Here is a 57,671-nt window from a genome sequence, read left to right on the forward strand (position 1 = left end):
TGGCTTCGTCGTCCGCCGCCGGCGACAGCCGTACCCGCGTCGGTCCGCCCCTCAGCTCGCCCGGGCCGTCCGGGCCCAGGAAATCGCCGCTCAGCGCGCCCGGGTCGGTCGCCGCGTACAGCTGCGGGAGGGCGCCCCGCTCGGCGGACTGGGCCAGCGGAAGGAGAACGCGGCCGAACAGGAGCCGCACGGTGGCGACCGGCGCGCTCGTCTGAAGGCCGGTGGCGCTGTAGCCGGGGTGCGCGAGGACGCTGCGCACCGGGCTGCCGGCGCTGGCCAGTCGCCGGTGCAGCTCCCGTCCGAAGACGGCGTTCGCGAACTTCGACTGGTTGTAGAACCCCATGGGTGAGTAGTGGCGTTCACCGGTGAGGTCGTCGAGGAAGAGGCGCCCCTGCCGGTGGTTGGCGGACGTCACCGTCACCACACGGGGGTCCCTCGCTCCGGCGAGCAGGTCCATCAGCAGGCCGGTGAGCGCGAAGTGACCCAGGTGGTTGCAGGCGAACTGCGACTCGTGCCCCTGCGCGCTCAGTCGCCGGGGCGGCGCCATGATGCCGGCGTTGTTGAGGAGCACGTCGACCCTTTGATGGTCGGCACGCACCCCCTGGGCGAAGGCCCGCACCGAGTCGAGGTCGGCCAGGTCGAGCCGGCGCACCTCGAGGCGGGCGCCCGGCGTCCCGGCGGAGATCCGCGCGACCGCCCGCCGTCCCTTCTCCTCGTCGCGTACGGCGAGGATCACGTGTCCGCCGCGCTCGGCGAGTGCCCGGGTGGTCGCCAGGCCCAGGCCGCTGCCGGCCCCGGTGACGACGAACACCCGGGTGGTCTGGTCCGCGATCCGCTCGGCGGTCCAACGTCGCTGCTGTGTCATGTGGCTCACCATGCCGCCCATGGCACCAAGTGTCAACAGAGCGACTTGGTGTCATGCGAGGCATGGAGGTACGATGAACCGGTGAACTCTCGCCCGGAAGCCAGCCTGGCCCAGCGCAAGCGTCAACTCGTCTCGGACGAACTGACCGAGGCGGCGCTGCAACTGCTGGCCTCGAAGGGGTTCGACGCGGTCACCATCGACGAGATCGCGAGCACGGCGGGAGTGTCCAAGAGGACGTTCTTCCGGTACTTCGCGTCCAAGGAGGACGTGGTCGTCCAGTTCCTGACCGACATGGGCGCCGGGATCCACCAGGAACTGGCCGACCGCCCCACCACGGAACGCCCCTCCGTAGCGCTGCGGAACGCCCTTTCGGCCCCCGTCGCCGCCTGCGCCGATCACTCGGACAGAGCATTGCGGGTGGTCCAGCTGATTCTGCGCACCCCGGCCCTGCACGCCCGCTTCCTGGAGCGGCAGGGACAGTGGCGCGAGGACCTGACGGCGGAGCTGGCCCGCCGCCCGGGCACCGACCCGGACGTCGACCTCTATCCCCAACTGGCCGCGGGGATGGCGCTGACCGCGTTCAACACCGTGCTGCACCGCTGGAGCGACAGCGACGGCACCGAGGACCCGGTGGAACTGACCGAGCGGGCCTTCGCCGTCATCGCCCCGGCACTCGACGCCGTCCGCCCGCAGGCGTGAGGGGAAACGCAGGGCACCCGCATACGGGGTGACCGCTCGTCACGTCTGTCCCTTATGTGCGGTTTGCCGGAAGCGACCTTAGTCTGTCCGAGGAGAGGCTCGAACAGTCGACAGCCGGTCATGCCGGCGGAAGGTGAGCTTCCATGGCTGAGCGGCTCAAAAGACACGGTCTTATCGGTGAAGTGTCGGCGGAATTCGCCGGCACGATGATCCTCATCCTCTTCGGATGCGGCGTGGTCGCCCAGGTCGCGGCGGGCGGTGCCCTCACCGACCCCGCCGGCGGCCTCGGGGACCACGACAGCATCGCCTGGGCGTGGGGCTTCGGCGTCACGCTCGGCGTCTACGTGGCGGCCCGGCTGAGCGGCGCCCACCTCAACCCGGCGGTGACCCTCGCCCTCGCCACCTTCAAGGGCTTCCCCTGGCGCAAGGTGCTCCCGTACGCGCTGGCCCAGACGGCGGGCGCCTTCGTGGCGGCCCTCATCGTCCGCTGGAACTACAGCGAGGCCCTGGCGAAGGCCGACCCCGGGCACACCATCAAGACGCAGACGGTGTTCTCCACCCTGCCCGCCAACGGCAACCCGGCGCTCCCGGTGCACGAGTGGGGCGCGTTCCGCGACCAGGTCATCGGCACCGCCATCCTGCTGCTGCTGATCCTGGCCGTCACCGACATGCTGAACACCCCGCCGGGCGCGAACCTGGGCGCCTTCATCATCGGCCTGATCGTGGTCGCGATCGGCATGGCCTACGGCACCAACGCCGGCTACGCCATCAACCCGGCCCGTGACTTCGGCCCCCGGCTGGCCAGCTTCCTCACCGGGTACGGGGGCGCGTGGCGAGATCAGTACGGAAATCTCTACTTCTGGGTGCCGATCCTCGGTCCGCTGATCGGCGGCGTGCTCGGCGCCGGTCTGTACAAGGTGTTCGTCGGCCGGTTCCTGCCGACCGCCGAGCCCGAACCGCCGGGTCGTGTCCCGGCATCAGAAGGCTGACACCGGCCGGAGAGGCGGCACAACCATGGCGGACTTCATCGGCGCGGTGGACCAGGGGACCACCAGCACCCGATTCATGATCTTCGACCACGGCGGCAACGAGGTCGCGAAGCACCAGCTGGAGCACGAGCAGATCCTGCCGCGCTCCGGGTGGGTGGAGCACGACCCGGTCGAGATCTGGGAGCGCACCAACTCGGTGATGCAGAACGCGCTGCGCAACGGCGGCCTGTCGGGCAGCGACCTGGCGGCCATCGGCATCACCAACCAGCGCGAGACGACGGTGGTCTGGGACCCGCGCACCGGCCGTCCCTACTACAACGCCATCGTGTGGCAGGACACGCGCACCGACGCCATCGCGGCGAACCTGGAGCGCTCGGGACGGGGCGACGTCATCCGCCGCAAGGCCGGGCTGCCCCCGGCGACGTACTTCTCCGGCGGGAAGATCCAGTGGATCCTGGAGAACGTCGACGGCGTCCGCGAGGCGGCCGAGCAGGGGAACGCCGTGTTCGGCAACACGGACTGCTGGGTGCTGTGGAACCTGACCGGCGGTCCCGACGGCGGCATCCACGCCACCGACGTGACCAACGCGAGCCGCACCATGCTGATGAACCTGGAGACGCTCGACTGGGACGAAGAGCTGCTGGGCTTCTTCGGCATCCCGCGGAGCATGCTGCCCACCATCAACCCCTCCTCGCACCGGGAGGCGTACGGCACCACCCGGACCTCCCGGCCGCTGCGCGCCGCCGTTCCCATCACCGGCGTCCTCGGCGACCAGCACGCGGCGACCGTCGGGCAGGTCTGCTTCTCGCCCGGCGAGGCCAAGAACACCTACGGCACCGGCAACTTCCTGGTCCTCAACACCGGCACGGAGCTGGTCCGTTCGGAGCACGGCCTGCTCACCACGGTGGCCTACCAGTTCGGCGACAGCCCTGCGGTCTACGCGCTGGAGGGCTCCATCGCCGTGACGGGTTCGGCGGTGCAGTGGCTGCGCGACCAGATGAAGATCATCAAGACCGCGGCCGAGAGCGAGGAGTTGGCCCGTTCCGTCGAGGACAACGGCGGCATGTACTTCGTCCCCGCCTTCTCCGGCCTGTTCGCCCCGTACTGGCGCTCCGACGCCCGGGGCGCGATCGTCGGGCTCGCCCGGTACAACGACAACGCGCACCTGGCACGGGCGACGCTGGAGGCCATCTGCTACCAGAGCCGCGACGTCGTCGTGGCCATGGAGCAGGACTCCGGCGTCCACCTGGACGTGCTCAGGGTCGACGGCGGTGTGACCGCGAACGACCTCTGCATGCAGATCCAGGCCGACGTCCTCGGAGTCCCGGTCAGCCGACCCGTCGTCGCGGAGACCACCGCGCTCGGCGCGGCCTACGCGGCGGGACTCGCGACGGGCTTCTGGCGGGACACCGACGAACTGCGCACGCACTGGGCCGAGTCGAGGCGCTGGGAACCCCAGTGGTCCGAGGAGCGGCGCGCGGAAGGGTACGCCGGCTGGAAGATGGCCGTGGAGCGCACCCTCGACTGGGTCAAGGTGCCCGAGAGCTGAGCCCGGCGCGGGTTCGCGCGCAGACCCTCACGTCCGGGGACGTGGGAGCTTGCCCATAGGGTGACCCCCATGTCTGCCAGATTGAGTTCCGCGAGGACCCGCGCCGCGCTGCGCACCGGCGCCCGCGTCTCTGCCGAGTCGCTGATCGTACTCGTCATGCTCGCGGTGGCCCTGTGGCTCCTCGGCCGCATGTGGTCGGTCGTGTGGCCCCTGATAGTCGGTCTGCTCCTGACCACGCTGACCTGGCCCGCGGCCCGTTTCCTGCGCCGGCACGGCTGGCGCCCCGCGCTCGCCGCGGCGACGGTCACGGTCGGGTTCCTGCTGGCCCTCCTCGGCATCGTGGCGCTGATCGCGGTGCCGATGTCGTCCCAGACCGGGGAGTTGACCGACGGTGTGGTCGAGGGCATCGAGCGGCTGCGCGAGTGGGCCGCCGGTCCCCCGCTGAACATCGGCGACGATCAGATCACGGGTGCGCTCGACTCGGCCATGGCCCGTCTCCAGGACAGCGTCGGCAGTGTGGTGACCGCCGTGACCACGGGGGTGAGCGCCGTGGTCAACGGTCTGATCACCGCGGTGCTGGGCCTCTTCCTGATGTTCTTCTTCCTCAAGGACGGCCCGCGGTTCCTGCCGTGGCTCACCCGTCAGCTGCCCGGCCGGCTGGCCACCGACGTCCCGGCCGTGGCCCTGCGCGCCTGGGAGACCCTGGGCTCCTTCGTCCGCTCGCAGGCACTGGTGGGCCTGCTCGACGCGGTCTTCATCGGACTCGGGCTGTGGATCCTGGACGTGCCCCTGGTCCTGCCGCTGGCGGTGCTGACGTTCGTGTCCGCGTTCGTGCCCATCGTGGGCGCCCTGTTCGCGGGCTTCGTCGCGGTGCTGATCGCGCTGGTGTCCAACGGTCTGACGGACGCGCTGCTCGTGCTGGCGATCATCGTCGTCGTACAGCAGTTGGAGGGCAACGTGTTCCAGCCCATCATCCAGAGCCGCGGCCTCGGTCTGCACGCGGCGGTGATCCTGCTGGCGGTGACGCTGGGCGGCAGCCTGGCCGGGATCGTGGGCAGTCTGCTCGCGGTGCCGATCGCGGCGCTGATCGCGGTGGTCTGGAACTACGTGCGCGAGCAACTCGTCGAACCACCGGAGGAACCCGCTCAGGCACCGGCGGCGCCTGCGGGGGCCTGACCGGCCGGGCGGGCAGCGGCGGGCGGGAAACCGGTCGCCGCCGCGGCACGGGTGCTGTTGGCTTGCGGTCATGGATCTCTTCACCAGCTCATGGGCGGCCCTGCGCACGGCCGTCGCCGGGCTCGCCGACGAGGACTTCGCACGGCCGTCCGGCTGCACCGGCTGGCTCGTGCGGGACCTGGTGTGCCACCTGGTCATCGACGCCCAGGACGTCCTGATCACCCTGGCCACCCCATCGTCGGCGGAGCCGACCCGGTCGGCGGCGACCTACTGGAACGTCGTCGAGCCCCCCACGGGCGACGACCCGTTGGACGCGCTGACCGTCCGGCTGGCCGCCGCCTACCAGGAGCCGTGGCTGCTCAAGTTCCATCTGGACGACGTGGGTTCGGCCGCCGACCGCGCCGCAGGACTCGCGGACCCCGCCGGGCGCGTGGAGACCCAGGACCAGGTGCTCACGGCGGGCGACTACCTCTCGGCGTACGTCCTGGAGTGGACGCTGCACCACCTCGACCTCGTCGCCCACCTCCCGGACGCCGCCGCGCCTCCCGCCGAGGCGCTGGCCGGGGCCCGGGCGCTGCTGGAGCGGGTCGTCGGGGAGGAGTTCCCCCGGTCGTTCGGCGACGCGGACGCGCTGCTGGTGGGCACGGGCCGGCGTGCCCCGACCGCGGCGGAGACGACGGCGCTGGGCGGGCTCGCCGCGCGGCTCCCCCTCCCGCTGGGCTGACGCGGCACCCGTATATCACCCGTCGGCCGGCCGGGGTCGACCGATCGGACGACAGGCCCGTCCTCCGCCCGGCCACCCGGAAGGATCCCGTACGCCGACCCTCTCGGCCGCCGCGAGGGGCGAGGCTGGGGACACTCGCCCCCGACACCGCGGAGTCGTCCCGTCATGAACGCCACCCCACCCACCCCCGGGGACCTCGATCTTCCGGCCGCCGTCGTGCGCGGCGACGCCGGTGCCGTCCGCGCCGCGCTGCGGGCCGGCGCCGACCTGGAGGCACCGGACGGGCACGGCCGCACCCCGCTCCTCCTGGCCGCCCTCGCCGACCGGGTCGAGATCGCCGGGCTCCTGGTGGCCGCCGGGGCCGACGTCGACGCGCAGGACTCGCGCGAGGACAGCCCGTGGCTGGTCACCGGCGTCACGGGCAGCGTGGCGATGATGCGGGCCCTGCTGCCCGGGGGTCCGGACGTGACGCTGACCAACCGCTTCGGCGGCGTGTCGCTGATCCCGGCGAGTGAACGCGGCCACGTCGCCTACGTGCGGGCGGTGCTCGCCGAGACCGCGATCGACGTCGACCACGTCAACCGGCTCGGCTGGACGGCGCTCCTCGAAGCGGTCATCCTCGGCGACGGCGACCGCAGCCACCAGGACGTGGTGGCGGCCCTGATCGCCGCGGGCGCCGATCCCCTGCTGCCGGACGGCGACGGTGTCACCGCGCGCGCCCACGCCGAGCGCAGGGGCTTCGATGCCATGGCGGACCTGCTGCGGCGCGCGGAGACGAACGGCGCCCGCGGGCACGGGGAAGGTGGGCGGCGGTGAAACGACGTACCCTCGCGGGTCCCCTGGTCCTGCTGACCGCCGTCACGGCGACGCTGTCCGGATGCACGACGGCCGACGACGGCACGGCGCCGGAGCCGCCGCGGCCGCCGGTGTCCTCCCCCCACCGGGCGCCGGACCACGGCACCGGAACGGCCCGCACCTCCGAAGGGGCCCTGCTGGTCACGGACTTCGGCGCCGACACCGTCACCTTCGTCGACCCCGGCCGCCGGGGCGCGGCGGCCGATCTGGGCTCGGTGCGGGTCGGGACGGCCCCGTACGGCATCGCTCTCGGCGACGACGGCACGGCGTGGGTGGCCACTGCGGAGGGCGTGGCCGCGGTGGACACCCATACTCGCGAGCGCACCGCCCTGATCCCCTACCGGACCGGCACCGGCCCCGTGACGACCGGCGAGTACCGGGGCGGAGGCATGGGGATCGCCCTGTCCCCGGACGGCGGCCGTCTCTACGTCGGGGTCAACGTGCCCGGCGGCAACGGCACGTTGGAGGTCGTGGACACCGGGCGGCGCGAGGTGACGGAGACCGTGCCGGTCGGCCGCCGCCCCTTCGACGTGGACGTGTCGCGCGACGGCCGGCACGTCTACACGACCAACCACGACTCCTTCGACGTGACCGTCGTCGACACCGGTGACTGGTCGACGCGCCGCGTCGAGGTCGCCCCGTACGGCACGGAGGGCGGCCTCGGCTCCTGGCTCAAGCCCCACTACACCGCCGTACGCCCGTCCGACGGGGCGCTGCTGCTGCCGTTCGAGGGCGAGCGGCTGGCCGTGGTCGATCCCGGCACCGGCCGGGTCCGGATCGAGGACATGACGGCCAACACCCACCAGCACGGCGTCGCGGCCGGACCGGACGGCACGCTCTACGTGGTGGGGACCGGCCCGATCGATCCGTCCGAGGACGACGGACCGTCCCTGACCGTCCGCTCGCCCGACGGGAGCGAACGCGTCATCGGCCTGGACGGCCCGCACGAGTCGGTCGCCGTGTCCGCCGACGGCCGCACCGCCTTCGTGTCGGGCGGCTTCACCCGCGACGGCTACTGGAACGGCCTGAGCGTCGTTGACACCGGCACTGGCCGGGTGACGCGCCTGCCCGTCGGAGAGCGCCCCCTGGGCATCGCGGTCCTCGGGGACGACCCGGAGACCGGACCACGCCGGCTGGGCACGGATGAGATCCGGAGGTGACCGCCGATGGCCGGGCCCACGGGTCCCGACGTACGGGATCAGCGGCTCGGATCCCGGCTGCCGCAGCAGTCGGCAAAGCCGCCTCGTGCTGCCCGACGGACTCGGCCTCGGTCGCGTCTCACCCGGTCCTTGATCCGGCAGGCACGGGCTCCAGTCCTGCGCGGAAGTGGCGCAGGAGCGGAACGTGTTCGACGACGCGGTAGCCCGGGACACGGTCCTTGTTCTTCACCACCGCCTCCAGTGTCCGTCCGACGTGGTCCAAGTGGCTTCGGGTGTACGTCCGGCGGGGAAGCGCGAGTCGCAGCAGCTCGTACGGGGCGGTGGTGACCGGGTCCCCGTTGCTGTCCTCCCGGCCGAGGTAGAGGGAGCCGAGCTCCACCGAACGGATACCGCCCTCCAGGTACAGCGCGCAGGCAAGTGCGTGGCCGGGGAAGCGATGCGGGGCGATGTGCGGGAGGAGGTCACCCGCGTCGAGGTAGAGCGCGTGCAGGCCGGGGGGTTCAACCAGGTGGACGCCTGCTCCGCGGCACAGCCCCGCGAGGTGGGCGGCCGCCTCGGCCCTGGAACGCAGGTAGCGGGGGTCCAGGGCCTCGGTCAGCCCCTGGGCGATCATCTCCAGGTCTCGCCCGGCGAGTCCGCCATAGGTCGGAAAGCCCTCCGTGGCGATGAGCGTCAGCTCGCACCGGCGGGCCAGTGCCTCGTCCCGCAGGCCCAGGAAGCCGCCGATATGGACGATGCCGTCCTTCTTGGCGCTCATGAGGCAGCCGTCCGCGAGCCGGAACGCCCTCCTGGCGACGTCCGTCGGGCTGTGGCTGCCGTATCCGGCCTCGTACTGGGTGACCAGGTAGGCGTTCTCGGCGAAGCGGGCGGCGTCAAGGAAGAACGGGACGCCGTGCTCCCGGCAAAGGGCGGCGGCACGGGTCAGATTGTCCATGGAGACGGGTTGGCCGCCCTCGCCGTTGTTGGTGAGCGTCATGATCACAAGGGCGATACGGGAGGCGTCCGGGCCGGACAGCTGGCCCGCCAGACCCTCCAAGTCGATGTCGCCCTTGAACGGTTCAGGACTGTGCAGGTTCCGCGCCCGGGGGCAGGGCAGGTCACGGGCCTGGCACCCGCTCAGCTCCACATTGGCGCGGGTGGTGTCGAAGTGGGTGTTGCTCAGGGTGATCCGGCCGGGTGCCAAGAGTGCGGAGAACAGAACGCGCTCCGCGGCCCGGCCCTGGTGGACCGGCAGAACGTGCGGATACGAAGTCAGCTCCGAGACGACTTCGCGGAAGCGGTGAAATGAACGCGATCCGGCGTACGACTCGTCCCCGGCCACGCCGGCCGCCCATTGTGCCGCCGACAGCGCGCCGGTACCCGAGTCCGTCAGCAGGTCGATCGTCACCTCCTCTGCGCGGAGTCCGAACAGGTTGTACCCGACACGGCGGAGAGCCGTCTCGCGCTCTTCACGGGTCGTCGTGGGAATCGGTTCGACGGCCTTGATCCGGTATGGCTCCATGACGTTGCTCCTGGGTGCGGCGCCCGCGGGGCACGAGTGGATCCGCGGGCACGGTGTTTCAGAGATGGGGGGGTGCGGTGGTCACCCGTGCCCACCGGCGGCGGTGTCGCGCTGTTGCTCCCGCGGCGGGTGGACGGCGTACGCCTCGGGTGAGAGATAGACGGTCACGCGCGGCGGGCCGCTGGTGGTCCGGGCGAGTGAGACGTAGGAGATGAGCCCCACACCGTCGGACAGGCGGCGGGACGTCATGGCGGCGAGCGCCTTGTCCAGCGGGTGCGCGTCCCCGCCGCGCGCGCCCAGCACGGCGGCGGCGCGGTCGCGGGCGACACGGTCGTCACGGGCGTAGTCGCGGACCGGGACGTGCAGGGTGTGGCCGCTGGGACGTTCCCTGTCCCGTCGGGTGAAGGACAGGCACGAGACCAGCGGCAGACCGTCGAAACAACGGGCGCCGCCGCCGACCGTGCGGCAGAAGTCCCCCACACGTCGAGGGCGGCCGCCGGGCAGCAGCCCGGCCACGGCTTCCGCTTCCGCGACGGAGAAGCCCTGATGGGCGATGTACAGCTTCACCCGTGGTTCCTGCCAGTGCCCCAAATCCAGTGCGAGGAACAACAGCCGGCCGCGGTCCGGGCACCAGGACGCGGCACGAGCCATGAGCGCCCGCCATGCCCACCGAAACCCGAAGCGGACCAGCGCCTCTTCGACGACTTCGGCGGCGCTGTCGCTGCCGTGGGCCTCGGGGTTGAGGTAGACCTTGACGCCGGGCGGCCCTCCCTGGCGCAGGTCCATGGCGCACCACAGAGAGAAGGGGCCACGGGCCGCGGAAGGAAGGAAGAGGTCCGCGACCCGGTCGACGGGCTCCGCGGCGAAGTCCCAGCAGGTCGCCAACCGGTCCAGGGCCAGCAGCCCCGTGCGGCCGCTGTCGGTGACGCTTCCCGCGGTGCAGCCCGGCTCGACCAGCACCCGTACCGTCGGCGCGCCGTCCGCGGCGAACGACACGGACAACTCGGCCGGTGAGTGATCGTCACTGACGAAGGACGGCGAGGGCGGTCCGGCATCCAGGGGACGTCCTGCCGCAGGGCCCAGCAGTCCGGGCAGCAGCCGCACAGCGTCTTGTGCCCGAGGGCAGGTCACGTCCGCGGCATGGAGCAGTCGCTGAAGCTGTCCGGCCAGATGCTCGCCCAACGTCGGCGTCACCGGATCGACACCCGTTCTCCGTTCCGGAGACAGGGTGCGGCCCAAGGGGACAGGGGGGTGCATGACGACCTCCGAGGTGGCGGTGCGGGAAGGACTCCACGATCTCCTCCAAGGCCGTCACCCCGGTCGCGCGCCGGTCACTCGACGGCCTCGCGCCACTACTACGAGTATCCAGACGGTCACTTGCTGTTGTAGGGTGTGCCGCGTCTGGGCGAACGCCCGCCGGGGGAGCAGTGAGAAGCACATACGAGTTCGGGATCCTCGGGCCACTGTCGGTCCGGCAGTCCGGTGCACCGGTACACGTCGGTGCCGCCATGCTGCGGATGTTGCTGGCATCTCTGCTGGTCGAAGCCGATCGGGTGGTGACCGTCGACACCCTGGTCCACCGCCTGTGGGGCGAGGCCCCACCGCTTCGCGCCCGCAACACCCTTCAGAACTACGTGCTGCGGCTGCGTCGGGCGCTGGGCGCCCCCGCCGACACCGGCCCCTTGCGGACTCACCACCGCGGATACCTGATCGAAACCGACCCGGAGACGCTGGACGTTCGCCGCTTCACCTCTCTCGTCCGTCTCGGCCGAACCGCGCTGGAGCAGGGCACGGCCGAGCGGGCTGCGGTACTGCTGCGTCAAGCTCTGGAGCTGTGGCGCGGAGATCCGCTCTGCGACCTGCCAGGTGACGTCTTCCCGGAGCTGCGGCCCACGCTGCAGGAACAGCGCCTGTCCGCGCTCGAACTCCGCATCGACGCGGACCTGGCCGTGGGCCGCCACGCGGACGTCCTGCCGGAACTGCGGGCGCTGGTCGAATCCCATCCGCTGCGGGAGCACTTCTGGACCCAGCGCATGCTGGCGCTGTACCGCTGCGCACGACAGGGCGAAGCCCTCGAGTGCTACCGGACGGTCACCGCACTGCTCGCCGACGAGCTCGGTGTCACTCCCGGCCCCGCACTCCAAGACATGCACGCGCGGCTCCTCTCGGCCGCCCCTGACCTCGGACGGCCACCGGCCAGGACGGACGCCACCTGGTGCCGGAACTCCGCCAGCAGGCACGGTCTGCCCGTCGAGACGACCGGCTTCATCGGCCGCGAGACGCAACTGGCCCAGGTCCGTGCCCTGCTGTCGACCGCCCGGCTGGTCACCCTCACCGGTGTGGGCGGCGTGGGCAAAACCCGGCTGGCGCTGCGGTCGGCGGCACAGCTCGCCGCCTCGTACGCGGACGGCGTCCACCTCGCCGACCTCGCCCCGCTCACGTCACCGGACCTGCTCGGCCGCGCCGTCTCCGAAGCCCTGGGGTTGCGCGACCAGTCGGCGAGACCGCCCTCGGAGGCCATCGAGGACCGCTTGCGCGACCAGCAGCTGCTCCTCGTTCTGGACAACTGCGAACACGTCGCGGACGCTGTCGCCGCACTGGTCCTGCGGATGCTGCGAGCCGCACCGGGGCTGACCGTCCTGGCCACCAGCCGGCACCGCCTGGGGGTACCGGGCGAGCACATCCTGACCGTTCCCTCCCTCACCCTTCCGGATCCGGATGCCGCGCACGACGCTCCGCAACCCCCGGAGAGTTCCGAAGCCGTGCGTCTCCTGGTGCAGCGCGCCACCGCGTCCGCTCCGGCGTTCGGCATCACGTCGCGCAACCGCGCCGTCGTCGCCCAGCTGTGCCGACGCCTCGACGGCATTCCGCTCGCCATCGAGCTAGCGGCGGTACGTCTCGGTGCGATGACGGCCGACGAGATCCTGGAGCGCCTCGACGACCGCTTCCGCGTGCTCTCCCTGCCCGACATGCCAGGCACCGAGCGGCGCTATCAGCACACCCTGCGCGGTGTCATCGACTGGAGCCACACGCTGTGCACCCCGCAGGAGCGACTCTTGTGGGCGCGCTTGTCCGTGTTCAGCGGTGGCTTCGACCTGCCCGCTGCCGAAGCCGTCTGCGAGGGGGAAGGCATCGAGCGGGAGGAGGTCTTGAACCTCCTCGCCGCACTGGTGGACAAGTCCCTGGTCGCGGTCAACAGCACTGGCCCACGAGCCCGCTACAGCATGCTGGAGACCATCCGCCAGTACGGCCTCGAACAGCTGAACGAAAAGACCCACCACACCAGTCTGCGCATCCGGCACAGCGCGCACTACCGGGCCATGGCCCTGCGGGCGGGCGCTGACTGGTGTGGCCCCCACGAGGTCGACTGGCTGCTGCGCCTACGCGACGAACTGCCCAATCTCCGTTCCGCGCTGGACTTCTGCGCCTCGCGGCCGGAGCACGCCGGCACAGCAGCCCAAATTGCCGTAGACCTCGCCCGCACCCGCTGCTGGTTCTTCAACAGCGTGCTCGGCGAGGGCCGCTACTGGCTTGAACGCCTGCTCGCGTCCCGGCCCGTTCTGCCCCCCGGCCTGAAGACCGGCGCGGTGGCGATGAAGGCCTGGATCGCACTGTGCCAAGGGGACAATCCGGCGGCTGAGACGTTCTTGGCCGAGTGCCGCGACGAGGCCGAGGACGCCGAACGCTCGACGGCGGCCCCGCTCACCTTCATCGAAGGCGCCCATGCCCTGCTCGTCGACAGCGCTCCGGAGTCGATCCCCCGCCTGGCCACCGCGCGGGAACAGTTCCAGCGGGCCGGACAGCGCGGTGACGCCCACATGGCCACCATGATGTGGGCCATGGCCGAGGCCTTCCTCGGCGACTCGGCATCGGCGCGTGCGGCCAGCAGGGAGTACACCGCCGAGGCCGAGGCCAGCGGCGCGCAATGGGCCGGCAGCTGGGCTTGCTGGTGCGCGGGCCTGGTCGAGCTGCGCCACGGCAATCCGGCCGAATCCCTGGCTCCGCTGCGCCATGCCCTCGCTCAGCAGACCTCCTTCGGTGACAACTGGGGCCCAGTCTGGGGGGTGGAGACGCTGGCCTGGGCAGTCGCCGACATGAACCGGCACGCCGACGCTGCCAGGCTCCTGGGCGCAGCGCACCGGCTGCGGCAGGACACCGGCGTCGCGCTGACCGGCCTGCGCCCCTTCCACGATGCCCATACCGCCGCCGAGCGCGGGGTTCGTGCGGCACTCAGCGCCCCGGAGTACGCGGAGGCTTGGGCGTACGGAGCCTCGAAGAACAGCGTGCCGTTCGCCCTGCACACCAGCGCGGAGGCTGCCGGCGCACGACCACGGGCCACGCGGCAGACGGCCGATCCGGCGGTCTGAGCCCGTCCGCGGTTGACGCCGTCCTCCCCGTGATCAGGATCCTGACTGCCTGATCAGGCCCCAACGGAGGCGACGGGCCTCACGTCGGCTGACGCGTGCCTCGCGGCGCAAGCCGGCGGCTTTCTGACGGGCCGCCAGCATGTAGAGGCCGTCGATCAGGTGATTGCGGTACCTTCCCGGGTCCGACGCCGCGAGGCGCCGGTCGGCCTCCACGGCGCGCTCAAACGCTCGGACGGCCTCCGGGCGGCGGTCCGACCGCCACAGTTCGAGACCGATCGACACGTACGTGTTGCTCAACAGATACCGGTGTGCCCGGTCGTAGGGGGCCATGCGGTGATGCAGATCGGCCATCTCTTCCAGTAGGGGGATCACCGCCGTGTCCTCCTTCCGAAGGGCATCCTGGAGGCGAGGCAGCAGATGATCGCCGTACCCGCGCACGTCGTGACGGGCCATGTGACGGAACACCGCCAACTCCAGGGCGCCCACGACCTCTTCGGTCTCCTGACGGCCGTATGCGACATAAGGGATGTCACGACCTCGACTGGAGGCGGGCGGCGCGCAGGAGAGCTGGTCCACCTCGTCGCTCACCGTACGGGCAGCCGCGTGACGGCCCACCGCCTCGAGGGCGACGGCGTGAACACGCAGCGACTGGACGAGGTCATCCGCCAGCGGGAACGGATTCGCCTTGGCCCGGCGCCGGTTGATGTCCACCGCGCGGGCACTCGCATGCAGTGCCCGCTCCCGCCGGTCGATGCCGGCCCGCTGAGCCGGACTCGTGAGCAGGAGACGCGCGAGGTTGGTCAGGGCCGTCGACAGAGGTCCCTCGCGTGCGGGAGAACCTTCGCGGCCCTCACGATCGAGGAGGAGGACCGCGGCGTGCGTTGCCGCGAGGGCGGCCGGTTCCCGCAACGCCGCCGTCAGGGTGACGCCGACCCCGAGGAACGTCAGGCCCAGTGTGTCCTCGTACGAACCGGGATACTCACGGCCGAGTCCTGTGACCAGTTCCAGCGCCTCGGTCTGCGCGCGCATCGCTTCGATGTCCCGTCCGCACTGACGCAGCACGGCCGCATGGTTGGCAAGGGTGGCGGACAGCGCGGCGCGCTGGTCGTCCGGGTGGATCCGCGCCAGTCGGCGCCCGAGTTCGACCGCTCGGCGGCCGGCCTCCTCCGCCTCCGGCAGCCGGTCGAGTTGGTTGAGGACACCGCACGCGTTGTGCAGTGCCCGCGCCAGATCCGGCGTGCGCGCCACCGGATGCCGCGCCGCGAGGGTCTCGTACAGTGCGATCGACTTCTCCACGGCGGCAAGCGCCTCCAGGAGCCGTCCGGAACCCGTCAGAGCGAAGGCGAGGGAGTCGTACGCCGCGGCATGCCGGGCCGGGTCGTCGGAAGTACCCGTCCAGTGAGGGAACAGTCGTTCCACGAGGACGGTACGGGACGGGTCGAACTCGGCGCTCTCACAGGCAGGCAGCCTTGCCTCGATTTCCTCCAGCAGGTCGGGCTCGATGTCGTCGAGGGCCAGCAGAGTGCTGAGCGCCGGCCCCCCGGCGGCGACGGCGAGCCAGGGAGACCGGCGCAACAGCGGGTAGAGATGCTCGTGTCGCACATGCGGCCACCGCGCGGCCGAGGCGGCCAGGAAGGTCAGCGCACGAGGTGTCCACGGCGCCGGTTGCTCGCCCGCGTCGGGCGACAGCAGAGCGCCGAGCGTTTCGGGGGCCCACGGCGCGGACGGGTAGGCGGTCTCCGCGGTGTGCCCGGGGAGGGTGAGGGCGAGGAAGTCCTCGGCGAGCCGGTCGGGCAGTAGAGGCTCGAGCACGGTTCCCCGATGGGGCTCGGCAGGGGGGTAGCAAGCGGTGTGGTCGGCGACGGTCCGCTCGGCGGGGTGCGCCACGGCCGGTGCGTTCGCGGCCGCGCGCCCGACGACGCCGAGGGCCGTCTTCCGGGGAACCGGGCCGGTGAGGACGGCGGCGAACACGGTCCGGTTCATCACCTCGGGCGGAGTGGTCCAGAGCCGCCCGACCGCGGCGGTGCGGCGGCCCGCGTCCTGGGTGTGGAGCCGGGCCCAGTGCGACCGCTCCCGGTTGAGCAGGTAGGTGACCAGGAACGCGGCGTCCGTGGGCGGGGGTTCGCCCCTCATCTGCGCATCGACCGCGACCAGGGCGGCCATGTGGACGCTCAGCGTCAGTCCGAAGTCGTCCTCGTCCAGGGACATCGGTGGCCATACCCGCGCGGCCAGGGCCGCATCGTGCGTCGGTTCATGGACGGCGGCGAACGCGTCCCGGGCGGCGCGGAACATCTCGGACCGCAGCCCGCTGCCGTCCCCGCCGGGCAGAGGTCCGAGGATCTGGACGGAGGTGGCGGCCTGGACGTCGTTGAGCGCGGCCTGCACGGCCGGCCACAGGTCGCTTGATCGGGCGATCATCAGGACACGGGTCGGGAGAGCCCGCCGGTGCAGTAGCCGGTTGCTCAACAGCCAGGTCAGGTGCGGCAGAGGCCAGTGGTCGGCGTAGTCGATGACGAGGAGGAGCCCGGGCGCGCCACCGGTCCGCAGGTCGACGCCCTCGTCGGCGGTCGGCGGGGCCAGCACGCTCCCGGGCCCGTGGATCGCCCGGACCACCTTCCAACCATCGGCGACGGCCTCTCGTGCGAAGGCTGCCGCGAGACGGCTCTTGCCCTGCCCACCGGGTCCTTGGAGCCACCGAACAGCCAGTCTGCGCGCCGAGTCACGCCAGGCTCGCAGATCGGCAAGCTCCTCGGCCCGCCCTGTGAACGGCACGATCTCGTGCCGGGCGCTGAGCATGCGGCTGGGCAGCTCGCGGAGCCATTCCGCGCCTGCCTCGGGGCTGGGACGCCAGTTCTCCAGCACGTACGCGGGAAGTCCGTCCACGTAGACATGGATGTCACCGTCGACCACCGCGTACGCGAACCCGCCCTCGGCGCTGACATGCTGGCTTGCCGAAGGGTCCTGCCCGCTCATGCCGGGGTGTCGCCGGCAACCGGCCGGTGGTGGTGGACGTGGATGCTGCTACCAGGACCTTGGGCCCCGAACGCGGCGCCGCCCGCCCGCGCCGTGACGTGCTGCGACCACGTGCCCTCGCCCCGAGGCGATGCACTGTCCTCGACGAGAGCCCGCAACTCCTCCGCGGCCTCGGGATGGTCCCGCAGCAACGCGGCGAGCCGGCGCGCCCAGGGCCGTACCAAGTCGTCGCGTACACCGTCGGTATCGACGCCTTCCTCCAAGACCAGCTCGGCGTCACCGTCCAACTGGGCACGCAACACCGCACCCCGGGCCTGGTCATGGCGCCGGAACAGGTCCACAACCCGGTCCCGTGTGCCCTCCCAGACGCTGGTGGCCATCGCGGCTACGACAGTGGTCGCGCCCGTCATGGCCAGGACCGTCATCGGATCGGACATCAATGCCCCCGTCACTCGCTGTACATGCTCGTATCAGCTTAGTGAACATCACTCGTTCCGTGCTGATGGATGAAACGGGCAGTGCACGGTGAAGTGACCCCGTTCCGGATGACCGCCCCTGCACAGCGAGGACGATGTGGCACGGAGACGGGGTGTTGGGGCAGGCGCCCGGATGGGTCCGCGGTCAGGTCCAGGCCCGCCGCTCCGCGCCGCGGGGGTCGTCGACCTGCGTCCACTCGGCGTCGATGCGCATGGTCGTCCGGCGCCGGGTGTCGTAGGCGTCCCAGCCCGGGTCCCCGGTGCTCGCGAACCTGATCCAGGCCGCGTGCGTGCGGGCGGCGAGGTCCGCCGGTGGTTCGTCGGGGCCGAGCAGGGCGCCCGGTCCGCGCAGCTCCGGCAGGCCGGTGCGGTCGAAGACGAAGGGCAGCTCCATGCTGTGGGTGGCGCCGAGCAGTCCGTCCAGGGCGTGCGAGCGCCAGGCGAACTCGTAGGCGTGGGTGGAGGCAGGATGCGCGGCGTGCGCGTCGGCCAGGGCGCGGCTGCCGGCGCCGAAGAGGGCGTCGCCCATGATGGCGGACCGGAGTTCCCCGGGGGTCGCTCCGGGGCGTGCCGTGCGGTACGTCCCGACGAGCCGCGCGGGGTCCGGGTGCGAGCGCGCGGCCGTGACGTCGACGTCGTGTGCGTCGGAGGTGGTGTAGCGGTCGACAGGGACCAGGTAGAGGTTGCCCTCCTCGGTGTTGGTTCCGATGAGCAGGTCGGTGCCCGCCCCGGCGCCCGCCGCGACGGACGTCGCGGGCTGGGTGTCGAGGACCAGGCTGAAGGGGCTGAGGCCGAGCAGCGGGTCGCGGTGGGCCGGGGTCCGCAGGTCGAGGCCGGCCAGGCCGTCCGCGGCGGCGAGCAGGCGGTCGTCGGGGATCTCCGCGAAGGCGTCGGCCCGGGGCGCCACGCCGAGGGCGCCGGCCGCCGCCGCGGTGACGCGGGCGGCCTGCTCGGTGGTGAACGCGCCCAGGCCGCTGCCGCTCTGGACGATCGCCCGGCGCAGGAGCCCGGCGGCCCCGGGGTCGGCGAGGACGCCGCCCACGATCGTCGCCCCGGCCGACTGGCCGAAGAGGGTGACGCGGTGCGGGTCTCCGCCGAAGGCGGCGATGTTCTCGTGCACCCACCGCAGTGCGGCGACGACGTCCAGCAGGCCGCGGTTGGCGGGCGCTCCGGGGAGGTCGAGGAATCCGGCTATGCCCAGGCGGTAGTTGAGGGTGACGAGGACGACGCCGTCGCGGGCGAACGCGGACCCGTCGTATATCGGGGACCGGGTCGATCCGGCGACGAATCCCCCGCCGTGGACGAAGACCATGACGGGCAGCGCGCCGCTCCCGGTCTCCGGCGTCCACACGTTGACCGTCAGGTAGTCGTCGCCGGGAATCCGGCCGGGGCCGAAGTAGGCCGACATGTCGACACGGCCGAGTCCGCGCTCGGACTGGGGTGCGGTGGGCCCCGGCCGGGTGGCGTCTCGTACGCCGTCCCAGCTCTCGTGCGGCCGGGGCGCTGCGAAGCGGCCGGGGCCCCGGGGCGGGGCGGCGTAGGGGATGTTCAGGAAGGCGGCGGTGCCGTCCGCGAGGGTTCCGCGTACGGCGCCCCGGTCCGTGGTCACGACGGGGTCGTGGTCGTTCACTTCGTGCCCTTCGGCTGGTCTCGGTGCTGCTCGGTGTACGGGTCGAAGGGCGCCCAGCCCTTGATGGCGAACTTGTCGGCGTCGCGCACCACTTCGGCGGCGCCGTGGCCGGCCAGGTGGGCCGGGAACAGGAGGGCGTGGTGGTCGGCGGCCCAGCCCAGGAGCCTGCGGCGGGTGGCGCGGGCACCGGCGGGGTCCTCGCAGAAGCAGCTGTTGTGGTCCGGTTCGAGGATCTGGACCGGGGAGTGCAGCAGGTCCCCGACGAAGAGCGCGCGGTCCGTCCCGGAGTCGAGGGTGAGGACGCTGGAGCCCGGGGTGTGACCGGGGGCCGGGTCCAGCCGCAGGTTGCCGTCGATCCGGTGGCCGCCCTCCCACAGCACGGTCTGTCCGGCACGGTGCACCGGGGCCACGCTGTCCTCGAAGACGTTCTGGTTGCCGCGGCCGAGCAGCGGACGGTGACCGTTCTCGGGGTTCCAGAATTCGAAGTCGTCGCGCGGCATCAGATACGTGGCGTTGGGGAAAGTGGGCACCCAGTTCCGCCCGTCCAGGTACGTGTTCCAGCCGACGTGGTCGATGTGGAGATGCGTGTTGATCACGACGTCCACGTCCTCCGGTTCGACGCCGGCCCGCGCGAGATTGGCGAGGAAATCGGTGTCGAGCCGGCTCCAGACCGGCGCGTAGGGGCGTTCCTTGTGGTTGCCCACACCGGTGTCGACGAGGATGTTCTTGCCCTCGCTGCGCAGCAGCCAGGTCTGGATCGCCGAGTTCACGATGTTGGTCCGGGAATCCAGGAAATGCGGTTCGAGCCAGTTCCGGCCCCGGTCCCACACGTCTTTCGGGACGTCCGGGAAGAACGTCTCGGGTGTCATTTCCACGGGCCCGAAATATTCCCACACCCGGGTGACACCGACATTCCCGAGTTCGATCCGTTCCATGACGCTCCTTGGTGAGGCGAGGACATTACTGGGCCCGCCCGAAAACCTACGGACGCTCCGTCGGGCGCGGTATCCGTCACCTGACTGCACCCGCGCCGGGGCAGCCGACGCCGCTTGTAGCCTTGGCGGCGTGAACGAGCGCACAGGGACGGCGGGTGCCGCCGCGGACCCGGGGCCGGACACCGGCGAGCCGGTCGTGGGCCGGGACGCGGAGTGGGCACGCCTCCTTCGTGCGGTAGACCCGGCGTCGCCCGAACGGGTGCTGCTGCTCCTGGGCGAGGCGGGCACGGGCAAGAGCACGCTGCTGGACTCCGTGGCGCGGCGGGCCGCGGCGAGCGGTGTGCGCGTGCTGCGGGCCACCGGGAGCGAGTCGGAGTCGGACCTCGCGTTCTCCGCGCTGCACCAACTGCTGCGGCCGGTGCGTGCCGAGGCGGAGCGCCTGCCGGACGGACAGCGCGCGGCGCTGGGCGACGCCCTCGGCGCGGGGCGGGACGCGGCACCGCCCGACCTCATGCTCGTCGGCGTGGCCGTCCTGAACCTGCTCTCCGAGCTGGGCGGGTCCTCCCCCGTGCTGGTGCTCCTCGACGACGCGCCGCTGTTCGACGGCGCCTCCCTCACCGTGCTGTCCTTCGTCGCCCGGCGACTGGCGGGTGAGCCGGTGACGATGCTGGTCGGTGCCGGTACGGGCGGGTGCCTCCCGGGCTTCGACCGGCACGCGCCGGTCCTCGTCCTCGGACCGCTGGACGACACCTCGGCCCACCGTCTCCTGGACCTCCAGCCGCGGAGTCCGGTCGGCCGGACCCGGGCGCGGATCCTCGACCAGGCCGTCGGCAACCCGCTGGCGCTGGTGGAACTGGCGAGGTCCGCCCGGGACCCGGACCGGGAACCGCCGCCCGCCGGACCGCTGCCGCTCAGCGACCACCTGGAGCGGGTCTTCGCGGCCCGTCTCGACGGCCTCCCCTCCCCCACCGCACGGGCCCTGCTGCTGCTCGCCGCCATGGACACCGGCGACGCCGCGCTCGCCCTGCCGACCGGGCTGCCCGGTGCCGGGGACGACGCGTGGCGGCCCGCCGAGGCGGCCGGGCTGATCGGGCCGACCGGCTCCGGCGTCCGGTTCCGCCACCCGCTGGTGCGGTCCGCCGTGTATCACGCGGCCTCCTCCGAGGCCCGCCGTGCGGCGCACCTGGCGCTGGCCGACCTGCTGCGTGCCGAGCCGGACCGGCGTGCCTGGCACCGTGCCGCCGCCGCCCCGCACGCGGACGCGGACGTGTCGGCGGACCTGGTGCGCACCGCCGGGCGGGCCCGCCGCCGGGGCGGCCACGCGGCGGCGGCGAAGGCGCTGCAACGGGCCGCCGAACTCGCCCCGCGCCCCGAGGACGGCGCCCGGCTGCTGGTGGCGGCCGCCCGGGCGGCGGTGCTCACCGGGGACCTGGCCTGGGTCGAGGAACTGGTCGCGGCCGTCCGCGCGCGCACGGACGACGTGGGGCTGCGGGCCGAGGCGGCCGTGCAGGCCGGGCGGCTGGCCGTGCTGACCGCGCGTCACTCCGCGGTCTTCGCCCGGCTGACCGGCACCGCCGAGCGGCTGGCCCGCTCCCGGCCCGCCGCCGCGCTGGATCTGCTGACGGACGCCGCGGTGGTCCGCTTCTACGCCGGACCCGCAGCCCAACTGCACCGGATCGAAGAGGTGTTGGCGGAACTGCCGCAGGACGTGCCGGACCCGTGGCCGGGCGTCTGGGTCAGGGCCGTGTCCGACCCCTTCGGGAGCCGGGCGTGGCTCGTCCCCCGACTGCCCGAACTGGCCGACGAGTCCGCGGGCCGGCCCGAACGGCTCACCGCGGTGGGCGTCATGGCCTGGCTCATGGACGAGACACCGCTCGCCGTCCGCGCCTTCGACGAGGCCTTCGACCACTGGGAGGCGCACGGGGCGCTCCCCGACGGCATGGGCGGCGCGGCGGCCTGGGCCTACCTGGAACAGGGGCGCTGGGAGCGGGCCCGCGAGGCCTGCGCCCGTGTCACCGCGGTCGGTTCGGCGCTGGGCCTGGACCACGCCGTGGCGTGCGCGGCCGCGGTGGACGCGATGCTGCTCGCCCTCCAGGGGGACGGTGAGGCGGCGCGCGCCCGGGCGGCGGACGCGCTCGCGCTCGTCGATCCGCTGGAGAGCCGCTCGGTCGCGGTCTACGCCCGGCGCGCGCTCGCGGCCGCCGCGGCGGCAGACGGCGCCCACGAGACGGCGTACGACCAGCTGCGCGCGGTCTTCGCGGCGGACGGCTCCCCCGTGCACTACCACGCGTCCTACCCGGCGCTCGCGGACCTCGCCGCGGCCGCCGTCCGCTCGGGGCGGCGCGAGGAGGCCGCCGCGATCGTCGAGCGTGCCGCGCACGCACTCGCGGGGAACGCCTCGCCCCGTCTGCGCGCTCTGACCGAGCGGGCCCGCGGTCTCCTCGCGGACCCGGAGGACGCGGAACCCCGCTTCCGGGCGGCCCTCGCCGAGCCGGACTCGGCGCACCGGCCCTTCGAGCGCGCGCAGGCCCTGCTGGACCTCGCCGAGTGGCTGCGCCGCCGGCGGAGGATCACCGAGGCGCGCGCGCCGCTCGCGGAGGCCCTGGAGACCTTCCGGCGGCTGGGCGCCCGCCCCTGGGCCGAACGGGCCCTGACCGAGTCACGGGCCGCCGGACTCGACGTCGCCGACGCGGACCCCGGCTCGCTGGCCGGGCTCTCCCCGCAACAGCGGCAGATCATCGGGCTCGCCGCCCGCGGGCTGACCAACCGCGAGATCGGCGAGCGGCTCTTCCTCTCCCCGCGCACGGTCGGCTCCCACCTGTACCGCAGCTTCCCCAAGCTGGGCATCACGGCCCGCTCGCAGCTCCGCGACCTCGTGGAGCGGGCGGGCGGCACCCGGTCGTGAGGCCGTTGGGCCGTGAGCCGGACCGGCAGCCTGGCACGACCGCCCCGCGTCGCCCGCCCGGCCTTCGGCGGAGCCCTCGGTTCCGCCCGGTCCGTGGGTGAACCGGTGTACAGGGAGAGGCCGTTGCCACGTAGGTTGTGGGAAAGCACCCACGCCTCGGCTGAAAGACGGACCGCCACCATGAACGACCCCGCGACGACGCCCGGTCACTCGGCACACCAGAAGATCGACACCTCGGTGCCGCACTCGGCCCGGATCTGGAACTACTGGCTGGGCGGCAAGGACAACTACCCGGTGGACGAGGAGGCCGGCGACGCCTACACCGCCGTCTTCCCCGGCATCGTCACCATCGCCCGCAGCAGCCGGGCCTTCCTGCGCCGCAACATCACCCATCTGGTCACCGAGGCGGGCATCCGGCAGTTCCTCGACATCGGCACCGGTCTGCCGACCGCGGACAACACCCACGAGGTCGCCCAGCGCCTCGCGCCCGAGGCACGCGTCGTCTACGTGGACAACGACCCGATGGTCCTCGCCCACGCCCGGGCGCTGCTGTACTCCACCCCTGAGGGCGCGACCGCCTACATCGACGCCGACGTGCTCGACCCGGACACGGTCCTGGCGGCCGCCGCCAAGACCCTGGACCTCGACCGGCCGGTCGCCCTCATCCTCAGCAACATCCTGGGCCACGTCGCCGACTACGACCGGGCGCGTTCCATCGCCACCCGGCTGATGGACGCCCTGCCGTCCGGCAGCCACCTCTCGGTCAACGACGGCTCGCGGGGCACGGACCCGGAGTTCGAGCGGGCGCAGGACGCCTACAACGAGAGCGGCGCCGCGCCGTACATCCTGCGCACCGTCGACCAGATCACGGGATACTTCGACGGCCTGGAGCTCCTGGAGCCGGGCGTGGTCCCGGTGACCCTCTGGCGTCCCGAGGCCGGCGGCCCCGCCCCGGAGCCCATCGGCGAACACGGCGGTCTCGCGCGCAAGCCGTGAGGCCACGCGCGGCGTCCGGCGCCGGGCACCCGGTCGAGAGGAGCACCCCCTGATGTCCGCATGGCAGCTGCCCGAGTCGTACCGCAGCGGCTCGGGCACCGTCCGCTGGAACCGGCTGGGTGTCCCGGACGGGCGTCCGCTGGTCCTGCTGCACGGGACGCCGTTCTCCTCGTACGTCTGGCGTGCGGTGGCCCGTTCGCTGGCGCGTGACCACCAGGTGTTCGTGTGGGACATGCCCGGCTACGGGCTGTCCGAGAAGTTCCCGGGCCAGGACGTGTCACTGGCGGCGCAGGGCAGGGTCTTCACCGAGCTGCTGGACCACTGGGGCCTGGCGGAGCCCCTGGTCGTCGCGCACGACTTCGGGGGCGCCGTCGCGCTGCGGGCCCATCTGCTGCACGACGCCCGCTACCGGGCGCTGGCCCTGGTCGATCCGGTCGCGCTGGCGCCCTGGGGGTCGCCGTTCTTCCGGCTGGTCCGCGAGCACGCCGAGGTCTTCGAGCGACTTCCCCCGGCGCTCCACGGGGCGCTGGTGCGCGAGTACGTGGGTTCCACGGGCGGCCCCGGGCTGCACCCGGCGGTGCTGGACCAGCTCGTCCGGCCCTGGCTCGGCGAGTCGGGGCAGCCGGCCTTCTACCGGCAGATCGCCCAGGCGGACCAGCGGTACACCGACGAGATCCAGGACCGGTATCCCCGGATCGGCGTACCGACGCTGATCTGCTGGGGTGAGGACGACGCCTGGATTCCCGTGGCGAAGGGACGCGAACTCGCCGCCGCCGTGCCCGGAGCGCGGTGGGAGCCGATCGCCCAAGCGGGTCATCTGGTCCAGGAGGACGCCCCCGCCGAGCTGACCGCCGCACTGCTCGGCTTCCTGCGCGAGGTTCCCTGACGGCACACCACAGGGCAGGGTGCCCGGAGACGCTCGGTCTCCGGCCACCCTGCCCTGTTCGGCAGTCTGCCGGTCAGGCGGGGGTGATGTTCTCCGCCTGCGGGCCCTTCTGGCCCTGGGTGATGTCGAAGGTGACGGCCTGGCCTTCCTGGAGCTCGCGGTAGCCCTGGGCGTTGATGTTGGAGTAGTGCGCGAAGACGTCGGGACCGCCGCCGTCCTGCGCGATGAAGCCGAAGCCCTTTTCAGAGTTGAACCACTTGACAGTTCCGCTGGCCATGCCTTTTGCCTTTCAGCCGTTATCGGATCCGCACCGCGCGAACCCGGAGGTGGTCGTCCTGGTCCTCCGGCATTGCACAGCAAACCGCCCGCACTCCGGGGCGGGCGGTCTGGGCGAACCACGACATCTGCTGCTGACGCTACACGGCATGTCCGAGCCCCACCAGTGAGTAAGGGGTGTGAGCGGCAACGATGTTGCGTACGGAGGCCCGGAAAGGCCGCCACACGGGTCCCCTCTGCGCCATCCGGGGGAGACGTCGGGGCGAGCGGACACCCCGGTTCCACAAGTGGTCTAGCTATGAGTAGTCCACCCACGGAGTCGGAGATCGATATGACCGTCAGGAAAGCGCTGGCCCTGGTGATCGGCGCCGTCGTGTGCACCGGTGTGCTGGGGACCGGCTGCGCCCGGCAGCAAGCGGACGCCTCCTTGCAGGACGCGCACGCGCCGGGCGGTTCGGCGGCCCAGCCGGTGTCCCCCCGCCCCGCTCCCCCGCGCCACTTCCCCCGCCCGCTTCCCGGGGTCGGACCGGTCATGCGGGATCTGCTCCCGTCCGGTACGCGGCAGGCCCTGGTGGTCACCGGTGAGTCGGAGACGTCGTCGCAGGCGCGGGTGGTGCTCTACGAGCGGGATCCCGCCCAGGGCTGGCGGGCGGTCGCGGGTCCCTGGTCCGCGCACAACGGCCTGCGCGGCTGGACCGACGACCACGAGGCGGGCGACCTGCACTCACCCATCGGTGTCTTCGGGCTCAGCGACGCGGGCGGCCGGCTGCCGGACCCGGGCAGCCTGCTCCCGTACGACGAGGATCCGGAGTTCGCCGTGTCGGGCACCGGGCATCTGGGTGAGCCGCTGGAGGGGTCCTTCGACTACGTGATCGCCATCGACTACAACCGGGTGCCGGGCACCACCCCGCTGGACCTGACCCGCCCCGAGGGTGAGGACAAGGGCGGCGGCGTCTGGATCCACGTGGACCACGACGGGCCGACCAACGCCTGCGTGTCCCTGAGCGAGGAGCACATGCGCGCGTTGCTGACCGCCGTGGACCCGGACAAGGAGCCGGTGGTCGTCATGGGCCCGAGGGAGGTCCTGGCGCGGTAGCGCACCCCGCGGGCGTCCACCCCGCGTAGACGCGCGGTGCGAGAGGGCAACGGAGCACGACGTCACCGGACCGGGCCGGACGGACCGGTTCGGGCGGTGCGGTCTTGACGGGACGGAGCACGGTCGGCCTACTGGAGACCCACTGGGCGTACGCGGGGGCCTGGACCAATGTCGCCCCGCGGTCCGCCCGGCCGGGACTGAGGTCAGGAGTCCGACAGTGCGGCGTCGACGGGCAGCGGCGGCAGTCCTGCTGGCGTGGGCGCTGCTGTCCCTCCTCACCCCCCGGCCGCCGGTGCCCGCCGACGCGTCCGCGGAGCGTGCGGCGGTCACGGTCGCCGTGGTGGCCGACACCGCGGGGGAACCCGGCCCGTGCGAGGAGGACTCCCGGGCCCGTCACGTCGCCGTCCGCGCGCCGAGGGCCGCGGGCACGGCGGGCGCCGAGGACGGGGACGCCGCGCGCGCCCCGGCACCTGCCCACGCCGCCCGGCAGGACGGGACGGCGGCCGTCCGTCCGTTTCCGGCCCGCGCGAGGGTGACCGACGGGGGCGCCCGGGGCGTGGCCGCGTTGCAGACGTTCCGCTGCTGAGCGAGGCGGTACCGAGCAGGCCTGCGCCGCGCGGCCCGGGTGACCACCCGCCGCGACGCGGTGTCCAGCAGGCCGTCGTGTGTCCTCTCTTCCGACGACGCAGGAGGCAGGCGCGTGTCCGGTAGGCGCATCGACGTGATCGGGCCGGGGCGGCTCGACGCGGACGACCACAAGATCTGGCGGGAGATCAGGGCCGCCTCCCGAGCACCGGCGAACCCGTTCCTGGACCCGGCGTTCACCACGGCCGTGGGGCTGGTCAGGCCGCGGGCCGAGGTGGCGGTCCTGCGGGAGGACGGCGTCCCGGTGGGGTACTTCCCGTACGAGCGGGGCTTCGCGGGGCAGGGGCGGGCCATCGGGCTCGGGGTGTCGGACAGCCAGGGCGCCGTGCTGCGGGACGGCATCCGTCTCGACCCCCGCACGCTGCTGCGGGCCTGTTCGCTGTCGTCCTGGGAGTTCGACAACCTGGAGTCGGACCAGGACATGTTCCTGCCGCACACGGCCGAGGCGCTGGCCTCACCGGTCGTCGACCTGGGTGACGGCTTCGACCGGTACGCGCGGGCCCTGCGCGCCGGGTCGCCCGGGTTCCTGAAGCAGACCCTCGCCAAGGAGCGAAAACTCGCCCGGCAGGTCGGCGAAGTCCGCTTCGTGTACGACGAGCAGGACCCCGCGGCGCTGCGCACGCTCATGAGCTGGAAGTCAGCGCAGTACCGGCGCACCGGCCGGCGCGACCGGTTCGCGCAGTCCTGGATCACCGGGCTGGTGGAACTGCTCGCCCGGAGCGAGGACCCCGGGTGCCGTGGTGTGCTGTCGGTGCTGCACGCCGGCGACCGGCCGGTGGCCGCCCACTTCGGGCTCTGCTCGCCGACGGTCCTGTCCTGGTGGTTCCCGGCGTACGACCGCGAGTACGCCAAGTACTCCCCCGGGCTTCTGCTGCTGTTGCGGATGCTGGAGGCGGCGGCCGCGGACGGGATCGGGACGGTGGACCTGGGCAGTGGCCCGGCCCGCTACAAGGAGTCCTTCAAGACGCGGGACCTGCGGGTGTACGAGGGTGCGGTGGTGCGTCCCGGGCCGGGCGGCGCCGTCCACCGGATGCGTCGGGATCCGGTGCGGGCCGCCCGGCGTTTCGTGCGGGACCGGCCGCGGCTGGCGCGCACCGCGGCCCGGGCGCTTCAGGAGCTGGGCCGGGTGCGCGACCGCTGACGCGGGCCGGGTGTGTGCGGCGGGGCTCAGCGCACGGGCGGCATCTCGGTGGGCGTCGAGTCGAGGCCGGGCCTGCGCTCGCGCCAGGCACCCCGGGTGAAGTCGGGGATCTCGACCGGACGGCCGCCCCGGGCCAGGGAGGTGACGCTCAGCGGGACCGGCGCGCACCAGGCGGCCGAGTCGTAGACGTCGATGTCCGGCACCAGCCCCACCCGCATGAGCTGGACCAGGCGCCACTGGAGGACGTAGTCCATGCCGCCGTGGCCGCCGTTGTTCGCGGCGTCGTCGCCGACCTTCTGCCACAGCCAGTGGTCGTACTCCTTGCGGTAGGCCTCGAAGTCCCGCCAGGTGTGGCCGCTGTGGTCCGGTTCGACGTAGATCCGGGCGCCGGTCGGGGCCGCTCCGGCGTAGTCCTCGACGATGCCCCGGCTGCCGGCGAGGGTGTTGATGCGGCTGTACGGCCGGGGCGAACTCACGTCGTGCTCCGCCCGGATGGTCCGGCCCCTCGCCGTTTCGATCATGCAGGTGACCAGGTCACCGTTGATGTACTCCTCCTTCCAGGAGGGGTGGTCCCGGGGGACGAAGCGCGCCCGGTAGTCGGCCAGGCCCTTCGGCGCGGTCGAGGTGGCGGTCAGGGTGGCCATGCGATCACCGCGGTTGACGTCCATGGCCGCCGCGATGGGCGCCAGGCCGTGCATCGGGTAGAAGGAGGCGGTGCTGCGGGTGTGCCAGAGCCGGCGCCAGGAGTCGGTGTAGTACGTGTCGGAGAAGAGGAGTTCCCGCAGGTCGTGGAGGTAGCCTCCGTGGCCGTTGGTGATGTCTCCGAACAGGCCGTCGTGGGCCGCCTTCAGCATGGCCAGCTCGTTGCGGCCGTAGTTGCAGTTCTCGGACAGGAGCAGGTGCCTGCGGGTTCGCTCGGAGGTGTCCACGAGGTCCCACAGCTGGCGCAGTTCGGTCGCGACGGGGAGCTCCACCAGGGCGTGCTTGCCGCTGAGCAGCGCCGCTCTCCCCTGCTCGTAGTGGAACTCCCAGGGCGTGGCGATGTACACGAGGTCGATGTCGTCGCGCCTGAGCATCCGGGCGTAGGAGTCGGCCGAGCCGCCGTATTCGGCGGGCCGCGGGTGGCCCTTGCCCGCCAGCCGGTCGGCGGCGCTCTTGGCGCGGTCGGCGCGGATGTCGCAGACGGCGGTCACCGTACAGCCGGGTACGGCGGCCCAGCCGGTGATCATGCCGCCGCCCCGGTTGCCGAGTCCGATGACGCCGACGCGGACGGTTCTGTGGGCCTCGAAGGGCACGCCGATCATCGACTTCTGGCCGAGCCGGCGGCGGGGCGGCGCCGGCTCGGCCGCCGACGCGGACGGGGCGGCCGCGGTCATCCCGGCGGCGGCCGCTCCGGTGGCGACGGCGGAGCCCAGCAGCAGTCGGCGTGAGACAGCGGGCTTTTCGGACATGACGGCAACACTCCTCGTGGGCGGTCGGCTGCACGGTGGGGGCGCGGACGGGCGTTGTCGAGCACTGTCGGGGCATGACTCTGCGGTGTCAGCCCTGACATGTCAATACGTGCTCGATACAAAGCCGTTCCGAGCATCTCCGCGCACCGGAGGGGTGTGCGTCCTCGCGTCTACATGCCGTCCTGGACCACTCCGCGGGTCGAGAGCGTGACGGGGTCCTTGGTGGTGAAGTCGCCGGGCGGGATGCCCGGATGGTGCCCCTGGCCCGGGGGCGGGGCCTGGTCGCGCGGGCCCAAGGTGAGGCGGGAGACGATGCGGTAGCGGTCGCCCCGGTAGAGCGAGTGCACGTACTCGACAGGGCGGCCCAGCGTGTCGGTGGTCAGGCGCTCGAAGAGGAGCGCCGGGGAGAGTTCGGGGACGTCGAGGAGGTCGGCCTCGGCCCGGGTGACCACGGTGGGCTCGATCGACTGCACGGCCTCGCTGACCCGGACGTCGTGCCGCTCGGCCAGGTGCGCGTACAGGTCGCCCTGCTCCAGTTCCTCACTGGTCAGGTCCGAGACGAGGTCGGCCGGTACGTGCAGGTACTCGATGGCCATGGGCGCCCCGTCGACCAGCCGCAGCCTGGCCACGTAGTGGATCCGTGCCGCCGGCGACATGCGCAGCTTGCGGCCCACCCGGGCGCCGGCGGGGAGGGTGCGGACCTCCAGGAGCCTGCTGGTCCAGGCGCCCGCGGCCTGCGGGAGGCTGAAGGCCCGCCGGTCCGAGACCAGTTCCTGGGTGATCTTCTCGGCGGCGACGAACATGCCCCGGCCGTGCTCGCGCACCAGCAGTCCGGCGACCACCAGTTCGTCGACCGCGGCACGCAACGTGGGCCGGGACACGCCGAGTTCGGCGCACAGGGTGCGTTCGGAGGGGATGGCGTCCCCCGGGCGCCGTTCCTCGACGAGTTCCAGGATCGCGTCGCGGACGCGCTCCCGCTTGAGCACCGCACCGGAGGCGGCGGCGTCGATCTCCATGCAGTACTCCCGTTGACTGGTCTGCTGGTCAGCCGAGCTTACCTGTCCACCTCGCTCGCGATCCAGCCACCCGTCGGGCCTCCATGGCTGAAATGCCGTGCGTGCGCGAGGGGTTGACGCCCTCATTGGTCCATGCCACCTTCGACCAACGCCGACTGGTAAGCCCTGCGCCCCTTACTGGTCAAGTGCGGGTGCGTCGTCCCTTCCAGCTCTCCCAGAGGTGAACCGTGAAGTACCGCTCCCTCGCCCTGTTCTCCACACTGGTGCTCGGTGCCGGGCTCGCCGGCTGTTCCTCCGGCGACTCCTCGGACGGCGCCGGGTCCGGCCGGACCGCCCTCGACGTGTGGCTCATGCGCGACAGCGTCTCGGCCGGCTTCCAGAAGGAGTTCGAGACGGGCTTCGAGAAGGCCCATCCCGGCATCGACCTGAAGATCCAGATCCAGGAGTGGGAGGGCATCGGCGAGAAGGTCACGGCCGCCCTGGCCAGCAACGACGCCCCCGACGTCATCGAGGTCGGCAACACCCAGGTCGCCCAGTACGCCCAGAGCGGCGGCCTCACCGACTTCTCGGACCGGGTGGACGAACTGGGCGGCGGCGACTGGCTGAAGGGGCTCGCGGAGCCGGGGTCGTACGACGGGAAGCAGTACGGCATCCCCTACTACGCCGCCAACCGGGTCGTCATCCACCGCACCGACCTGTTCGAGAAGGCGGGGGTGGACCCTGCCTCGATCAGGACCCGGGACCAGTGGATCGCCGCCACCCGCAAGCTCGACGAGGGCGGCACCCAGGGGATCTACCTGCCGGGCCAGAACTGGTACGTCCTGTCCGGCTTCGTCTGGGACGAGGGCGGCGACCTGGCCGTGAAGTCGGGCGGCGGCTGGAAGGGCGGCCTGGACAGCCCCGGGGCGCTGCGGGCGATGGACTTCTACCAGCGCCTTCAGGCCCTCGGCAAGGGGCCCAAGGACTCCGACGAGTCCCAGCCGCCGCAGGCGGAGGTGATGGCCAAGGGGCAGGTCGCCCAGATCATCGCGGTCCCCGGCGGCGCCAAGGTCATCGAGGAGAAGAACCCCGAACTCAAGGGCAAACTCGGCTTCTTCCCGATCCCCGGCAAGACCGCGGACCGGCCCGGCGCGGTCTTCACCGGCGGTTCCGACCTGGTCGTCCCGGCCGTCGCCGCGCACCAGGAGGAGGCGTTCACCTTCATCCGGGAACTGACGGGCGACGCCTGGCAGAAGAAGCTCGCGGTCGCCATGAGCTACGTACCGAACAAGACCACCCTGGCGGACGCCGTCTCCGGCGACCCGGGGACCGCGGCCATGGCGGCCGGCGCCGCGAACGGACACGCCACGCCCAACACCCCGCAGTGGGCGGCGGTCGAGGCCAAGAACCCGGTCAAGGAGTACATGACCGCCGTCCTCACCGGCGAGGACGCCGCGTCCGGGGCCGCGAAGGCGTCCCGGACCATCACCGACACCCTCAACAGCGGCTCCTGACCACGACCCCGACGACCCGAGGGAACAGGAGGCGCCGTGTCGACCGTCCGTGAGCGGAGCGTGCCGCGCGAGGCAGCCCGCCGCCGTCCGCCCGCCCCGTCCGGGCCCGCGCGGGGAGGCGGCGGGGCGGGCCGGGGCTCGCTGTGGCCGTACCTGCTGATCGCGCCCGCCGTGCTGGGCATGCTCTACCTGCTGCTCTATCCGCTGGCCCGCGCGGTGCTCATCTCCGTGCAGGACTTCCGGCTGCGCCAACTCATCCTGGGCGACGCCGAGTTCGTGGGGCTGCGCAACTACCGGACGCTGCTCGGCGACCCGGAGTTCTGGGAGGTGGTGCGCCGCACCTTCGTCTTCATGGCGGTCTGCGTGGTCGCGATCATGGTCCTGTCGACCCTGGTCGCGCTGATGACCGAGCGGCTGGGCAGGGTGGCCAGGACCGTGGTCCTCAGCTCCCTGGTCCTGGTCTGGGCGGTCCCGGTGGTCGCGGCCACCACCGTCTTCCAGTGGCTCTTCCACTCCGAGTTCGGCATCGTCAACGAGACCCTGACCGGCCTCGGCCTCGACTCGTACGAGGGATACACCTGGTTCGCGCACGGCGGCACCGCGTTCGCCATCGTGGTGGTGCTGATCGTCTGGCAGTCCGTGCCGTTCGCGGCCATCACGCTCTACTCGGCGCTGGTCACCGTGCCCGCCGAGCTGTACGAGTCGGCGCGCATGGACGGCGCGGGCGGCACGCGCGTCTTCCGCTCCGTCACCTTCCCGCTGATCCGGCCGGTCTTCATGCTCGTCCTGTCGCTGGAGGTCATCTGGACGTTCAAGGCGTTCGTGCAGATCTGGGTGATGACCCGGGGCGGCCCCGGCGAGGCCACCACCATCCTGCCGGTGTACGCCGTGCAGACCGCGCTGGCCGGGCAGCGCTACGACCTGGGGTCGGCCGCCTCGATGCTCACCGTGCTGCTGATGAGCGGCGTCCTCGTCCTGTACTTCCGCCAACTCTTCCGTCAGGAGGGCGAGCAGCTGTGAGCACCCCGCACCCCTCGCCGCGCCGCGCGCTGCGCCGCCTCCCGCTCCACGCGGCGGCCCTGCTCACCGTCGTGGTCTGCCTGTTCCCCGTGTACTGGATGGTCACGACGGCCCTCAAACCGTCCACGGACATCCAGTCGTACGACCCCCGGCTGATCCCCGGCGCGTGGACGCTCGACCACTTCCGGCGGGCCGTCGGCGCCGACGGGTTCGCGCTGTTCTGGCGCAACAGCATCCTGGTCACCCTCAGTGCCGTGCTCCTCGCCCTGCTGGTCGCCCTCGGCGCCGCCTACGCCGTGGCCCGGATGCGCTGGCGCGGGCGCCGGCAGTTCATGCTGGCGGTGTTCATCGCGCAGATGGCGCCCTGGGAGTCGCTGATCATCCCGATCTACATCATCTCCCGCGACACCGGCATGCTCGACCGCCTGCCGACGCTGACGCTCGTCTACTTCATGATCACACTGCCGTTCACTGTGGTGGTGCTGCGCGGCTTCATCGCGGGCATCCCGCCCGAACTGGAGGAGGCCGCGCAGGTCGACGGGTGCACCCGGGGCGCCGCCTTCCGCAAGGTCGCGTTCCCACTGCTGGCGCCCGGTCTGATGGCCACCTCGCTGTTCGGCTTCATCACCGCCTGGAACGAGTTCACCTACGCCAACTTCCTCATCATCAAGCAGCAGGACAGCCGGACGCTGCCGGTCTGGCTCTCCTCGTTCCAGTCGACGTTCGGCACCGACTGGGGAGCCACCATGGCGGCCTCCACGCTCTTCGCCCTCCCCGCGCTGGTCGTCTTCCTCGCCCTGCAACGCCATGTGACGGCCGGGCTCGCCTCGGGAGGCGTCAAGGGCTGACCGCACGGCCCTCCCCGCCCTCCCCCATCCGCCGCGCACCGCCGACCACCGGAGCCGTCCCGTGGACCTGCCACGCCCCGAACTGGCCCTCGTACCCCGCCCCCGGCGCCTCTCCACCCGGGCCGGCCGCTTCCGCCTCGACGACACGACCCGGCTGCGGGTCACCCCGGGCGCCGGACCGGCCGCCGCCCTGCTGCGCAGCCTCCTCGCCCCCGCCACGGGGCTGCCCCTGCCAACCGCCGCCGACGGCGCCTTCGTCCTCGCCCTCGACCCCGCCCTGACCGGCCTCGGCGACGAGGGTTACGGCCTGACCGTCAGCCCGCAGGGCGTCCTCCTGCGCGCCGCCCGTCCGGCCGGACTCCTGCGCGGCGTGCAGACGGTGCGGCAACTCCTGCCGTACGAGGCGCTGTCCGGGCGGCCGGTGCGCGGGGTGCCGTGGGAGCTGCCCGCGGTGGAGATCACCGACGTGCCCCGGTACGCCTGGCGCGGCTCCATGCTCGACGTGGCCCGGCACTTCCAGCCGGTGTCCTACCTGCGCCGCTACGTCGACCTGATGGCGCTGCACAAGCTGAACGTGTTCCATCTCCACCTCACCGACGACCAGGGCTGGCGGATGCCGGTGGCCGCGTATCCGCGGCTCACCGAGGTCGGCGGAGCGCGGGCGGAGTCGATGGCGGGGCCCGCGGGCAGCGACCGCTTCGACGGCGTCCCGCACGGCGGGTCGTACACCCGGGCGGAGCTGCGGGACCTGGTGGCGTACGCGGCCGGGCGCGGCGTGAGCGTGCTCCCGGAGATCGGGCTGCCCGGGCATGTCCGTGCCGCGCTGGCCGCCCACCCCGAACTGGGCACCGATCCCGGACGACGCCTGGGCGTGTGGACGCACTGGGGGGTGTGCGAGAACGTCCTGGGCACCGACGACCACGTCCTGGACTTCTTCCGGACCGTCCTGGACGAGGTCATGGACGTCTTCCCCGCGCCGTACGTCCACATCGGTGGCGACGAGTGCCCCACCGTCGAGTGGGAGCGCAGTGCGGCGGCGCGCGCCCGGGCCGCCCGGGAAGGGCTGCCGGGTCCCCGCGCGCTGCACCCCTGGTTCATCGCCCGCATGGCCGAGCACCTGGTGGGCGCGGGCCGCCGGCCGGTCGTGTGGGCCGAGAACGGCGTCACCCTCCCCCTGGACTGCACCGTGATGAGCTGGCGCGAACCCGGCCACGCGCACGCGGCGGCGCGGCGCGGGCACGAGGTCGTGCACGCCGACCACCGGGCGACGTACTTCGACTACCCGCGCGGCCCCGGCCCCGGAGAACCGCCCGGCCAGCCCGGCGGGATCGTCGACCTGCGCGCGGTGTACGACGTGGACCTCACCCCGCCCGCGCCCGAGGACGCGTCCCGGGTGCTGGGCGCCCAGGGCCAGTTGTGGACCGAGTTCGTGCCCACCGGGGCGCACGTCGAGTACCTCACCTACCCGCGGCTGTGCGCGCTCGCCGAGCGGGTCTGGGACGGCACGTCCGGCTGGCGGGACTTCACGTCCCGGCTGGCCGGGCACCGGGCCCGCCTGGACGCCCTGGACGTGCCGCACGCCGAACCGCCGGCCCCGGTGCCGACGCTCCACGCCCCGAGCTTCACACCCCCCACGCTCCCGCACCCGCGGGAGCCCTGCCGAAAGGATTCCCGATGAGCAACCGACCCACCGGCCGACTCACGAGCCGGTCCACCGGCCGAACCGGCCCCGGGCGCGCCCGACTCGCGCTCGCCCTGGCGGCACTCCTCGGCGGCGGTGCCCTGACCGCCCTCCCCGCCCAGGCCGCCCCGGCGGCGGACGGCCTCAGCGTCCAGTACCGCACCAGCGCGGGCGGGGCCACCGCGGACCAGACGGAACCCTGGCTGAAGGTCCGCAACACCGGCTCCTCCCCCGTCCAGCTCAGCCAGGTGAAGGTCCGCTACTACTTCAAGGCCGACTCCCCGAGTGACTCCTACCGCTTCGCCTGCTCCTGGGCGGTGCGCGGCTGCTCGGTCGTCACCGGCACGTTCGGCACGCTGAGCAAGCCGACGGCGACCGCCGACCGCTACCTGGAGATCGGCTTCACCCAGGCGGCCGGCACGCTGGCACCCGGCGCGGACACCGGCGACCTCCAGCTGCGGTTCCACCGGACCAACTGGCAGACGGTCCGGCAGAGCGACGACTACTCCTTCAACGGCGCCCAGACGTCGTACGCGAACTGGGACAAGGTCACCGCTCAGCTCGCCGGTGCCACCGTGTGGGGCACGGCCCCCGAGGGCAACGACCCGACGGACCCCACCGATCCCACGGACCCGCCCGGCGGCGGGCAGGCGCTGTTCGACGACTTCGACTACAGCTCGCACACCGACCCCGCGATCTCCGCGCACGGCTGGAGCGTGCGCGCCAACTCCGGCGGCCCGGGCGTCCCCGGCGCCACCTGGGACCCGTCGAAGGTCACCTTCGTGTCGTCCGGGGGCAATTCGGTGATGAACCTGGAGACCTCCACGGCGGGCACCGGCGCGTCCACCACCCACACCGAGGTCCTCACCCGGGCCACGAAGTTCCGGAACGGCACCTACGCCGCGCGCGTGAAGTTCTCCGACGCGCCGAAGTCGGGGCCCGACGGGGACCACCTGGTGCAGACGTTCTTCACCATCAACGACCTCAAGGCGCCGATGGCCGACGACTACGCCGAGTACGACTTCGAGTACCTGCCCAACGGCGGGTGGGGCGAGCCGGCGAACATCCTGTACACGACCTCCTGGGAGACCTACAACCCCGACCCCTGGCAGGCCGTCAACCAGCACTCGGAGCAGCGCCGGAGCTACGCGGGCTGGCACGACCTGGTCGTCACGATCGACGACAGCGCCATCACGTACTACGTGGACGGGCAGCAATTCGGCACCCATGACGCGCAGTACCTGCCCGAGCGGCCGATGTCGATCAACTTCAATCAGTGGCTGATCGACCTGAACGGCCAGACGTCGACGACCCCGCGCGCCTACGACCAGCAGGTCGACTACGTCCTGCACGTCAAGGACCAGGTGCTCACCCCGGCCCAGGTGGCCGCGAAGGTCGCCGGGTACCGGGGCGCCGGTACGGACTTCGTGGACGAGGTGCCCGCCTCCTGACTCCTGGCGGGGACGGTCAGAACAGCCGCTCCTGGGCGGGTGCGGGCCGTCCCCGCCGGTTGCGGGGCCGGGTGCCCGGCGCGGGCGCCTCCTCCCCGAACAGGGGGGCGGTGCCGTACTCGTCCGGCTCGGCCGGCACGGCGGCGGGGCCGGTGCCCACGTTGAGGACCAGCGGGGCGTCCCGGTCGAAGTCGCCCGGTGTCATCGCCACCCACTCACGGTCCTGCCGTTCTCCCACGCACCGACACCTCTCTCGCGCCGCCCGCCGCGACCACGCGACGCTACCAGCCCCGCGGCCACCCGGTGATCACGGCTCCGACCTGGCTCCCTCCCATCGTTCCCGGCGCTCCGCCGACCGACGCATCATGATTGTTTCTGCGCTGAATCAAGGCTCTTCGATCAGCTTCGCGCACCGGCTCTCTCGTTTCGAACCCTTGACAGGGGCTGGATCCGGTCGATTTACTCCCGATCAACGCCGATGTCATGCGATCGGCGGCAGAGGTACGCCCAGCCGGTAGCTGGCTCGACGCCAGGAGCCCGGACTGAGTCGCCAGGACTGCCATGCGCGTCCGAGGCGGGGCCGTGCCCACCACCCTCCGGAGCTCGAACCATGAGCCGCACGCAGGTGCACACCGCGAAGAAGCCGGTTCTGGCGGGCGTTTGCGCCGCCGCCGTCCTCGCCACCGCCGCCGCCCTCGTCCCGGGCAGCACCCCGGCCGAGGCCGCCGTACCGGCCCCGCCCCCGGCGCACGCGGACTTCGACTACCAGATCGGCGGCGCCTACACCCCGCCGGCCGGCGTGCAGGTCGTCAGCCGCGACCACACGGCCTCCCCCGCGGCCGGCCTCTACAACATCTGCTATGTCAACGCCTTCCAGGCGCAGCGCGGTGCCGAGGACGAGTGGGACGACGACCTGCTGCTGCGCGACGCGGGCGGCGACATCGTCTACGACACCGAGTGGAAGGAAGCCCTGCTCGACCTGCGCACCGCCGACAAGCGCGAGCGCGTCGCCGAGAAGATCGGCACCTGGATCGACAGCTGCGGGGACAAGGGCTTCCAGGCGGTCGAGCCGGACAACTACGACAGCTACACCCGCTCGGAGAAGCTCCTCGACGCCGCCGACGCCCAGGCGTTCATCAAGCTGCTCGCGGAGCGCGCGCACGCCGGCGGGCTGGCCGTAGGACAGAAGAACACCGTCGAACTCGCCGGGAACCGCGTGGCGAACGGTCTGGACTTCGCCGTCGCCGAGGAGTGCGGCGAGTGGGACGAGTGCGGCGACTACACGGCCGAGTTCGGCGACCACGTCATCGTCATCGAGTACACCGCCAAGGGCCTGACGAAGGCCTGCTCCGGGTTCGCGGACACGCTCAGCATCGTCCGGCGCGACCTGGACGTCTCGCCGAAGGGCAGCAGCTCGTACGTCCGTGAGACCTGCTGACTTCACCCGACGGCCAGTCCTTGGAGGTACAGATGGATGCGGTCCGACGCGCCGCGGGACCCTCCCGCAGGAGGGTGCTGCGGTCGGCCGGGGGCGCGGCGCTCACAGCGGTCGCGGGCGCCGCGCTGACCGGCTGCGGAGCCGGCAAGGATGACGGCGTCGGCCCCGACGGCACGGTCACGATCGAGATGTGGCACGGCCAGGCCGACACCGCGAAGAAGGTGCTACAGGGCCTGGTGGCCGACTTCGAGCGCAGCCACCCGCGCATCAAGGTGTCGATGGGCGGCGGGGTGCTGTCGGACGTGATGCTCCAGAAGGTGACCGCCGCCCTCGCCGCCGGGTCCTACCCGGACATCGCCTACATCTTCGGCTCGGACCTGGCGCGGGTGGCCCGCAGCCCGCAGGTCGTCGATCTGACCGAGGAGGTCGAGTCCGGCCCCGTGCCGTGGAAGAACCACTGGGCCGCGGCCCGGGCGGCCGTGACGATCAACGGGCAGGTCAGGGCCGCTCCGGCACTGCTCGACTCACTCGCCGTGGTCTGCAACAAGAAGCTGTTCCGCGAGGCCGGCCTGCCGCTGCCGGAGGCCGGCTGGAGCTGGCAGGACTTCGTCACCTGTGCGCGCCGCCTGACCGACGGCGGCCGCGGCCGGTTCGGCACCGGCTGGCCCGGCACGGGCGACGAGGACACCGTGTGGCGCCTGTGGCCGATGATCTGGGACCTCGGCGGGGACGTCGTCGACGACAGCGGCAAGGGCATCGGCTTCGCGGACTCCGGCACCCGCGCGCTGGAGGTGGTGGCCGGCCTGGTCCGCGACAAGAGCGTCTACGTCGACCCCAAGCCCGGCAGCGAGCAGATGTACCAGGTGTTCCTGTCCGGCCGCATGGGCATGGTGGTCACCGGTCCGTGGCAGCTGCCCGACATCGAGCACGCGGGGATCGACTACCACGTCGCTCCCCTGCCGACCTTCAGCGGCCGCCCGGTGACCATCTCGGGTCCCGACACCTGGACCGTGTTCGACAACGGCGAGGCGCGGTCCCGTGCCGCCCGCACCTTCCTGGACTGGCTCTCGCGGCCCGAACAGGACGTGCGCTGGGACATCGAGGCCGGCAGCCTCCCGCTCAGCCGCCGCACCGAGTCCCTGCCCGCCTGGCAGGACAAGGTCGCCCGCACCGAGGGCCTGGCCGTGTTCACCCAGGCCCTGGAGACGGCGCGCGTGCGCCCCGTCCACCCGGCGTACCCGGAGGTCTCGCAGGCGCTGGGGCAGGCGATCGTCGCCGTGCTCCTGGGGCGCGGCACTCCCGAGAAGGCGTTGCGCGCCTGCGCCGACGACGCCAACGCCGCCCTGCTCATACCGCGCTGAGGAGCCACACCGCCATGCCGCGCCTCCCCCAACCCATCACCCTCGCGGATCCGCCGCCGGAGCCACGCGCCCTGCGCCGCAAGCGCCGGCGCGAGACGGGCACCGCCTGGGCCTTCGTCTCACCGGCGGTCCTCATCGTCCTGGGCCTGAGCATCGTGCCCGTGATCTGGTCGCTGCTGCTGTCCTTCCAGGCCAGTGACCTGGTGACGCCGAGCCGCTGGGTCGGCCTCGACAACTACCGCGCCCTCGCCCAGGACCCCAACTTCAGTCAGGCGGTCCGCAACACCCTGCTCTACACGGTCCTCTACGTGCCGCTGAGCATGTTCTTCGGACTGGCCCTCGCCCTGGTGCTGAACCGGCGCATCCGCCTGGTCGGCCTCTACCGCACCCTGATCTTCGTGCCGTTCGTCCTGTCGGCGACCGCGCAGGGCGTGCTGTTCTCCTTCATCCTGGACCCGGAGTTCGGCGCGGCCAACTCGGTGCTGCACCGCCTCGGCATCTCGTCGCAGGGCTTCCTCTCCGATCCGTCCCAGGCGCTGCTGGTGCTGGTGGCGATCACTCTGTGGAGCGGAACCGGGTTCTGTGTCGTCGTCTACCTCGCCGCCCTGCAGGACGTGCCGCCGTCCCTCGTGGAGGCGGCCCGCCTCGACGGCGCCGGCCGCCGGCACCTGCTGCGCCACGTCACGCTGCCCACCCTGACCCCGGTCACCGTCTTCCTGGTGGTGTGGCAGGCCATCCAGTCCCTCCAGGTCTTCGACCTCGTGTACGTCACCACCAAGGGCGGCCCGCTCGGCTCGACCACGGTGATCGTCTACTTCATCTGGGAGCAGGCGTTCAAGAACGCCACCGCCGGATACGGGGCCTCGGCCGCGTACGTCCTGGCCGTCGCCCTCGCCCTGGTCGCCGGGTCCGTCCGCATCGTCCGGCGTCGGGGACGCCACCGTCTCGAAGGGGCCCGATCATGACGGCGACCTCCACCCGGCCCGACACCGTCCACGCCCTCGCGGCCAGGCCCGCCGCCACCGGACGGCGCCGGCGGCGGCTCCCGTTCAGTCCGTGGCACCTGCTGCTCGCGCCGCTCGCCCTCACCTTCGCCGTGCCGCTGGTCTGGCTGCTGCTGAGTTCGGTGATGAGCAACGCGGAGATCAACCGCTTCCCGCCGGCCCTGTGGCCGTCCGGCATCGATCTCGGCGGCTACCGCTACGTGCTGGGCAACGCGATGTTCCCCCGCTGGTTCGCCAACTCGCTGATCGTCTCGGCGGTCACCGTCACCGCGAACCTCGTCTTCGGCTCGCTCGCCGGATACGCCTTCGCCCGGATGCGGTTCGCGGGGTCCCGGGTGCTGCTGGGGCTGATGCTCGCCACCATGGCGGTGCCGTTCCAGCTGACGATGATCCCGACGTTCCTGGTGATGAAGAAGTTCGGGCTCATCGACACCCTGGGCGCGCTGATCGTGCCGTCGCTGGTCACCCCGTTCGCGGTCTTCCTGCTGCGGCAGTTCTTCCTCTCGCTGCCCAGGGAACTGGAGGAGGCCGCCTGGATCGACGGCTGCTCCCGGCTGCGGGTGCTGTTCCGCATCGTGCTGCCGCTGTCCCGGCCGGCGCTGAGCACGGTGGCCGTGCTCACCTTCCTCACCACGTGGAACGACCTGACCTGGCCGCTGATCGCGATCAACCACGACACGCAGTACACGCTCCAGCTGGGCCTGACCACCTTCCAGGGACAGCACCACACCCAGTGGGCCGCGGTGATGGCCGGCAACGTCATCACCGTGCTGCCGGTGCTGCTCGCCTTCCTCGGCGCGCAGAAGACCTTCATCCAGTCGATCACCTCCAGCGGTCTCAAGGGCTGACGTCCCGCCACGTCCCGGCCCTCCCGCACCGCCGTCACCTCCGTCATCCCAGGGAAGACCCATGCCGCACACCCTCGACCTGCTCGTCGTCGGCGACGCCAATCCCGACGTCGTCCTCGGGCCGCTCGACGCCCCGCTCGCCTTCGGGCAGCGCGAACAACTCGTGGCCGACGGCGCCCTCACCCTCGGCGGCTCCGCCGCGATCATGGCGTGCGGCGCGGCCCGCCTCGGTCTGCGGGTGGCGTTCGCCGGACGCGTCGGCGACGACGACGCGGGCCGCTACATGCGCGACAGTCTCCGTTCGCACGGCGTCGACACCACCGCCCTGCACACCGATCCGCGCCTGCCCACGCCGCTCACCGTCGTCCTGACCAGGGCCGAGGGGGACCGCGCCATCGTGACGGCGCCGGGCACCCTGCGGTCCACGACGGCCGCCGACGTCCCGGCCGACCTGCTGGCCGCGGCCCGCCACGTGCACGCCGCCTCGTACTTCCTGCTGCCCGGCCTCACCGCCGGTCTGCCAGGCCTGCTGCGCACCGCGCGCTCCCACGGCGCGACGACCTCCCTCGACACGAACGACGACCCCTCGGGGCGCTGGGACCCGCCCGGTCTCGACGCCGTCCTCGCCCACACCGACTACCTGCTGCCCAACGCGGCCGAGGCCCGGCAACTCGCCGGACTCGACGCCACCGACCTCGGCGAGTCCGCCGCCGCCCTCGCGAAGCGGGGACCGACGGTCGTCGTCAAGAACGGGGCAGAGGGCGCCCTGTGCCACGACGGCCGCACCCTGTGCACCACGCCGGGCATCCCGGCGCGGCCCGTCGACACGGTGGGCGCCGGCGACAGCTTCGACGCCGGGTTCGTCGCCGCCCTCCTCGCCGGGCTCGCCCTGCCCGACGCCCTCGAACTCGCCGCCGTCTGCGGCGCGCTGTCCACCCGCGCCCACGGCGGCACGACCGCCCAGCCCACCTGGGACGAAGCGTTCGCCCAGGTCACCCGCAACGGAAAGAACCCCGCATGAGCACCGCCCAGCCGACCGCCCCCCAGATCACCTTCATCGGAGCCGGCAGCGTCGTCTTCACCCAGGGCCTGCTCGCCGACCTCTTCGCGTTCGACGAGCTGAAGTCCGCGCACATCGCGCTGCACGACATCGACGCGGAGCGCCTGTCCACCGCGCGGGCCGCGGCCGAGTACATCGCCGCCGAACGCGGCGCCCGCCCCCGTGTCACCGCGCACGCCGACCGCCGCGAGGCCCTCGCCGGCGCCGACTTCGTCATCAACATCGTGCAGGTCGGCATGCGGGAGGCGACCCGCACCGACTTCGAGGTACCGGCCCGGTACGGGCTGCGCCAGACCATCGGCGACACCCTCGGCGTCGGCGGCATCTTCCGCGCCCTGCGCACCTTCCCGCTGCTCAGGGAGCTGGGCCGGGACATCGCCGAGCTGTGCCCGGACGCCTGGCTGCTCAACTACACCAACCCGATGGCGATGAACGTCCAGTACCTCGCCGAGGCGACCGGACTGACGCGGGTGGTGGGGCTGTGCCACTCCGTCTACTGGACCATCCAGAGCCTGTGCGACCTGCTCAAGGTCCCCTACGAGGAGGTCACCTACCGGGCCGCGGGCGTCAACCACCAGGCGTGGGTGCTCCGTCTGGAGCACGGCGGCAGCGACCTGTACCCGCGGCTCGACACCCTGATCGCCGAGGACGAGCAATTGCGCCGGCGGGTCCGCGTCGACATGTACCGGCGCCTGGGCGCGTACCCGACCGAGACCAGCGAGCACTCCTCCGAGTACGTCCCCTGGTACCTGCACCACGACAGCGAGGTCGACCGGCTGCGGCTGCCCGTCGGCGCCTACCTGGACATCGTGGACGAGAACGTCGCCGAGTACGAGCGGACCCGGGACGCGCTGGCCTGCGGCGCCCCGCTCACCGTCGAGGGCACCATGGAGTACGCCCCGCAGATCATCCACAGCATCGTGACCGGCACGCCCCGCACGGTCTACGGCAACGTGCCGAACCACGGCCTGATCGACAACCTCCCCGCCCGCGGCGCCGTCGAAGTCCCGTGCCTGGTCGACTCCTCGGGCATCCAGCCCACCCGGATCGGCGCGCTGCCCCCGCAGCTGGCGGCCCTCAACCGCACCTACCTGAGCACCACCGACCTGGTGGTGCGGGCCGCGACGGAGGACGACCCGCGCCACATCAGGCACGCCGCGATGACCGACCCGGCGACGGCGGCGACGCTGCGGGTCGAGCAGATCTGGGAGCTGTGCGACGACATGGTCCGTGCCCACGGTGACCGGCTCCAGCCGGGGCTGCGGGCGGTGCTCGGCCGCTGAGCCGACGCGACGGCGCGACGGCGCGACGAACACGACGAGGGACGGACACGACGAAGGAGGCGAGACGATGCCCCGAGTGACGCTGGCGCTGGTCGGTGCCGGTCTGCGCGGGCTGACGTACGCGCGCCACGCCCAGGACACCGGCGCGGGCGAGGTGGTGGCGGTGGCCGAACCGGACCCCGTGCGCCGGTCCGCGGCCGGACGGGAGTTCGGCGTACCGGCGCACCGCCTGTACACCGGCTGGGAGGAGCTGGCGGGGCGGGAACGGCTGGCGGACGCCGCGGTGGTCGCCACCCAGGACCGCCTGCACACGGCTCCCGCGGTCCGGCTGGCGGGGCTCGGCTACCACCTGCTGCTGGAGAAGCCGATGGCGACCGGGGAGCGGGAGGCGACGGCCATCGCCGAGGCCGCGGAGCGGGCCGGAATCATGCTCGCGGTCTGTCACGTCCTGAGGTACACGCCCTACACGCGGGCCCTCAAGTCCCTGCTGGACAGCGGCCGGATCGGCAGGCTGACGAGTGTGGAGCACCTGGAGCCGGTCGGCTGGTGGCACCAGGCGCACTCGTTCGTGCGCGGCAACTGGCGCCGCAGCGACACCTCGGCGCCGATGCTGCTCACCAAGGCGTGTCACGACGTGGACTGGCTGGTCCACCTCGTCGGCAGCGCCCCGCGGCGGGTCTCGTCCTTCGGCTCGCTCACCCATTTCCGCGCCGACGCCGCGCCCGCCGGGGCGGCCGCACGCTGCCTGGACTGCTCGGTCGAGGCGGACTGCCCGTACTCGGCCAAGCGGCTCTACCTCGGCTGTCTGGGCGACGCGGACAGCGAGTTCTGGCCGCTGTCGGCGGTGACGGACACCTTCACCGAGGAGGGCGTGGAGCGGGCGCTGCGCACCGGGCCCTACGGGCGTTGCGTGTACGCCTGCGACAACGACGTCGTGGACCACCAGGTCGTCGCCATGGAGTTCGCCGACGGCGCCACCTGCTCGTTCACCATGAGCGCCTTCACGCCGATGGGGCACCGGCGCACCCGGCTGCACGGCACGCACGGCTTCGCCGAAGGGGACGGGACGAGCATCCGGCTGGTCGACTTCCGCACGGGCGCCGAGTCGGTGGTCGATCCCGAGGTCACGGCGGGGGCTTCGGCGGCCGACGGGCACGGCGGCGGGGACGAGGCACTGGTCGACGCGTTCCTCGACGCGGTCGCCACCGGTGACGCGAGCGCCCTGGCGTCGGACGCGGCCGCGAGTCTGGCGACCCACCGGGTCGTCTGGGCCGCGGAACGGGCTCGCCTCACCGGCGAGGTGGTCACGATCGGCTCGTGACGCGGACGCTTGGCGCGGCCCCGCGTACGGGGGATGACACGGGGCCGCACCAGCAAGCTATCGAAGTAATCCGCGCCCGGCCAGACCCGGCGCCCCCGCGGTCGCCGCACTTGGCCGGCTCTGCCCGTTCGGGCAGCCCCTTCTGCCTCGGCGTCTCCTGACTCCCCGGCACCGCCGCGTTACCTTCCTCCGGTGAGCATCACGTCCCGGCGAGCGGCCAGGTGAACGACGAGCGGCTGACCGTGGCGGAGGCGACCGGCCACACGGACGAGGCACCGCCGGAGCAGGCGGAGCAGCCCCCGAAGCGGAAGCGGAAACGCCGGGGCCCCGGGCTCCTCACCCTGCTGCTGTTGCCGGCTCTGGTGACCGTCATCGGTGTGGCCTCCTTCCTCGCGCTGACGGGCGGCCTGCCGAACCCCTGGCCCGACGACCCGGACTCGAAACGGTCCTCGGGAGTCGATGTCGACCCCTCCTACGTCCCGTGGCTGCGCAAGGCGGCCTCGGCCTGCACGGTCCTCGACCCGTCCGTGCTCGCCGCCCAGATCGACCAGCTCTCCGGCTGGAGCGACGACACGGACGAGCTGTCGGGGCAGAAGGGCATCGCCGCCTTCACCGACTCCGAGTGGCGGACCTGGGGCAAGGACGACGACGGCAACGGCAAGGCCTCGCCGCACGAGCCGGCGGACGCCATCATGGCGCTGGGCCGGCGGGACTGCTCCCTGGCCGAGAAGGTGACCGAGCTGCGCACCGAGGGCCGGGTCAACGGCGACCTCGTGGACCTGACGCTGGCCGCGTACGCGACCGGAACGGACGCCGTGACGAACGCGGGACGCGTCCCGGCGGAGGCGGAGACCTATCTCGCCGAGGTCCACAAGCTCCTCCCCCGCTACGAGGCGCTCGAACGGGAGGACCCCGCCGGTGCGGGCGGGGCGGCGGGCGCCCTGCTGACCGCCCCGGTCAGCCCGCTCACCATCACCTCGCCCTACGGATCGCGCGAGCATCCGCTGACCGGCGTGACCAAGCTGCACACCGGCGTGGACTTCGCCGCGCCCCAGGGTGCGCAGGTCGTCGCCGCGCGCGCGGGGCGCGTGGTGTTCGCGGCGCCGACCCGCGCGTACGGCAACCGTGTCGTGGTCGACCACGGGACCATCCAGGGCAAGCGGCTGGAGACGACGTACAGCCACCTGTCGGCCCTGGAGACCGCCGTCGGGCAGACGGTGGAGGCCGGGACACCGATCGGACGGGTCGGCTCAACCGGCCTGTCCACCGGCCCGCACCTCCACTTCGAGGTCGTCCTCGACGGCTACTACACCGACCCGCAGCCCTGGCTGGTCGGCGGCGGCTAGCGGCCGCCGGAGAGGGAACTCCTTACAAGGGGACGGGTATGCCCTCTCCGCCCGGCGCGGTGTCACTCCCGCCGCGCGCGTTTGATCCGCCGGATACCGACCAGGGACACAACATGACCCAGTCGAAGCACGAGACAGAACGAAAGTACGAGCCCGCCACCCGCGGCGCCGGCGGGCTGCCCGACCTCGCCGGTGTCGGTCCGGTCGCCTCGGTCACCGAGGCCGCGTCCGAGAAGCTGGACGCGGTCTACCACGACACCGAGGATCTGCGTCTCGTCGCGACCTCGGCCACGCTGCGCCGCCGGACGGGCGGTGCGGACGCCGGCTGGCATCTGAAGCTGCCGCTCACCGGGGACACCCGGGAGGAGGTGCGGGCCCCGCTGTCCGACGAGGTACCCGGGGCGCTGCGCGAGCTGGCCCTGTCCCGCACCCGGGGCGCCCAGCTGCGCCCGGTCGTCCGGATCCGCTCCACCCGGGCCGTGCGGCACCTGCGCGACGCGGAGGGCAGGGTGCTCGCCGAGCTGAGCCTCGACGACGTGCGCGCCGACTCGCTGCTGCCGGGCGGCGGCCGTGCGCGGTGGAGCGAGCTGGAGGTCGAACTCGCGGACGGGACCGACGCCGGTCTGCTGGACCGCGTGGAGAAGAAGCTCCGCAAGAAGGGCGTCGTCCGGTCCGACAGCCCCTCCAAGCTCGCCCGCGCCCTGCGGGACACCGGAGCGGGAACGGGGCGGGAGGTGCCGCGCCCGGCCGAGGTGGTCGCCGCCTCCCCCGGCTGGTATGTGCTCGGGTACCTGCGCGAGCAGGTCGGCAGGCTGGTCGCCCTGGATCCGGCGGTCCGGCGCGACCTGCCCGACGCCGTGCACCAGATGCGCGTCACGTGCCGCCGTCTGCGCAGCTGCCTGCGCTCGTACCGGTCGGTGCTCGACCGGCGGACCACCGATCCGGTGCGCGCGGAACTCAAGTGGCTGGCGGGTGAGCTGGGAGTGGCGCGGGACCAGGAGGTACTGCGCGAACGCATCGGCACCGCGCTGGACGAACTGCCCGACGACCTGGTGCTCGGCCCGGTCGCCGCCCGGCTGCGGGTGTGGGACGTGTCCCGCGGCGGCGACGCCCTGACCCGGACGCGCGAGGCCCTGGATTCGCCCCGCTACCTGCTGCTCCTCGACGCGCTGGAGGGGCTGCTGCGGGAGCCGCCGCTGCGGGCCAGGGCGTCGGGGAAGCCGGCCCGGACGATGGCCGCGGCGGTGCTGAAGGAGTACGGCCGCCTCGCCGGGCGGATGGAGCACGCCTTCGCGCTGGAGTCCGGCCCCGCCCGGGCGACGGCGCTGCACGAGGCCCGCAAGGAGGCCAAGAAGGTCCGCTACGCGGCCGAGGTCGCGCGTCCCGCGCTCGGCAAGCCCGTCGCCCGGCTCGGCAAGCGGGTCAAGAAGGTGCAGAAGGTGCTCGGCGAGCACCAGGACGCGGTCGTCGCCCAGGAAGCCCTGCGGGCGCTGGGCGTGGCGGCGCACCAGGCGGGCGAGTCCGCCTTCACCTGGGGGCTGCTGCACGGCAGGGAGCGGGCGGGCGCGCAGGTGCGGCAGCGGGAGCTGCCGGAGGTGTGGGGGGCGGCCTCGGACCCGGCGCTGCGCGCTCCGCTGGAACACTGAGCGCCGTCCGGCCCCTCGGAGACCGTGCCTCCGGGGGGCGGGACGGCCCGCCTCAGTGCGTCGGGCCCGGATGGGTCCCGGGGCCCTCGCCGTGCCCGGCGAGGGGTGTCGGCGAGAGGTCGGCCGGTGCCTCGTCGGCCTCCAGCAGGGTGTCGGCGGGGCCCACGATCAGCGGGTCGGGCCGGCCCACGGCCCGGTGGTCCTTGGCGGGGTAGTCGCAGCGGTCCAGCAGGCTGCGCATCGCCTCCAGCCGGCCGCGGCGCTTGTCGTTGTTCTTGACCACCGTCCAGGGCGCGTGTTCGGTGTCGGTGGCCCGGAACATGTCGACCTTCGCGGCGGTGTAGTCGTCCCAGCGGTCCAGCGAGGCGAGGTCCGTCGGCGACAGCTTCCAGCGGCGTACCGGGTCGACCCGCCGGATCGCGAAACGGGTCCGCTGTTCGGCCTGGGAGACGGAGAACCAGAACTTCACCAGCAGGATGCCGTCATCGGTGAGCATGCGCTCGAACAGCGGCGCCTGCTGGAGGAACGCGCGGTACTCGTCCTCCGTGCAGAATTCCATCACGCGTTCGACGCCGGCCCGGTTGTACCAGGAGCGGTCGAAGAAGACGATCTCGCCGGCGGAGGGGAGGTGGGCGACGTAGCGCTGGAAGTACCACTGCCCTGCCTCCTTCTCGGTCGGTTTGTCCAGTGCGACCACGCGTGCGCCGCGGGGGTTGAGACGTTCGGTGAAGCGCTGGATGGTGCCGCCCTTGCCGGCCGCGTCGCGGCCCTCGCACAGCACCACGATCCGCTGTCCGGACTCCTTGACCCAGCGCTGCATCTTGAGCAGCTCGATCTGGAGGACCCGCTTCTCCCGCTCGTAGTCGGTCCTGCGCACCTTGCGGTCGTAGGGGTGGTTCTCCCGCCAGGTGTCGATGGGGGTCCGGTCGGCGTTGAGGAGGACCGGCTTCTCCGGTCTGCGCTCGTCGATCCGCAGGCCGTCGAGGAGGTTCGCCTCGGTGGGCTCTTCGTCGCGCCGCGCCCCGTCCTGGCGCCCCGCCCCGTCCCGGCTCACGCGGCACGCTCCCGCCGGGGCACCGCGCGCAAGGGTGCGGCCGGTGTGCGGGCGGCGCGCACGCGGTACGTCGTCCGCGCCGGGTCGGCGACGGGATCGCCGAGGGTGATCCGCCCGGCGGCGTGCAGCGCGTCGCACTCGGCGGTGGGCAGCGCGACGTAGCAGCCGCCTCTGCCGGTGGCGGAGTCCAGCGGACGCCAGTAGCTGTAGCGGCGGCGCCCGCCCTCGCGCACGGTGACGAAGACGGGGGTGCGCGCGTCGGCGACTATCCGCAGGACCTCGGCCTCACCCTGGCCGAGCGGGGTGTGGCGCGCGGTCGCGCGGGAGGCGGTGGTCCGCGATCGGACGGCGTGAAGCGGCATCGGCATTGGCCCTTCCAGGTCAGTGACTCGAGACCGCCTACCCGGTCCGGCCGGTGTTGATCTCGGTTACCCGCATTCTGCGGCACCACACTGACAATGGCGTGGTCCGCCCGCCGGAAGTCCCAGGTCAGCCGAGAGGGGAGGCGCTCACGTGGCCGCCCGCCCGGCTCAGGGGGTGCGGATTGACCCGGGCGAAGCCCTCCTGGCGCTCGTAGGGGAAGTACGGGTAGGGGGCGGCCTTGGCGCTCGCGGCGTCGAGCCGGGCCACCTGGTCCTCGGTCAGGGACCAGCCCACGGCGCCGAGGTTCTGCCTGAGCTGGTCCTCGTTGCGGGCGCCGATGAGGACCGAGGAGACGGTCGGGCGCCGCAGCAGCCAGTTGATGGCGATCTGCGGGACGGTCCGGCCGGTCTCCTCCGCGATGGCGTCGAGGCAGTCCGTGACGCGGAAGAGGAGGTCGTCCGCGACGGGCGGCCCGTAGTCGGCGGTGGCGTGCAGCCGGCTGCCGGGGGGCAGGGGCCGGCCGCGGCCGATCCGGCCGGTGAGCCGCCCCCACCCGAGAGGGCTCCAGACGACGGCTCCGACCCCCTGGTCGACGGCGAGCGGCATCAGCTCCCACTCGTAGTCCCGTCCGACGAGGGAGTAGTAGACCTGGTGCGCGGCGTAGCGCTGGTACCCGTGGGTGTCCGCGTCGGCCAGCGACTTCATCAGCTGCCACCCGCTGAAGTTCGAGACGCCGGTGTAGCGGAGCTTGCCCGCGCGTACGAGGTCGTCCAGGGTGGCCAGCACCTCGTGCACCGGGGTGCCCGCGTCGTAGGCGTGCAGTTGGAAGAGGTCGATGTAGTCCGTGCCGAGCCGGCGCAGGGCCTGATCGACGGCCTTGATCAGTCGCGTCCGCGAGGTACCGGCGTCGCCCGGGCCGTCCCCCGTCGGCAGACCTGCCTTGGTCGAGATCAGCACCTGGTCGCGGCGTCCCTTGACGGCGGCGCCGAGCACCTCCTCCGAGGCGCCCGCGGAGTAGACGTCGGCGGTGTCGAACATGGTCACGCCCGCTTCCAGGCAGATGTCGACCAGCCGGCGCGCCTCGGCCGCGTCCGTGTCGCCCCAGGCGCCGAACAGCTCGCCGCGCCCGCCGAAGGTGCCCGCGCCGAAGCCCAGTGCCGGGACCATGAGCCCGGACGCGCCCAGTCTCCTGTATTCCACAACCGCATCCCCTCGTCCGGCCGTCGCGCACGACGGCGGCTTTTAACGGGACTTCCGTTCCGTTAATGTGGGACCCACGCTAGCACCAGTCACCGCATTAATGGAACAGGAGTCCCGTTATGGCGTCCGAGAGCGCAGGCCACGGCACCGTTCGGCCCGGCGGCCGCACCGCCCGGGTGCGGTCCGCCGTACTCCGGGCGGCCGGCGACGCACTGGCGGAGCACGGACTGGCCGGCCTCGACCTGGCCGACGTGGCGCGCCGCGCGGAGGTCGGCAGGACGACGGTCTACCGCCGCTGGGGCACCCCGGCCCACCTGGTCGCCGACCTGCTCGCGGACATGGCCGAGCAGTCGCTGCCCCGCACCGAGTCGGGCTCGCTCCTCGGCGACCTGCGGGCGAACGCCCGGCTGGTGCGGCGCACGCTGGCCGATCCGCGCCAGGGCGCCCTGTTCAAGGCCGTCCTGGCCGCCGCCACCTGCGACCCGCAGACGGCGGCCGCCCTGCACCGGTTCTACGAGGTCCGCGTCGCGGAGTGGGAGCCCTGCGCCCGGCAGGCCGTGGAGCGCGGCGAACTGCCCGCGGCCACCGACACCCGAGAGGTGATCCGGGCCGTCTCCGCCCCCCTCTACTACCGCCTGCTGACCACCGACGATCCCCTCGACGAGGCGGCGGCCGACCGCGCCGCGGAGGCCGCCGCGGCGGCTGCACGGGCCGGGGTCTTCACCCGGCCGACGGCCTGACGGCCGGCCCGAACGAGGCCGCCCGGGCCGAAGAGTTGCCCGAACTCTTGCCCGGACTCTTGCCCGATCGAGGCCTCACTACTTAAATCACACCTTGAACTAAGCCGCCGCGTACTGCGGTTGGCGCTGGGCCACTCCTTGTCCGCACCCGCAGAAAGCCCACAGATGAGACTCAGATCCTTGGGTGTCGCGCTCGTCGCCACGGCGGCGCTCGTCACCCTTCCCGCGCCCGTCACGGCCACCGCGGCCGACACGCCTCTCTCCCAGGGCCGCACGGCCACGTCGTCGTCGGCCGAGAACGCCGGAACGCCCTCCGGCAACGCCGTCGACGGGAACACGAACACCCGTTGGTCGTCGGCCGCGAGCGACGACCAGTGGCTCCAGGTCGACCTGGGCGCCACCGCCTCCGTCACCCGGGTCGTCCTCGACTGGGAGGCGGCCTACGGCAAGGACTACAAGATCCAGCTCTCCCCGGACGGGAGCGCCTGGACCGACGCGAAGACGGTGACCGGCGGCGACGGCGGCACCGACACCCTGGACCTCTCGGGCCAGGGACGGTACGTCCGCATGCAGGGCGTCCACCGGGCAACGAACTGGGGTTACTCCCTCTGGGAGTTCCAGGTCTTCGGCACCTCCGGCGGTACCGCCCCCGGCTCCTGCGACAGCGCCGACGCCGCGCGCGGCAAGCCCGCCTCGGCCTCCTCCGTCGAGAACGCCGGGACACCCGCCGCCGCGGCCTTCGACGGCGACGCGGGCACCCGCTGGTCCAGCCAGGCCTCGGATCCGCAGTGGCTGCGGGTCGACCTGGGCGCGGTGCGCGACCTGTGCAAGGTGGACCTGCACTGGGAGGCCGCCCACGCCAAGGAGTTCCGGATCGAGGCCTCCTCGGACGGACAGAGCTGGCAGACGCTGAAGAGCGTCACCGGCGCCACCGGGGGCAAGGCCTCCTACGACGTCAGCGGCTCGGGCCGGTACGTCCGCGTGTACGGCACCGCGCGTGCCACGGGCTACGGCTACTCGCTCTGGGAGTTCGCCGTGCACACCGGCACGACCGGCACGCCCCCGATCGAGGGCGGCGGCGACCTGGGCCCGAACGTCATCGTGGTCGACCCCTCGACCCCGAACCTCCAGCAGCGCTTCGACCAGGTCTTCGCCCAGCAGGAGTCGGCCCAGTTCGGCAGCGGGCGCTACCAGTTCCTGTTGAAGCCGGGCACCTACAACGGCATCAACGCCCAGCTCGGCTTCTACACCTCGGTCTCCGGCCTGGGCCTCAACCCGGACGACGTCCAGCTCAACGGCGACATCACCGTGGACGCCGGCTGGTTCAACGGCAACGCCACCCAGAACTTCTGGCGTTCGGCCGAGAACCTCGCGATCCGGCCCGTGAGCGGCACCAACCGCTGGGCGGTGGCCCAGGCGGCACCCTTCCGCCGCATCCACGTCCAGGGCGGCCTCAACCTCGCCCCCAACGGCTACGGCTGGGCCTCCGGCGGCTACATCGCCGACTCGAAGGTCGACGGCACGGTGGGCCCCTACTCGCAGCAGCAGTGGTACACCCGCGACAGCTCGGTGGGCGGCTGGACCAACGGCGTCTGGAACATGACCTTCACCGGAGTCGAGGGCGCGCCCGCGGGCAACTTCGAGACCGGCCCCTACACCACGCTGGACACGACGCCGATCTCCCGTGAGAAGCCGTTCCTCTACCTGGACGGCAACGAGTACAAGGTGCGGGTGCCCGCCAAGCGGACCAACGCCCGCGGGGTGTCCTGGCCCGCCAACGCCGGCGGCACCTCCCTGCCGCTCAGCCAGTTCTACGTGGTCAAGCCGGGCGCGACGGCCACGACCATCAACGCCGCGCTCGACCAGGGCCTCAACCTGCTCTTCACGCCCGGGGTTTACCACATCGACAAGACCATCGAGGTCGACCGCGCCAACACCGTCGTGCTGGGTCTCGGCCTGGCCACGATCATCCCGGACGGCGGCGTCGACGCCATGCACGTGGCCGACGTGGACGGCGTGCGGCTCGCGGGCTTCCTGATCGACGCGGGCCCGCAGAACTCCGACACGCTGCTGCGCATCGGGGCGCCCGGTGCGAGCGCCGACCACGCGGCCAACCCCACCACCATGCAGGACGTGTTCATCCGCATCGGCGGCGCGGGACCGGGCCGGGCCACCGACTCCGTCGTGGTCAACAGCGACGACGTCCTGATCGACCACACCTGGATCTGGCGGGCCGACCACGGCGAGGGCGTCGGCTGGGAGACCAACCGCGCCGACTACGGCCTGCGCGTCAACGGCGACGACGTCCTCGCGACCGGTCTGTTCGTCGAGCACTTCAACAAGTACGACGTGTACTGGAGCGGCGAGCGCGGCCGGACCATCTTCTTCCAGAACGAGAAGGCGTACGACGCCCCGAACGAGGCCGCCATCACCCACGACGGCATCGTCGGCTACGCGGCCTACAAGGTCGCCGACTCGGTGAACGAGCACGAGGCGGTGGCCCTGGGCAGCTACTGCAACTACACGTCCGATCCGGGCATCGTCCAGCACCACGGGTTCCAGGTGCCGGTCAAACCGGGCGTCAGGATGCGGAACCTCCAAGTGATCTCACTCGGTGGCATGGGCCAGTACCGGCACGTCATCAACGACACCGGCGCGCCCACGTCGGGGACGAGCACCGTGCCGTCCAAGGTCACCCAGTTCCCGTGACCGGAGGGTAGGACGCGGCGGCCCGCGCGGCGCCAGGGGTGGGCCCCGGACGCGCGGGTCGCCGGCGGGTCAGGCGAGTTGCACGAGCAGGTCGCCGCCCTCGACCTGCTGGATGCGGTTGATGGCGAGACGGCTCACCGTGCCGGCCTTCTGGGCGGTGATCGTGGCCTCCATCTTCATCGCCTCGATGGTGGCCACGGTGGCACCGGCCGCCACCTCGTCGCCCTCGGCGACGGCGAGGGTCACCACACCCGCGAAGGGCGCCGCGACGTGGCCAGGGTCGGTGCGGTCCGCCTTCTCGGTGACCGGGACGTCGGAGGCCGCTGAGCGGTCGCGGACCTGGATGGGCCGGATCTGCCCGTTGAGCGAGGACATCACGGTGCGCATGCCGCGTTCGTCGGCGTCGCCGACCGCCTGGAGTTCGATGAGCAGCCGGACGCCGGGGTCCAGGTCGACCGTGTACTCCTTGCCCGGGCGCAGCCCGTAGAAGAAGTCCTTGCTGTCCAGGACGCTGGTGTCGCCGAACGACGCCCGGTGGGTGTCGAACTCGCGCGCCGGCCCGGGGAACAGCAGCCGGTTGAGGGTGGCCCGGCGCTCCTTGGCCAGCCCCGTGCGGTCGTCGGCGCTCAGCTCGGGCACCGGCTTGGCCTCGGCCCGCCCCCGCAGCGCCTTGCTGCGGAACGGCTCGGGCCAGCCGCCGGGCGGGGTGCCCAGCTCGCCGCGCAGGAAGCCGACGACCGAGTCGGGGATGTCGAATCGGTCCGGCTCCGCCTCGAAGTCCGCCGGGGAGACGCCGGCGCCCACCAGGTGCAGGGCCAGGTCGCCGACGACCTTGGAGGAGGGCGTGACCTTCACCAGGCGGCCCAGCATCCGGTCGGCGGCCTCGTACATCGCCTCGATGTCCTCGAAGCGGTCGCCGAGCCCGAGCGCGATGGCCTGGGTGCGCAGGTTGGAGAGCTGCCCGCCGGGGATCTCGTGGTCGTAGACGCGGCCGGTCGGCGAGGCGAGGCCCGCCTCGAAGGGCGCGTAGACCTTGCGGACGCTCTCCCAGTACGGCTCCAGGTCGCCGACAGCCCTGAGGTCGAGGCCGGTGGGCCGGTCCGTGTGGTCGGTGGCGGCCACGATCGCCGACAGGGACGGCTGCGAGGTGGTGCCGGCCATGGACGCCACCGCTCCGTCCACGGCGTCCGCGCCGGCCTGGACGGCGGCCAGGTAGGTGGCGAGCTGGCCGCCGGTGGTGTCGTGGGTGTGCAGGTGCACCGGCAGGTCGAACTCGCGGCGCAGCGCCGACACCAGGGTCGCCGCGGCCGGGGCGCGCAGCAGTCCGGCCATGTCCTTGATCGCCAGGACGTGCGCGCCGGCGTCCACGATCTGCTCGGCCAGGCGCAGGTAGTAGTCGAGGGTGTAGAGCCGCTCGGCGGGGTCGGACAGGTCGGCGGTGTAGCAGAGGGCCACTTCCGCGACGGACGTCCCCGTCTGCCGTACGGCCTCGATGGCGGGCCGCATCTGCTCGACGTCGTTGAGGGCGTCGAAGATGCGGAAGATGTCGATGCCGGTGGCGGCGGCCTCCTGCACGAAGGCGTCGGTCACCTCGGTCGGGTACGGGGTGTAGCCCACCGTGTTGCGGCCGCGCAGCAGCATCTGGAGGCAGATGTTGGGCACGGCCTCGCGCAGGGCGGCCAGCCGCTCCCAGGGGTCCTCGGCGAGGAAGCGCAGCGCCACGTCGTAGGTGGCGCCGCCCCAGCACTCCAGGGACAGCAGTTCGGGCAGGGTGTGGGCGACCACGGGGGCGACGGCGAGCATGTCCTTGGTGCGCACCCGGGTGGCGAGCAGCGACTGGTGCGCGTCCCGGAAGGTGGTGTCCGTGACTCCGATGGTGGACGACTCGCGCAGCCGGCGGGCGAAGCCCTCGGGGCCCAGCTCGGCCAGCAGTTGCCGGGACCCGGCCGGGGGCTCTCCCGCGGGCACCGCGCGCAGCTTGGTCATGGGGTCGATCAGCTCGGGGCGTTCGCCGTGCGGCTTGTTCACGGTGACGTCGGCGAGGTAGGTCAGCAGCTTCGTGCCGCGGTCGGCGGAGTGCCGGGCGGTGAGCAGGTGCGGGCGCTGTTCGATGAACGACGTGGTGACATGGCCCGCCTGGAAGTCCGGGTCGTCCAGGACCGCCTGGAGGAACGGGATGTTGGTGGCGACGCCGCGGATGCGGAACTCGGCCACGGCGCGCCGGGCGCGGTTGACGGCGGTGGTGAAGTCCCGGCCGCGGCAGGAGAGTTTGACCAGCATCGAGTCGAAGTGGGCGCTGATCTCCGTACCCGCGTGGGTGGTGCCGCCGTCGAGGCGGATGCCCGAGCCGCCGGGTGAGCGGTAGGCGCTGATCTGCCCGGTGTCCGGGCGGAAGCCGTTGGCCGGGTCCTCGGTGGTGATGCGGCACTGGAGGGCGGCGCCGCGCAGGGTGATGTTCTCCTGCGCGAGCCCGAGGTCGGCCAGCGACTCACCGGCGGCGATCCGCATCTGGGACTGGACGAGGTCGACGTCGGTGACCTCCTCGGTCACCGTGTGCTCGACCTGGATGCGGGGGTTCATCTCGATGAAGACGTGGTTGCCGTCGCGGTCGACGAGGAACTCCACGGTGCCGGCGTTGCGGTAGCCGATCCGCCGGGCGAAGTTCACCGCGTCGGCGCAGATCCGCTCGCGCAGGGCGGGGTCGAGGTTGGGCGCGGGCGCCAGCTCGATCACCTTCTGGTGGCGGCGCTGCACCGAGCAGTCCCGCTCGAAGAGGTGGATGACGTCGCCCTGCCCGTCGGCGAGGATCTGCACCTCGATGTGGCGGGGCTCCACGACCGCCTTCTCCAGGAAGACCGTGGAGTCGCCGAAGGCGGAGGCGGCCTCCCGGGAGGCCGCCTCGATGGCCTCGCGCAGCTGCTCGGGGTCCTCGACCCGGCGCATGCCGCGCCCGCCACCGCCGGCGACCGCCTTGACGAACACCGGGAAACCGATGTCGTCGGCGGCGCGGACGAGTTCGTCCACGTCGGTGGAGGGCGCGGAGGAGCCGAGGACCGGTACTCCGGCTTCGCGTGCGGCGGCCACGGCACGGGCCTTGTTGCCGGTCAGTTCCAGGATCTCGGTGCTGGGTCCGACGAAGGTGATGCCGGCCTCTTCGCAGGCGCGGGCCAGCTCGGGGTTCTCCGAGAGGAATCCGTAGCCCGGGTACACGGCGTCGGCCCCGGCGCGGAGCGCCGCGCGGACGATCTCCTGCACGGAGAGATACGCGCGCACCGGATGGCCCGGCTCCCCGATCTCGTAGGCCTCGTCGGCCTTCAGCCGGTGCAGCGAGTTGCGGTCCTCGTGCGGGAAGACGGCGACGGTGCGCGCGCCGAGCTCGTAGCCCGCCCGAAACGCGCGGATCGCGATCTCACCGCGGTTGGCGACCAGCACCTTGCGGAACATTCTTGATCCCTTCAGCCTGCCGGGTGACGAGACCATCGTGTCGGCGCCAC

The 57,671-nt window shown here is 72.5% G+C and carries 45 protein-coding genes (1 of these 45 running past the window's edge); 30 read left to right on the forward strand and 15 right to left on the reverse strand.

Annotated elements, in window-relative coordinates:
• Positions 1 to 865, reverse strand: the 5' portion of a protein-coding gene (locus ACZ67M_RS17760) for an oxidoreductase (protein ID WP_392101551.1). 74 nt of this gene lie to the left of the window's left edge; the window shows 865 of its 939 coding nt (coding positions 1-865); its start codon is at positions 863 to 865; its stop codon lies beyond the left edge, outside the window.
• Between the two features lie 81 nt (positions 866 to 946).
• Between ACZ67M_RS17760 and ACZ67M_RS17765 the strand changes: the two genes are divergently transcribed.
• From ACZ67M_RS17765 to ACZ67M_RS17795, 7 genes are all read left to right on the forward strand, one after another.
• The gene (locus ACZ67M_RS17765) at positions 947 to 1,564 is read left to right on the forward strand and encodes a TetR family transcriptional regulator (protein ID WP_392101549.1); all 618 of its coding nucleotides are present in this window, start codon (positions 947 to 949) and stop codon (positions 1,562 to 1,564) included.
• A gap of 143 nt (positions 1,565 to 1,707) precedes the next feature.
• Entirely contained in the window at positions 1,708 to 2,553 is an 846-nt protein-coding gene (locus tag ACZ67M_RS17770; protein WP_125492064.1) for an MIP/aquaporin family protein, read from the forward strand.
• A 25-nt stretch (positions 2,554 to 2,578) separates the two neighbouring features.
• Positions 2,579 to 4,102: a glycerol kinase GlpK gene (gene glpK, locus ACZ67M_RS17775; protein WP_469851629.1), complete on the forward strand. Its 1,524-nt coding sequence runs from the start codon at positions 2,579 to 2,581 to the stop codon at positions 4,100 to 4,102.
• A 69-nt stretch (positions 4,103 to 4,171) separates the two neighbouring features.
• On the forward strand, positions 4,172 to 5,278 hold the full coding sequence (locus ACZ67M_RS17780; RefSeq protein WP_361363483.1) for an AI-2E family transporter: 1,107 nt from the start codon (positions 4,172 to 4,174) through the stop codon (positions 5,276 to 5,278).
• Between the two features lie 70 nt (positions 5,279 to 5,348).
• Positions 5,349 to 6,002 carry a maleylpyruvate isomerase N-terminal domain-containing protein gene (locus tag ACZ67M_RS17785; protein ID WP_469851631.1) on the forward strand — a complete coding sequence of 218 codons (654 nt, stop codon included), beginning with the start codon at positions 5,349 to 5,351 and terminating at the stop codon, positions 6,000 to 6,002.
• 165 nt (positions 6,003 to 6,167) lie between these two features.
• Positions 6,168 to 6,818, forward strand: coding sequence for an ankyrin repeat domain-containing protein (locus ACZ67M_RS17790; protein ID WP_469851632.1), 651 nt, complete (start codon positions 6,168 to 6,170; stop codon positions 6,816 to 6,818).
• Positions 6,815 to 8,017, forward strand: a complete 1,203-nt coding sequence (locus ACZ67M_RS17795) for a hypothetical protein (protein ID WP_469851634.1) — start codon at positions 6,815 to 6,817, stop codon at positions 8,015 to 8,017. The genes ACZ67M_RS17790 and ACZ67M_RS17795 overlap by 4 nt, the downstream gene beginning before the upstream one ends.
• A gap of 118 nt (positions 8,018 to 8,135) precedes the next feature.
• Here ACZ67M_RS17795 and ACZ67M_RS17800 read toward each other — a convergent pair whose 3' ends face one another.
• Together ACZ67M_RS17800 and ACZ67M_RS17805 are read right to left on the reverse strand one after the other, a co-directional pair.
• On the reverse strand, positions 8,136 to 9,518 hold the full coding sequence (locus ACZ67M_RS17800; protein WP_392238557.1) for a tryptophanase: 1,383 nt from the start codon (positions 9,516 to 9,518) through the stop codon (positions 8,136 to 8,138).
• Between the two features lie 81 nt (positions 9,519 to 9,599).
• Positions 9,600 to 10,775 carry a tryptophan dimethylallyltransferase family protein gene (locus ACZ67M_RS17805; RefSeq protein WP_469851636.1) on the reverse strand — a complete coding sequence of 392 codons (1,176 nt, stop codon included), beginning with the start codon at positions 10,773 to 10,775 and terminating at the stop codon, positions 9,600 to 9,602.
• Between the two features lie 260 nt (positions 10,776 to 11,035).
• On the opposite strand from ACZ67M_RS17805, the gene ACZ67M_RS17810 reads away from it, so the two are divergent.
• Positions 11,036 to 13,885 (forward strand): AfsR/SARP family transcriptional regulator, encoded by a 2,850-nt coding sequence (locus ACZ67M_RS17810; RefSeq protein WP_469851637.1) that lies wholly within the window; start codon positions 11,036 to 11,038, stop codon positions 13,883 to 13,885.
• 33 nt (positions 13,886 to 13,918) lie between these two features.
• Here the strand turns inward: ACZ67M_RS17810 and ACZ67M_RS17815 are convergent, their stop codons facing one another.
• The 4 genes from ACZ67M_RS17815 to ACZ67M_RS17830 form a co-directional block, all read right to left on the reverse strand.
• On the reverse strand, positions 13,919 to 16,858 hold the full coding sequence (locus ACZ67M_RS17815) for a hypothetical protein (RefSeq protein ID WP_469851638.1): 2,940 nt from the start codon (positions 16,856 to 16,858) through the stop codon (positions 13,919 to 13,921).
• On the reverse strand, positions 16,855 to 17,295 hold the full coding sequence (locus ACZ67M_RS17820; RefSeq protein ID WP_392013133.1) for a hypothetical protein: 441 nt from the start codon (positions 17,293 to 17,295) through the stop codon (positions 16,855 to 16,857). Before ACZ67M_RS17820 ends, ACZ67M_RS17815 begins: the two co-directional genes overlap by 4 nt.
• A gap of 184 nt (positions 17,296 to 17,479) precedes the next feature.
• Positions 17,480 to 18,964, reverse strand: a complete 1,485-nt coding sequence (locus ACZ67M_RS17825) for a carboxylesterase/lipase family protein (RefSeq protein ID WP_469851640.1) — start codon at positions 18,962 to 18,964, stop codon at positions 17,480 to 17,482.
• The gene (locus ACZ67M_RS17830) at positions 18,961 to 19,899 is read right to left on the reverse strand and encodes an MBL fold metallo-hydrolase (RefSeq protein WP_392238568.1); all 939 of its coding nucleotides are present in this window, start codon (positions 19,897 to 19,899) and stop codon (positions 18,961 to 18,963) included. Before ACZ67M_RS17830 ends, ACZ67M_RS17825 begins: the two co-directional genes overlap by 4 nt.
• 130 nt (positions 19,900 to 20,029) lie before the next feature.
• Here ACZ67M_RS17830 and ACZ67M_RS17835 point away from each other — a divergent pair, with 130 nt between their 5' ends.
• From ACZ67M_RS17835 to ACZ67M_RS17845, 3 genes are all read left to right on the forward strand, one after another.
• Positions 20,030 to 22,804 carry a helix-turn-helix transcriptional regulator gene (locus ACZ67M_RS17835; protein ID WP_469851642.1) on the forward strand — a complete coding sequence of 925 codons (2,775 nt, stop codon included), beginning with the start codon at positions 20,030 to 20,032 and terminating at the stop codon, positions 22,802 to 22,804.
• A 180-nt stretch (positions 22,805 to 22,984) separates the two neighbouring features.
• Entirely contained in the window at positions 22,985 to 23,800 is an 816-nt protein-coding gene (locus ACZ67M_RS17840) for an SAM-dependent methyltransferase (RefSeq protein WP_392238572.1), read from the forward strand.
• Between the two features lie 52 nt (positions 23,801 to 23,852).
• Positions 23,853 to 24,686, forward strand: coding sequence for an alpha/beta fold hydrolase (locus ACZ67M_RS17845; RefSeq protein WP_392013139.1), 834 nt, complete (start codon positions 23,853 to 23,855; stop codon positions 24,684 to 24,686).
• 73 nt (positions 24,687 to 24,759) lie between these two features.
• Here the strand turns inward: ACZ67M_RS17845 and ACZ67M_RS17850 are convergent, their stop codons facing one another.
• On the reverse strand, positions 24,760 to 24,963 hold the full coding sequence (locus ACZ67M_RS17850) for a cold-shock protein (protein WP_003978336.1): 204 nt from the start codon (positions 24,961 to 24,963) through the stop codon (positions 24,760 to 24,762).
• 330 nt (positions 24,964 to 25,293) lie between these two features.
• Between ACZ67M_RS17850 and ACZ67M_RS17855 the strand changes: the two genes are divergently transcribed.
• The 3 genes from ACZ67M_RS17855 (at position 25,294) to ACZ67M_RS17865 (ending at position 27,844) form a co-directional block, all read left to right on the forward strand.
• Positions 25,294 to 26,058 (forward strand): hypothetical protein, encoded by a 765-nt coding sequence (locus tag ACZ67M_RS17855; protein ID WP_469851644.1) that lies wholly within the window; start codon positions 25,294 to 25,296, stop codon positions 26,056 to 26,058.
• Between the two features lie 217 nt (positions 26,059 to 26,275).
• Complete coding sequence (locus ACZ67M_RS17860) at positions 26,276 to 26,644, forward strand: hypothetical protein (protein WP_469851646.1); 369 nt, start codon at positions 26,276 to 26,278, stop codon at positions 26,642 to 26,644.
• Positions 26,645 to 26,758: 114 nt separating this feature from the next.
• Positions 26,759 to 27,844 (forward strand): GNAT family N-acetyltransferase, encoded by a 1,086-nt coding sequence (locus ACZ67M_RS17865; RefSeq protein ID WP_469851647.1) that lies wholly within the window; start codon positions 26,759 to 26,761, stop codon positions 27,842 to 27,844.
• Positions 27,845 to 27,870: 26 nt separating this feature from the next.
• On the opposite strand, the gene ACZ67M_RS17870 is transcribed toward ACZ67M_RS17865, so the two are convergent.
• Positions 27,871 to 29,295, reverse strand: a complete 1,425-nt coding sequence (locus tag ACZ67M_RS17870; RefSeq protein ID WP_469851649.1) for a Gfo/Idh/MocA family protein — start codon at positions 29,293 to 29,295, stop codon at positions 27,871 to 27,873.
• A 170-nt stretch (positions 29,296 to 29,465) separates the two neighbouring features.
• The gene (locus ACZ67M_RS17875; protein WP_122619237.1) at positions 29,466 to 30,311 is read right to left on the reverse strand and encodes a GntR family transcriptional regulator; all 846 of its coding nucleotides are present in this window, start codon (positions 30,309 to 30,311) and stop codon (positions 29,466 to 29,468) included.
• Positions 30,312 to 30,538: 227 nt separating this feature from the next.
• Between ACZ67M_RS17875 and ACZ67M_RS17880 the strand changes: the two genes are divergently transcribed.
• The 5 genes from ACZ67M_RS17880 to ACZ67M_RS17900 all read left to right on the forward strand — a co-directional run bounded on the left by ACZ67M_RS17880 (position 30,539) and on the right by ACZ67M_RS17900 (position 36,804).
• On the forward strand, positions 30,539 to 31,804 hold the full coding sequence (locus tag ACZ67M_RS17880; RefSeq protein WP_392013143.1) for an extracellular solute-binding protein: 1,266 nt from the start codon (positions 30,539 to 30,541) through the stop codon (positions 31,802 to 31,804).
• A 36-nt stretch (positions 31,805 to 31,840) separates the two neighbouring features.
• Positions 31,841 to 32,824, forward strand: coding sequence for a carbohydrate ABC transporter permease (locus ACZ67M_RS17885; RefSeq protein WP_469851651.1), 984 nt, complete (start codon positions 31,841 to 31,843; stop codon positions 32,822 to 32,824).
• Complete coding sequence (locus tag ACZ67M_RS17890) at positions 32,821 to 33,672, forward strand: carbohydrate ABC transporter permease (RefSeq protein WP_361363437.1); 852 nt, start codon at positions 32,821 to 32,823, stop codon at positions 33,670 to 33,672. Before ACZ67M_RS17885 ends, ACZ67M_RS17890 begins: the two co-directional genes overlap by 4 nt.
• Positions 33,673 to 33,733: 61 nt before the next feature.
• Positions 33,734 to 35,350 carry a beta-N-acetylhexosaminidase gene (locus ACZ67M_RS17895; RefSeq protein ID WP_469851653.1) on the forward strand — a complete coding sequence of 539 codons (1,617 nt, stop codon included), beginning with the start codon at positions 33,734 to 33,736 and terminating at the stop codon, positions 35,348 to 35,350.
• Positions 35,347 to 36,804 carry a cellulose binding domain-containing protein gene (locus ACZ67M_RS17900; RefSeq protein WP_469851655.1) on the forward strand — a complete coding sequence of 486 codons (1,458 nt, stop codon included), beginning with the start codon at positions 35,347 to 35,349 and terminating at the stop codon, positions 36,802 to 36,804. The genes ACZ67M_RS17895 and ACZ67M_RS17900 overlap by 4 nt, the downstream gene beginning before the upstream one ends.
• 16 nt (positions 36,805 to 36,820) lie before the next feature.
• Here ACZ67M_RS17900 and ACZ67M_RS17905 read toward each other — a convergent pair whose 3' ends face one another.
• On the reverse strand, positions 36,821 to 37,042 hold the full coding sequence (locus ACZ67M_RS17905; RefSeq protein ID WP_383838304.1) for a hypothetical protein: 222 nt from the start codon (positions 37,040 to 37,042) through the stop codon (positions 36,821 to 36,823).
• A 372-nt stretch (positions 37,043 to 37,414) separates the two neighbouring features.
• Here ACZ67M_RS17905 and ACZ67M_RS17910 point away from each other — a divergent pair, with 372 nt between their 5' ends.
• The 9 genes from ACZ67M_RS17910 (at position 37,415) to ACZ67M_RS17950 (ending at position 48,111) form a co-directional block, all read left to right on the forward strand.
• Entirely contained in the window at positions 37,415 to 38,242 is an 828-nt protein-coding gene (locus tag ACZ67M_RS17910) for an endo alpha-1,4 polygalactosaminidase (RefSeq protein WP_392013148.1), read from the forward strand.
• A gap of 32 nt (positions 38,243 to 38,274) precedes the next feature.
• On the forward strand, positions 38,275 to 39,603 hold the full coding sequence (locus ACZ67M_RS17915; RefSeq protein ID WP_469851657.1) for an ABC transporter substrate-binding protein: 1,329 nt from the start codon (positions 38,275 to 38,277) through the stop codon (positions 39,601 to 39,603).
• Positions 39,604 to 39,617: 14 nt separating this feature from the next.
• The gene (locus ACZ67M_RS17920; RefSeq protein ID WP_392101523.1) at positions 39,618 to 40,568 is read left to right on the forward strand and encodes a carbohydrate ABC transporter permease; all 951 of its coding nucleotides are present in this window, start codon (positions 39,618 to 39,620) and stop codon (positions 40,566 to 40,568) included.
• A complete protein-coding gene (locus ACZ67M_RS17925; RefSeq protein WP_361363419.1) occupies positions 40,565 to 41,455 on the forward strand; it encodes a carbohydrate ABC transporter permease in 891 nt (296 codons plus the stop codon). The genes ACZ67M_RS17920 and ACZ67M_RS17925 overlap by 4 nt, the downstream gene beginning before the upstream one ends.
• 61 nt (positions 41,456 to 41,516) lie before the next feature.
• On the forward strand, positions 41,517 to 42,476 hold the full coding sequence (locus tag ACZ67M_RS17930) for a carbohydrate kinase family protein (RefSeq protein ID WP_469851659.1): 960 nt from the start codon (positions 41,517 to 41,519) through the stop codon (positions 42,474 to 42,476).
• A complete protein-coding gene (melA, locus tag ACZ67M_RS17935; RefSeq protein ID WP_469851661.1) occupies positions 42,473 to 43,798 on the forward strand; it encodes an alpha-galactosidase in 1,326 nt (441 codons plus the stop codon). The genes ACZ67M_RS17930 and melA overlap by 4 nt, the downstream gene beginning before the upstream one ends.
• Positions 43,799 to 43,865: 67 nt before the next feature.
• Positions 43,866 to 45,119: a Gfo/Idh/MocA family protein gene (locus ACZ67M_RS17940; protein ID WP_361363411.1), complete on the forward strand. Its 1,254-nt coding sequence runs from the start codon at positions 43,866 to 43,868 to the stop codon at positions 45,117 to 45,119.
• A 221-nt stretch (positions 45,120 to 45,340) separates the two neighbouring features.
• The gene (locus tag ACZ67M_RS17945; protein WP_469851664.1) at positions 45,341 to 46,465 is read left to right on the forward strand and encodes a M23 family metallopeptidase; all 1,125 of its coding nucleotides are present in this window, start codon (positions 45,341 to 45,343) and stop codon (positions 46,463 to 46,465) included.
• A gap of 113 nt (positions 46,466 to 46,578) precedes the next feature.
• Positions 46,579 to 48,111: a CYTH and CHAD domain-containing protein gene (locus tag ACZ67M_RS17950; protein WP_469851665.1), complete on the forward strand. Its 1,533-nt coding sequence runs from the start codon at positions 46,579 to 46,581 to the stop codon at positions 48,109 to 48,111.
• Positions 48,112 to 48,163: 52 nt separating this feature from the next.
• Here ACZ67M_RS17950 and ppk2 read toward each other — a convergent pair whose 3' ends face one another.
• The 3 genes from ppk2 to ACZ67M_RS17965 all read right to left on the reverse strand — a co-directional run bounded on the left by ppk2 (position 48,164) and on the right by ACZ67M_RS17965 (position 50,728).
• Positions 48,164 to 49,165, reverse strand: a complete 1,002-nt coding sequence (gene ppk2, locus ACZ67M_RS17955) for a polyphosphate kinase 2 (RefSeq protein WP_361363404.1) — start codon at positions 49,163 to 49,165, stop codon at positions 48,164 to 48,166.
• Positions 49,162 to 49,533 carry a hypothetical protein gene (locus ACZ67M_RS17960; protein WP_385795989.1) on the reverse strand — a complete coding sequence of 124 codons (372 nt, stop codon included), beginning with the start codon at positions 49,531 to 49,533 and terminating at the stop codon, positions 49,162 to 49,164. The genes ppk2 and ACZ67M_RS17960 overlap by 4 nt, the downstream gene beginning before the upstream one ends.
• 121 nt (positions 49,534 to 49,654) lie before the next feature.
• Entirely contained in the window at positions 49,655 to 50,728 is a 1,074-nt protein-coding gene (locus ACZ67M_RS17965) for an aldo/keto reductase (RefSeq protein ID WP_469851667.1), read from the reverse strand.
• 119 nt (positions 50,729 to 50,847) lie between these two features.
• On the opposite strand from ACZ67M_RS17965, the gene ACZ67M_RS17970 reads away from it, so the two are divergent.
• Positions 50,848 to 51,468 carry a TetR/AcrR family transcriptional regulator gene (locus ACZ67M_RS17970; protein ID WP_361363396.1) on the forward strand — a complete coding sequence of 207 codons (621 nt, stop codon included), beginning with the start codon at positions 50,848 to 50,850 and terminating at the stop codon, positions 51,466 to 51,468.
• Between the two features lie 165 nt (positions 51,469 to 51,633).
• On the forward strand, positions 51,634 to 54,177 hold the full coding sequence (locus ACZ67M_RS17975; protein ID WP_469851669.1) for a discoidin domain-containing protein: 2,544 nt from the start codon (positions 51,634 to 51,636) through the stop codon (positions 54,175 to 54,177).
• A gap of 69 nt (positions 54,178 to 54,246) precedes the next feature.
• Here ACZ67M_RS17975 and ACZ67M_RS17980 read toward each other — a convergent pair whose 3' ends face one another.
• A complete protein-coding gene (locus ACZ67M_RS17980) occupies positions 54,247 to 57,621 on the reverse strand; it encodes a pyruvate carboxylase (protein WP_392013160.1) in 3,375 nt (1,124 codons plus the stop codon).
• Positions 57,622 to 57,671: the final 50 nt, after the last annotated feature.

The organism is Streptomyces sp. NPDC107500, from assembly GCF_055582785.1.

Bases quoted from the DNA above. Each gene is read 5' to 3' on its own strand.
- ACZ67M_RS17915 (WP_469851657.1), top strand. From the start codon at position 38,275: ATGGATGCGGTCCGACGCGCCGCGGGACCCTCCCGCAGGAGGGTGCTG.
- melA (WP_469851661.1), top strand. From the start codon at position 42,473: ATGAGCACCGCCCAGCCGACCGCCCCCCAGATCACCTTCATCGGAGCC.
- ACZ67M_RS17855 (WP_469851644.1), top strand. From the start codon at position 25,294: ATGACCGTCAGGAAAGCGCTGGCCCTGGTGATCGGCGCCGTCGTGTGC.
- ACZ67M_RS17910 (WP_392013148.1), top strand. From the start codon at position 37,415: ATGAGCCGCACGCAGGTGCACACCGCGAAGAAGCCGGTTCTGGCGGGC.
- ACZ67M_RS17960 (WP_385795989.1), bottom strand. From the start codon at position 49,533: ATGCCGATGCCGCTTCACGCCGTCCGATCGCGGACCACCGCCTCCCGC.
- ACZ67M_RS17975 (WP_469851669.1), top strand. From the start codon at position 51,634: ATGAGACTCAGATCCTTGGGTGTCGCGCTCGTCGCCACGGCGGCGCTC.
- ACZ67M_RS17830 (WP_392238568.1), bottom strand. From the start codon at position 19,899: ATGGAACGGATCGAACTCGGGAATGTCGGTGTCACCCGGGTGTGGGAA.
- ACZ67M_RS17930 (WP_469851659.1), top strand. From the start codon at position 41,517: ATGCCGCACACCCTCGACCTGCTCGTCGTCGGCGACGCCAATCCCGAC.
- ACZ67M_RS17785 (WP_469851631.1), top strand. From the start codon at position 5,349: ATGGATCTCTTCACCAGCTCATGGGCGGCCCTGCGCACGGCCGTCGCC.
- ACZ67M_RS17770 (WP_125492064.1), top strand. From the start codon at position 1,708: ATGGCTGAGCGGCTCAAAAGACACGGTCTTATCGGTGAAGTGTCGGCG.
- ACZ67M_RS17815 (WP_469851638.1), bottom strand. From the start codon at position 16,858: ATGAGCGGGCAGGACCCTTCGGCAAGCCAGCATGTCAGCGCCGAGGGC.
- ACZ67M_RS17820 (WP_392013133.1), bottom strand. From the start codon at position 17,295: ATGTCCGATCCGATGACGGTCCTGGCCATGACGGGCGCGACCACTGTC.
- ACZ67M_RS17800 (WP_392238557.1), bottom strand. From the start codon at position 9,518: ATGGAGCCATACCGGATCAAGGCCGTCGAACCGATTCCCACGACGACC.
- ACZ67M_RS17940 (WP_361363411.1), top strand. From the start codon at position 43,866: ATGCCCCGAGTGACGCTGGCGCTGGTCGGTGCCGGTCTGCGCGGGCTG.
- ACZ67M_RS17810 (WP_469851637.1), top strand. From the start codon at position 11,036: ATGTTGCTGGCATCTCTGCTGGTCGAAGCCGATCGGGTGGTGACCGTC.
- glpK (WP_469851629.1), top strand. From the start codon at position 2,579: ATGGCGGACTTCATCGGCGCGGTGGACCAGGGGACCACCAGCACCCGA.
- ACZ67M_RS17840 (WP_392238572.1), top strand. From the start codon at position 22,985: ATGAACGACCCCGCGACGACGCCCGGTCACTCGGCACACCAGAAGATC.
- ACZ67M_RS17790 (WP_469851632.1), top strand. From the start codon at position 6,168: ATGAACGCCACCCCACCCACCCCCGGGGACCTCGATCTTCCGGCCGCC.
- ACZ67M_RS17950 (WP_469851665.1), top strand. From the start codon at position 46,579: ATGACCCAGTCGAAGCACGAGACAGAACGAAAGTACGAGCCCGCCACC.
- ACZ67M_RS17870 (WP_469851649.1), bottom strand. From the start codon at position 29,295: ATGTCCGAAAAGCCCGCTGTCTCACGCCGACTGCTGCTGGGCTCCGCC.
- ACZ67M_RS17970 (WP_361363396.1), top strand. From the start codon at position 50,848: ATGGCGTCCGAGAGCGCAGGCCACGGCACCGTTCGGCCCGGCGGCCGC.
- ACZ67M_RS17875 (WP_122619237.1), bottom strand. From the start codon at position 30,311: ATGGAGATCGACGCCGCCGCCTCCGGTGCGGTGCTCAAGCGGGAGCGC.
- ACZ67M_RS17920 (WP_392101523.1), top strand. From the start codon at position 39,618: ATGCCGCGCCTCCCCCAACCCATCACCCTCGCGGATCCGCCGCCGGAG.
- ACZ67M_RS17845 (WP_392013139.1), top strand. From the start codon at position 23,853: ATGTCCGCATGGCAGCTGCCCGAGTCGTACCGCAGCGGCTCGGGCACC.
- ACZ67M_RS17925 (WP_361363419.1), top strand. From the start codon at position 40,565: ATGACGGCGACCTCCACCCGGCCCGACACCGTCCACGCCCTCGCGGCC.
- ACZ67M_RS17780 (WP_361363483.1), top strand. From the start codon at position 4,172: ATGTCTGCCAGATTGAGTTCCGCGAGGACCCGCGCCGCGCTGCGCACC.
- ACZ67M_RS17980 (WP_392013160.1), bottom strand. From the start codon at position 57,621: ATGTTCCGCAAGGTGCTGGTCGCCAACCGCGGTGAGATCGCGATCCGC.
- ACZ67M_RS17900 (WP_469851655.1), top strand. From the start codon at position 35,347: ATGAGCAACCGACCCACCGGCCGACTCACGAGCCGGTCCACCGGCCGA.
- ACZ67M_RS17850 (WP_003978336.1), bottom strand. From the start codon at position 24,963: ATGGCCAGCGGAACTGTCAAGTGGTTCAACTCTGAAAAGGGCTTCGGC.
- ACZ67M_RS17805 (WP_469851636.1), bottom strand. From the start codon at position 10,775: ATGCACCCCCCTGTCCCCTTGGGCCGCACCCTGTCTCCGGAACGGAGA.